Raw genomic sequence first — 57,671 nt, forward strand, 5'->3', positions numbered from 1 at the left:
TTGTATTGATAGAACCGTTGTAAGAGTTAGCACTTTCTACTCCTAAAGTAGCACCAGTAGAGAATGTTCCTAAGTTGAATACATAGAAGCCTCCACCTGCTTTATATACGTTGAAAGAAAGACTTTTCCCTGTTGCAGTACCTTTGATATACATTGTAATTCTTTTTGGTACAGCTGGTATTCCTGTAGTAGCAACAGATGTAAATACATAATCGTTAGCTGTAGGAGTACCTTTGATCTGAAGTGAATTTGTACCATTGTATCCCAGACCTAGACCTTGTGTAGCATAAGGCTTAAGTCCGAAATTGTTTACACTTGATAAGAAAGTTGTCCAGCTTTCAAAATCTGAACCTGCGAAAAGGTTTACAGCAGAAGCAGAAGGAGCATCTGGTTCACCTGGATTGAATCTTGGATTCGGGAAGTTAATATCATCAAGAGTTCTGATATAAGCCTGATCTGTGAAAATAGTTGCGTTACTTGAGCTTGTAAAACGGCTCAGAAGAAGAACGATATCACCACTTTTTTCATATTTAGGAGAGATAGGAGATTTCGCAAACGTTGCATAGTTGCTGAAACGAAGATCTAATCTACCTGCTTTTTTATCCGTAATATAACGATCTCCTGTCCCTGATTCATCCGCAAAAGTTTTTGTCAGTTCAGGCTCTTCAAACTGAACATTTTTAATTTTCACAAGCTGATTGATATGAGCACCGTTTTTCAAAGCATCAGAGATAGAGTTGAACTCTAATGGCTTCATTGCAGCTACTACAGGCTTTTGTCCGTCGCAAACTCTTGCCATGTAATTGGATAGTTTATTAGGGTTAATTCTTCCAATAGGATAGTTAGGGTCATAAGAACCTACTTTAATGTTTCCATTAACTCCCTGAACGATCAATCCTTTCAGGTTAATTCTTACTAAAGATCCGGTAGGATAATCAAGATACTGATTTCCGCCATCGATGTCAATTTCAATCCCTTGCGTCGGATTTTCAGGCTTATCCTGAAGGAACATCATTTTATAGATATTTCCTGATTCATCACTTGAAGAGACATATGCTTCAACGATATAATCTTCTTTAATGATATCAGCTTCAGTTGGTTTTGCTTTTGCAATAGTAGCAAGATCAGTTAACGGGTGATTAGCTGCAGCAAATTTGTTGGTACATTTAATTTCCGGTACCTCATAATCATCAGTTTTTACACAAGACGAGAATGCCAGCATTGAAATAGCACTAAAGATCGCCGCTTTAAAATATATATTTTTCATTGTTTTCGATTTTTAATTTTAGTTTTTTAGAATCTGAATTGAAGATTAACAAAATAAGATCTACCCTGATTATACCAATACTTTGGAGCGAATACCATATTTCCGCTGTCGTAATCATTCGCATAATCAATATAGTTAACGTTTCTGGTCTGCTCAAATCCTCCTGTAATATAATTTCTGTTATTAAGGATGTTATTAACCGATGCAGACAGCAATACATAATACTTACCTATCATCCAGGACTTCCCTGCATTAACATTGAAGAAGAATGCCGAAGGAAGCTTTGTAGGCGTAAGAACTCTTGCAAGTTCTTCATCAGTTACCTGATCATAAGGAACTCCAGGTGTATTAGGATTGGTATAGAATCTTGCGGTTCTTGTTACCGGAGATGGATCTAAGAATGAATGCCCGAAATAGTTCCATGTTGCTCCTAACCACCAGTATTTAGGGCTGCTGTAACGAAGACCTAAAGTATATGCCTCCTGAGGAGTTCCGCCTTGTCTGTAGTTTTTAAGCGTTGCTTCGCCCATATTAGTATAAGATCTTGATACGATATTTCCGTTCCCGTCAAGCTCTCTGAACGTTCCAACAGCATCAGATGCAAAATAAACGGTAGGATTATTAGTATAAGTGTATTGTCCTAAGCTTAATAAACCACTTGCCGTTAAAGTAGGCGTCACTTTTACCTGTGCACCAAGTTCAATCCCCATATTTCTCTTATTGGCTCCTGCCAGTACCTGCGTAATGAAAGCACCATCCTGAACCGGAGCCTGATCACCACTCTCAGTAAGGTTTGTCAGTTTAACTCCCTGTGCGAAATATCGTTGTACACTTGTTTCGTTTTGGGTGTTAACAAGATAACCGGTCAGTCTAAGTTTAACAATCGGAGTAGAGATTACATAGCTCAGGTCATTGGCATCAACAACAACATTTTTGATACCAGGAGTGGTAACACCACTTACTCTTGTATTAAAGTAAATATCATTCAGGAAAGGAGACTGCGAGAAGTAAGCTCCGTTATAAACCAGGAAGTTTCTTCCATTGATTTTATAGGTAACCTGACCTTTAACGCCTGCATTCCAGAAATTCTGATCTGCACCTTTACCATAAGAAGACTCATACAGATAGTGTTGGAACAATCCTTCTCTGCTGTTTGTCGTGTAACCGAATAATCCCGAGATGAAAACATCAAATTTTCCTGTGGAGAATTTGAAAGCGGGGTTTATTTTGAATTCCTGTCTTCTGAAAATATAGCTGTACCCGATTTTATCCCCCTCTCTTTTGGCAACATCAGTATCGCTTTCTCTTGTATTGAATTTTCCCCAAACACTTCCTGCAGTGGTGTTGGATGCAAATGGATCCATATTCAGGGCAAAATCAGCACCCAGAAGGTCATTTACTTCTCTGTACTGCTCAGATCTGTAATTCTGATAAGATAAATTTAAAATAAAACGGGAAGTATCGGTGAAGTTATAGGTATAGTGCGTAGACACATTCCATACTTTATCGTCTTTTACATCATCAACGAGATAATAAGCTGCTCTTCGTCCCCCTAATAACGCATTGTATTCTACGTTTCGGTTGGCATTATAAAGATTATCCCAGTTGATCTGTGTGTGTGACTGATCATCATTCGTCCACCAGTCTCTTGTGATTCCGATATTGGCAGCCTGCTCAGGAGACGGATTTGTATAGTTTAACCAATAACTTGGTAGATTACGGTAATACGTTGGAGACGGGTTGTTGGCTCTGTACCAGTCCAGTCTTGAACTGTATTCTTTCCCAAACTGGTAAGAAACAGATGTCCATAGCTGAGAGTTTTTATTAATTTTCCAGAAATCCTGTAATTGAATCATCGGCTGGAAACCTCTTTTCACTCTTTCATTTCTTTTATCTCCGTTTTGCCATCCCCAATACGAGTTGTAATGAACACCTCTGAAATCATATACTTCCTGAGTACTTGGACTTGAAGAGCTTCTTGCGTATTTAGATCCAATGGCATTTAAAGTCATGGTATGGCTATCACTGAATTTTTTTTCAATACCAAGATATCCACTGTATGCATCATAAGCAGTACCATCCTGGATCCCTTCCTGTGCCCATCTTCTGGCAATCATTCCGGTAAATGCCCATCCGTTCTTGTTCATTCCGGAAGAGAATCTGTAAGATAGTCTGTTCCTGTAATTTCTGTTGGTCAGAGAGTATGTCAACTGACTTCCTTTTCTGTATTCGCTGGCTTTTGTATTCTTATAAAATACTCCGGTAGTTCCTCCGAAAGCATATTCTGAAGGGGCATGATTAGCTGCAATTTCCGGGTAACGGGTAATTTCGTTCAATCCTCCCCAGGTGCTGAAGTCTACATCTCCATTATCTGCAGCGGCCATAGAAACTCCATTGATCATATTTTCACCTGTTCTGCTGTCAATTCCTCTTGGACGGAACCAGTAGGGACCTAAATCAAAACTTGCCATTCTGTTGAAAACATCCTGAGATGACTGTAATAGCCCCACAGTTGCAGTCTGCTGTGCACCACCGCTATCGCTTTCCCCAGAATCTTCTATGATAGCCAACCCCTGATCTGCACCATTTAATGCAGAATAAAGAGTAATTACTCCAAGATCTTTTCTTTTCTCATCACTGGTTACGTCAAATTCAAAAATTTTAGTTTCAAAATTGGGTTTTGTAACCATAATCTGATAATGTCCGGGCATCAAATCCGTAAATTGGAAATATCCGATTTTGTCTGCCTTTGCATCATTTCCTGCTCCTTTTAAATCTACACTTGCCTGCTCAACGGGCTTGCCTTCCGCATCCTTAAGATACGCAAACACTGTTGTCTGCGCATAATAATATGACGCAGGCAGCAAGGTAAATAAAGAGATCAATGATAATTTTTTAATCATGAGTATATTTATTTTTTTAATACTTTTATTGTTAATTTTCAACAGTTTAAAAGTTGGGGGCACAAATTTAAACAAATTTTGCAATCCAGAACTTTTTTAACGTATTTTTTTCTTAACATTGCAATCTTTTAAGAATCATTATAAAAGAGAGATTCGAATTACTGCTTTTAAATTTACAAATATTTAAAACGCAGTGAGTTAAAAAAAAGTAAATTTGTAATTAATAGAATAATAAAACTCCAAAGAGATGAAGAGATTTTCGAGTCTGTTTGCCCTGTTTATTTCGATCGTGGCATTCTCCCAACAACAAGGAAAACTGAGAAAAGTAGCAACCGTAGGTTTCTTAAATGTAGAAAACCTTTGGGATACTATTCGTTCAGCAGATTATATAGACGGAACCAAGGATATTAAGAATCCTGCTTTCCACAGAAGTATTCCTATAGATTCAATCAAATTTCTGGAAGCCGAAAAATATGACGGGCCATGGAGTGACGGGGCTTTAATTGGTAAAAAAGTAGTAAGAGAACAAGGGGGTTCTGAAGAATTTACCCCAAAAAGCCCAAAGAATTACGGAAGTAAAATTTATAAAGCAAAACTGGCTAACGAAGCTAAGGTAATTTCTGAAATGGGAGCTCAGTATACCAAAACAGCTCCGGCAGTAGTAGGCTTGATTGAGGTTGAAAACAGACAGGTAATCCAGGATCTTGTGAATGAACCTGCCTTAAAAAAATATGATTACGGAATTATACACTACAATTCTTATGATTACCGAGGAATCGACGTAGCACTGATCTATCAGAAAAGAAGATTCACCCCTACCAATTCATTAAAAAAAGAACTGGTTATTTACGGTGACAACGGAAGAAGAGAATATACAAGAGATATCCTTGTGGTAACAGGATTTTTAGATAATGAAAAAGTAGCATTTTTCATGAACCACTGGCCTTCAAGAAGAGGTGGTGAAGCCATTTCTCTACCTAAAAGAAATGCAGCTGCAGCCTTATTAAAACAACAAATGGACAGTGTAAGAGCTGCAGACCCAACGACGAAGCTTTTCGCAATGGGTGACTTTAATGATGACCCTGTAAGCCCAAGTTTAAAAAACCACCTGAAAGCTCAGGCGAATCCAAAAGACTTAAGCGAGGAAACACCTTATCTTAATCTGATGTATCCTTTATATAAGAAAGGAGTTGCTTCTCTGGCTTATCAGGACGCTCCTAACCTTTTTGACCAGATTATTGTTTCTAAAAATGTAATTTCAGATCAGGTGACTAAAGAATATTCTGTGTATAAAACAGAAATCTTTGCCCCGGCTTATCTCGTTAATAAAGAAGGAAATTATAAAGGATATCCTTTCAGATCCTGGAATGGAGACCAGTTCACAGGAGGCTACAGTGATCACTTCCCGGCATTTGTAGTTCTTCAGAAAGAACCATAAAAAATTTAGGCACTCTTATTGGAGTGCTTTTTTTATATAAATATCTGTGTCATGAAAAATATTATTTTATTAGTAATGATTGCATTGGTACCTTTCAGCTGCTTTTCTCAGGAAACGCCGAAGAAAGATAAAGAGCAACATGAAATGAAGCCTTCTAAAAATGAAGACGGAGAATGGGACCTTACCGTTATAGATACCCAATTTGATTATTTTATAAATGCTGTTGCCAAACCGATCAGCCAGTACTCAGAATCTTATCTCAAGACAAAAAATACTTTTTTGGTCAACGAATGGAACAGTTATTATAATTCCGGCAGATACAGAAATATTATAGAATCGGGGATAGATTATGATCCCAAGGAAAATTACGGGATCAAGTTTGAATATAAATTATACCAGGTTTTTGTCTATGTAAACTGGAAGTATAAGCTAAGATTGAATGGATTATCCGGAAGCGATGCGATAAGATAGATTTTAAATAATCCTTAATAAAAAAGGTCCAGCGTAATGCTGAACCTTTTCATTTTTATAATAGCTGAAAATTATTTATTGAATAATTCCTCTACTTTATCCCAGTTTACTACATCAAAGAATGCAGAAACATAATCAGGTCTTCTGTTTTGGTAGTTTAAATAATAAGCATGCTCCCAAACGTCTAATCCTAAAACAGGAGTTCCTTTAACGTCTGCTACAGGCATTAACGGGTTATCCTGGTTGGGTGTAGAAGAAACAGATACGGAACCGTCAGCATTTTTTACCAACCAAGCCCATCCTGAACCGAATCTTGTTTTAGCAGCGTCAGAAAAATCAGTTTTGAATTTATCAAAACCTCCATAGTTTTCAATAGCAGCTTTTACATTTCCTACAGGCTCTTTGCTTCCTCCGGGAGTTAAAATTTCCCAGAATAAAGAGTGGTTGAAGTGACCTCCTCCATTATTTCTTACAGCTGGTTTATCAGTCCCTGTCTGGCAGATTTCTTCAATAGTTTTTCCTGCTAGTTCAGTTCCTTCAATTGCTTTATTTAAATTGTCAATATATGCCTGGTGGTGTTTTGTATGGTGGATTTCCATAGTTCTTGCATCGATCGTTGGCTCTAATGCATCGTATGCATATCCTAGTTTTGGTAATTCAAATGACATAATCTTTATTTTTAATGTTATAATTCAAAATTAGCCAATATTTAAGGGATTATCAAGGATTCTGGATTACTTTAATAAATCTTTAACATTGATATATTGATTTAGAATGAATTAAATTGTAATCAATTTTAATCTCATCAAAAAAAGCTCTTCATTGTGAAGCCTTATATCCTATTCAAAGCATCGTTTATTTTCAATTTCGTAACTTCCACAATATGAAGTAAATTTTTATACAAAAACACTTCTATCGCTGAATATTTAACCTTATATACTTATTATTATGAAAATTGGACTTTTTGGATTCGGAAAAGCAGGAAAAGCTGTAGCCTCAGTTATTCTTCAAAACAAAGATCATTCTCTGCAATGGATCTACAGAAAATCAAGCAGATCATCTGCTAGAGATGCCGCAGATTTTCTTGGGGTGGAAAGTGATGATCCCGGTCATTTTTATTCAGAGAAAAAAATGAGTGTGGAAGAATTACTGGAAGAGCATCCCGTAGATGCCATTATCGACTTTTCATCACAAGATGGAATTTATACTTACGGAGAATCTGCCGCACAAAAGAAAGTAAGAATCATATCCGCCATTTCACATTATTCAGATAAGGAAGTGCGTTTCCTGAATAAACTGGCTCAGAAAGCCACTGTATTCTGGTCACCTAATATTACTTTGGGTATTAATTATCTGCTTTATGCCGCTCAGTTCTTAAAAAAGATTGCTCCTTCTGTAGATATTGAAATAGTGGAAGAGCATTTTAAAGATAAACAGGGAATTTCAGGAACAGCTATCCGTATAGCAGATGTTCTGGATTTGAAAGATGAAAAGATAAATACGATCCGAGCCGGGGGAATTGTAGGAAAACATGAGGTTATTTTCGGTTTTCCATTCCAGACGGTAAGGCTTATTCACGAGTCTATTTCAAGAGATGCCTTTGGTAACGGAGCTTTATTTGCTGCCGAACATCTGATCAATAAAAAACCAGGCTTCTATAAATTTGAGGATTTATTACATCCTTATTTCAAAGTATAGAAGCCCGGCCTATTAACAATTTAACTTATTATTTATTCATAGACATCAGGAATTCTTCATTATTAAGAGTTCCTTTGATGTTTTTATCTACAAATTCCATCGCTTCTACAGGGTTCATCTCAGAAAGATACTTTCTAAGGATCCACATTCTCTGCGAAGTTACTTCATCAAGAAGAAGATCATCTCTACGGGTACTTGATGCTACAAGATCAATAGCAGGATAAATTCTTCTGTTGGCAATTTTTCTGTCCAGCTGAAGTTCCATGTTACCGGTACCTTTGAATTCTTCAAAGATTACTTCATCCATCTTGGATCCTGTATCAATCAATGCTGTTGCAATAATTGTCAGAGATCCTCCTCCTTCAATTTTTCTTGCAGCTCCGAAGAATCTTTTCGGCTTGTGAAGTGCATTGGCATCTACCCCACCGGAAAGTACTTTTCCAGATGCAGGGGTTACCGTGTTATATGCTCTTGCCAATCTGGTGATAGAATCCAGCAAGATGACTACATCATGTCCGCATTCCACCATTCTTTGCGCCTTCGCAAGAACAAGGTTAGCTACTTTTACATGTTTTTCAGCAGCTTCGTCAAATGTAGAAGCAATTACTTCTGCATTCACACTTCTTTCCATGTCAGTAACCTCCTCCGGACGTTCATCGATCAGAAGAACCATCATGTATACTTCCGGGTGGTTGGCTGCAATAGAATTAGCAATATCTTTAAGCAACATTGTCTTACCGGTTTTAGGCTGTGCAACGATCATTGCTCTCTGTCCCTTTCCGATAGGTGCAAATAAATCTACAATTCTTGTGGATACCGTAGAACCGCTTCCTGCAAGGTTGAATTTTTCTTCAGGGAAAAGCGGGGTAAGATATTCAAAAGCAACACGGTCTTTGATAAATGCAAGATCACGTCCGTTAACTTCTGTAGGTCTTAATAATGAAAAGTATTTCTCACCTTCTTTCGGAAGTCTTACAATACCTTTTACTGTATCTCCTGTTTTCAAACCGAAATTTCTGATCTGAGCGGTAGAAACATACACATCATCAGGAGAAGAGATATAGCTGAAATCTGAAGAACGTAAAAATCCGTAGTTATCCGGTAAAATTTCCAAAACCCCTTCAATGCTTACCAATCCATCGAAATTAAATTCTTTTTTATGGTCGTTCTGCTCCTCTGCCTTTTCAGAATGTCTGTTTTGATTCTGATTTTGGTTTTGGTGCTGCTGATGTTGCTGGTTTTGGTTTTTATGTTGGTTTCCACCGTTCTGTGGATGGTTGTGTCCTTTTTGAGGTCTGTTAGCCTGTGGTTGTTGGGGATTGTTAGGCTTTTCTTCAGCCTGAACAGGCTCTTGGGATTCTGTGTTTTTTGGAGTTTCAACTCTTTCCTGAGATACTTCTGCATTAGCTGCATTGGTAGAAACTCTTTTTCTTTTCTTTTTTGCCTGAGCGCTTGCTGCGGTTTCTTCTGTTACCGTGGCTGCTGCGGTTTCCACTTTGGGTTCTTCCGGTTTAATTTCTTCAGGAGCAGCTACCTTTTCTTCTACTATTTCCTCTGTTTTAGGTTCTACCGGAGCTTTTGCATTTGCTTTTGGCTTGGCTGCTGTTTTTTTAGGGGCAGCTTTTTTTGCCGGGGCTTTGGCAGGTTTTTCTGCTGGAGCCTCTTCAGTATTTATACTGGCGGTTTCGGTGGCGTTGAAATAATCTTTTGCGACTTTAGGGTTAGAAGCCTGAAAGTCAAGAATAGCAAAGATCTTGTCATTTTCATTGCTGTTTCTTGCAACTTTAACGCCCAAATCTTTTAAGATTTTAGTCAGTTCCGTTACGGATTTTGACCTTAACGTTTCTATGTTAAACATATTTAATGTAAAAATGTAATTAATTGTGAGTAAGAAAAGTAAGTCCGGTGACTTTTGTTTTCAAGTACATTGTATAATGCAAATCTACACTTATTTTTGAATTGTGCAAAATTTATATTATTTTTGCCAAGAATTTAATATTCAATGCTACAGAGAATACAAACCATATGGACCTTATTAGCAGTTTTAGCTGCGGTTTTCCTTTTTATAACAGGACAGGATGTTGTCATTTCAGACAGTATTCCTTTACTTAATATAAGCTGTATCGTACTTGTTATTACCGGAGCATTAAGTATTTTCAGTTTCAAAAACAGAAAAAGACAAATTTTGCTGAATATCATCAGCATCATTATAAACGCTTTGTTGATTGGTGTATTGGCGTACTGGTTACTAAACTTATCCGGAGGAATTCAAATTCCTGAGAAGGGTATTGAGCCGATTTTCCCATTGATTGCGGTCATCTGTCTGCTGATAGCAAACATTTACATCCGTAAAGATGAGAGGCTCGTAAAATCTGTAGACAGACTTCGATAGCCTTACAACGATTTTTTGAGTGAGAACAGCTTCTTTTAAGGAGCTGTTTTTTTTTATTGGTTATCCATTGTTAAATTAAATTATGTAAATTCATTGCAACTTTTTGATTAAAAACACGACAGATTATATAATTTAATAAAGACAATGAAAAAGCTTACGTATCTTACTTTATCACTATTCTCCATATTCACCTTCGCTCAGGAAATTTCCAAAGAAAGAGTAAAGACGGTTCTTTCCACTCTCGCTTCCGATGAAATGAAAGGCCGTGAAATCGGAACACAGGAAAATGAAAATGCAGCCAATTACATCGCTGCACTTTTCAAAGAAAATAATCTGGAATACTGTACCGGAAAATCTTATCTGGTACCTTTTGACTACGACGGAAAGACGGTATACAATGTTTGCGGAATCAAAAAAGGAAAATCCGATCAGTATCTGGGCTTCTCAGGACATTTTGACCATATCGGAACCAGTGATAAAAGCGGAGACAATATTTATAACGGAGCAGATGATGATGCCAGCGGAATCACGACTCTGGTAGGTATCGCCGATTATTTTAAAAACAAAAAACCGGAATTCTCTATGGTGTTCATGGCATTCAATGGAGAAGAGAAGGGAATGCTGGGTTCAAGAGCGATTTCCACTGATAAGAATCTGGATCATATTTATAATAAAATGACAGCTCTTTTTAATTTCGAAATGGTTGCTACGGAATCTCAGTGGGGAAAAAATGCATTATATATGACGGGAGACGGATTCTCTGACCTTGATGAACTTTTCAATCAAAATGCAGTAAACGGATTAAAAATTAATGCTGACCCTTATGCAAAACAGCAGCTGTTTTACCGTTCAGATAATGTAAGCTTTGTCAAAAAGAAAATCATTGCCCATTCATTTTCTACTGTTGATATGACCAAAGCGTCTCATTATCACCATGAAAATGATGACATCAACGTTGTCGATTTTGATAATATGACTCAGATCATCAATAATTTGGGAAAAACACTGGATAAACTGAGTCCTAAAAATTTTGCTCCTAAATACAATGATCAGGTGAAATTTTAAGTGAAATCATTATAAAAAACTGCTCTTTCAGCAGTTTTTTTTATTAAACAGCAACACCTTACGATTTCCTGTTCTTAAGCCAAGTTCAGGTTTATTTAAGCAAAAAAATAATGCTTAATAGTGCTGAGTTGTAACAAAAAGACACTTTTTGAAACTTATCCGGTAAAGTAAAACAGGATTAAGAACGTCTTATCTTTTAATTTTACGTAATTTTGCTATCCAATTTTTTCATTGAATGAACCAATATATTAAAATACTAAAGTTCGCAAGACCTCACCAAAAATACATCTACGGAAGTTTGTTTTTCAATCTTATGTATTCTGTATTTCAGATTGCTTCCTTAGGAACTATTCTACCTGTTTTGGGAATGCTTTTCGGAACCATTGAGGCTAAAAAATACAGCCATCCCCCTGTGTATTCGGGAGAAATTTTAGATTTTTTCTCCTACGCAAAAGAATATGCCAATTACTATGTTCAGAGTTTAGTAACCCAGTATGGAGCACTTAACGTTTTGGCGTGGCTTTGCGTGGTAACAGCGTTTATGTTTTTACTGAGAAACCTTTTCAGATATTTAGGTTCATTTTTATTGATCAATTACCGTGTAGGGGTTACTAAAGACCTTCGTGGAGCAATGTACAGAAAGATTCTTGCTTTACCTGTTTCCTTTTTTACAGAAAGCAGAAAGGGAGATCTGATGTCCCGTATGTCCAATGATGTGGGTGAAGTTGAAGGGAATATTTTAGGAAGTTTAGTTGAATTAATCAATGCACCTTTCATGCTGATCAGTACATTGGTGACTCTTTTCTTTTTAAGTACAGAAATGACTCTTTTCTCACTTCTGGTATTACCGGTAATGGGAACTATGATTGCTTTAATTGGAAAAAGTCTGAAAAAAGACTCCCACGAAGCGCAGAATGAAATGGGGAATATCTTCTCAATTGTAGACGAAACATTGAAATCTACAAAGGTTATTAAAATTTTTAGTGCAGAAAAAATAATGGACAACCGTTTTATGCAGTCTATGCAGAGATGGATTAACAGTTCTATAAGTCTGGGAAGAAAAAAAGAATTAGCATCTCCGATGAGCGAATTTTTAGGTTCAGTAACATTCTTAATTATTGCTTGGTATGGGGGAAAACAAATCATTGTAGAACAAAGTATTTCACCTGCAGATTTTTTGGTTTTCCTGGGTATTTTCTTCCAGATTTTACCTCCTGTGAAAAGTTTATCTCAATCTATTTCGAATGTTCAGAAGGGTGAAGCTTCTCTTGAAAGAGTTTTAGCTATTCTTGATGCTGATGTGAAAATTGACGAAGTACCCAATCCTGTTTCTATCTCAACATTAAAGCATTCTATCGAATTTAATAATATTGGTTTTTATTACGATAAAGATCATACGATTCTTAAAAACTTCTCCCTTTCTATTCCAAAAGGGAAAACGGTTGCTCTTGTTGGGCAAAGTGGAAGTGGTAAAACAACGATTGCCAATTTATTAGCAAGATTTTATGATGTTTCGGAAGGAGAAATTCTGATTGACGGAACAGATATCAAACATTTAAAACTACAGGAATACCGTAAGCTATTGGGAATGGTAACCCAGGAATCTGTATTATTCAATGATTCCGTTTACAATAATATTCTGATGGGTAAACCTGATGCCACCAGAGAAGAAGTGATTGCAGCCGCTAAAATTGCCAATGCAGATGCATTTATCACCACACTTCCTGAAGGATATGATTCCAATATCGGAGATGACGGAGGTAAACTTTCCGGAGGTCAGAAACAAAGGGTTTCTATTGCCAGAGCGGTATTGAAGAACCCACCGATCATGATTCTTGATGAAGCAACTTCAGCTTTGGATACAGAATCCGAAAGATTCGTACAGGATGCACTGGAGAAGATGATGGAAAACAGAACTTCTTTAGTGATTGCCCACCGTCTTTCAACCATTCAGAAAGCAGACTGGATTGTAGTGATGGAAAAAGGTGATATCGTAGAACAGGGAACCCACCACGACCTGATTGCAAAAAGAGGAATGTATCACAAACTTGTCGAACTTCAAAACTTCGACTAATCTTATAACTGAATTACAATGAATCCTATACAAGAGTATTTCTACAGAATCGAAGAGCCTGAAAGAAGTACTCTTTTATTTTTGCGTGATACGATCTTAGCTTCAGATCCGGAAAATATTACAGAAACATTCAGTTTCGGGCTTCCGTTTATCAAATACAAAAAGAAAATGCTGTGCTATTTCTATTACAGCAAAAAATACAAAAAGCACTACCTGAGTTTTTATCATGGTGACCGGCTTGATTATCCTGAATTGATCCAGGACGGCAGAAAGAAGTTTAAAATCCTTCTTATTGATACGGAGGAGGATATTCCCGTAGAATTCATATTAAACCTTGTACAGGAAGTTAAAAGACATATAAAATAAAAAACTCCGGCACGAATAATCGTGCCGGAGTCATCTTTAAAAACCTTTTATCATTGTGTGTTTATTCCGTTGAATTCTGCCTGCTTAATTGCCCAGGCAATCATATTCGCAAAGAGGATTGAATTCTGAACCTGCATTCCTCCTGTTGTATAGCCGTTTCCTGCGTATCCGTAAGAAGACTTCTGAACCGGGAAATACCCTCCTGAACTTGGGGCAACAAAAGGCTCAATGGTATTACTTGGATACTGGTTCCCGTTAGCATTTTCATTACTTAAAAAGCCACCGTCACCAAACCATATAAAGTTCAGGCTGGTATTTCTTAATCCTGAAATTCCTGTTCTGGCAGTGGTGCTGTTGATAGGCTGCGCATAGCTGTAAGGAACAAATCCGCTTGTCAACCCCGAAATATTTACTGTGGTAGAAGCATCTTCACCCCAGTTTTTCCCTCTTACATCTCCAAAAGGTCCGTTAAGGATGGGATCATCAGAATTAGTAAGAGCATACACTGAACCTGCACCGCCTCCATAAGATGCTGAAATGGTAGGATCAGAGAATATTCCTCTGAATAAATTCTGTGCAGTGCCCGTATCATCTGTCATCGCAATGACAACTCCTTTTTTATTAAGATAGGAAGCAATATAACCTGCATCTGTAGCATTAGGTGTATAGTTGTATCCAATGACAACAATATCCGGCTTATTATTAAGAGCCGTCTGAAGAGCTGCTGAAGAAGGTGAGTTCCCTAAAGAAGTATGTGTAAAACCTTCATACTTAACAATACTGGAAGCAGTGGTACCAAAGTTTGTTGGAGAATCCATCAGACTTCTTGACGGACCGGTATAGGCGCTATACCCGTAAGCTGTTTCTAATCCGATATGGAGAACCGTTTTTTTAGGAATGACAACCACTACATTCACAGAACATGTTGTAGATACCCCACCCTGGCTGTCGGAAGTAATGGTAATTGTTTTCACCGATGTAGAAGTTGGAGTTCCTGTTCCGCTTAATGTAATATTCTGATTTCCCGTAGAAGTAAATGTGCCTGATCCGCTGAAAGAAATTCCGTCAACAGTATTAGTGGAAACAGTATAACTTCCCAATGTTGAAACATTTACAGGTAAGGTAATTGTATTCGAAGCAGTAAGAGCAGTTCCCACCTTGTATACTCCATTTACCGTTGCAGTTCCACAGCTCATGGTATAGGTACCTGCAGGACTCAGAACAGCAATCGAAATCGCAGGGGTACAAGTTACTTCAGTTCCGTTGGCCTCAAGAGCAACATTATCTGTCTGAATATTCTGAGGAGTTCCCTGTCCCGGAATTTGTATTGTTTGTGTTCCGGTGTTTAGAAATACTCCGGTTCCATAAAAATTATATCCGTTTGTGGTTGTTCCGGAAATGGTATAATTACCGGGTTTAGTCACATTCACGGCAATCTTCAGGTAATTGGAATTGGTAAGTTCTTTCCCTTTTACATAGCTTCCCATTGCTTTGGAAGCGGAACAGTCTATGGTAAAAACAGATTTACCTAGCTGTCCGCACACACTTTTCCATTCTTTATCCACAAAACTCCAGTAATTGAAACAGTCTTCTGTGGTGTTGTAAATCGTCAAGCCATCATCATTGGATTGATTGATTACAATTGCGTTTCGCTGCGCTTCTGTTAACCTTGGAATAAGTACTCCTTTGTTGTTATTTCCTGAAATAACATCCAAAACGGAATTAGAGTTCGGCGTAGTAGTATTAATCCCTACTGCACCATTGTTGGTTTGAGAAAAAGATCTTCCAAAAACAAAGAGCATTGCTATGAGCAGGACTTTGATTGGGGGCATTGTAAATTTTGTTTCCATCATTGTATAAGTTATAATTGTTTGATAATAATAATCCGGGCATTTAACTTCCACAAAATTATCAACCACAGACGATTACAAAATAATTCCTTGCTACGCAATACTACTCACGCGTAGTAAAACTCACAAATGCCAATGACTTATCCTGATAAAAAATACAAATAAAAAGTTGAGCTTTTTAACAAAACCCAACCATACATTCAAATATCAAAAGCAAAACAACTTAAAAGAACCATAACAACTTATTTATCATAAAAAATAAAATCATTAGGTTTAAAAAATCATTAGGTTTAAAAAACGCAATATCAGTCATCATTTAAAATTCTTTTCCATTTCGCAATGGTATTTCGGCTTATCTTAAAATGATCACTCACCTGAAGATTAGTCAGTTCATTTCTTTTCTGATAACTGAGAATTTTCAGAATTGATTCCTTATCATAAGAACGGAGCCTCTGGTTTTTACGTTCCATAGTATATTCTGTTTCTCCAAAAATCAGTTGATTAAATTTCAGAATATCAAAAGCTGAATGTAATGTTTCCAGCTTAAGCCTGATGGCGGTATCTGATAATTTCTCGGGAAATTTTTCTTCAAGAATGTCGGTATAAATCTGCTTATAATCTGGCATCATCTTATATCTTTTTCATCCATTTATATAAAGTGGTCTTGGGTATTTTATATCTTTCAACCACATCATTGGCCGTCATTTTCCCTGTCTTTATTTTATCAAGAATAAAATCCTTAACCTCCTGCGTATAAATGCTTTTTCTGAAAACCATGGTATTTTCCTTTTGAGTAAAGACATTATCAATTCTCGCCTGGGGAGCATATAAAATGAGATGTCCGGTATAAAACCGGAAGAAATCGAATTTTAAAAGTTTACACCATTTCAGAAGAACATCAGTATCCATACTTTTTGTATGATACATGCTCTCCACTTCATCTTCCGTACTGTTTAAAAACCGGGAAATTCTTTCTATTGAAATCTGATACTCTTCCACTTTGGATCGGATCAGGCTTCCAATATGAATGTTCTTAATATTCATCACAATGTTTTTAAGTAAAAATATTGACAAGAAAATCAAAAAACACCATCAGAACCTACTCAAGATTACGTATGAGTAACAAAAATCGGAATTCTGTTTAAATTTTTATCAAAAAGCTGTTGATATTGATCTCTGAGGGAATATTCAGTTTTTTCCGGATCCTGTATTTTTTACTTTCTACAGCCCGGATACTGTTATTGGTACACTGTGCTATTTTTTTGGTATCAAAATCCAGCTTCATCAGTGCACAGAAATAGAGCTCAGAATGGATCAGATTAGGATTTATTTGTAAAATATCCGGAATAAAATGAGGAAAAAATACCTGAAATTTCTCAAAAAACATGGGTGAATTGCTTTCCGCTAAATTCAGTATTTCCTGAGTATTTTCCTCTGAAAGATGGTTAATCAACATCTGGTGTTTCATCAATTCCGAATTCGTTTTGACCAGATCCTTGATGGTGGAATCCTTGGCTTTTTTATCGGAAATTAAGCCATGAATCAATGCGTCTTTCTGTGTAATAAATACGATATCCATTAAAAAGGAAGCAACGGAGAATAAAATATTCAGCAGTTTGATTGTTTTAAAATCTTCTTTTTCTATGAATCGGCTCTTTGGCAGGAAATCAAAATCAAAATACAGACATGCAATGAAATTGATACTGATGATGAATGTAATAAAAAAGATCGTAAGGGAGTCCTGTTTGTATTTCAGAAAGAACGGAACAGCAAACAGAAGACAAAAGTAAAAGTATTCTACACCTGCGTTTTTGTAAGTATAAATATGAAAAAAGCTTACTATAAATGTGAGTAAAACAAATATACCGATAATGAAAGGCTTTAAAACCTTTTTGAACCGTTTCGTTTTTCCTTTGATAGCCATGAGGAACAGCCAGAAGAAGGTAATAACGGTAAGAAATATGGAGATCAGCATATCCCCAAAAAAAGTAATAATAAAAATGGAGTAAAACAGGAATATGAAAAACAGTAAAAGCAAATACCGGTTAATAAGATGAAGATAACTACTTTCAAAATCATCATCCATCTTCTCAGTTTCGTCGTTAATCATCTTAAAGAAAAACTTATAAATCATCTTGTTGTTTTTTTGTGCTCTCACAAGCTTAAGTTGGCATTTGTACTCCTGAAAGTATAAATTTTCCAATATTAACAGCCTTTCATGCAAAATAGAAATCTACAAAACGAAATGTATTAGTCTTTTTCAGCATTAAAAGGAGATGATTAAGGTGTTTTTATAGCTACAATTTACTAAAATTAGATGTTAAAATTATCAAATGAAATGCCATTTTTGACAATAAATTAACAATCATTTACCTTGAATCACTTAAAAAAGCATGGGCCTGTGTTTTTAAGCAGGCAAAATTATCAATCCCAACGGAAAGGTATTAGTCTTCCGATACGCAATAATACTCATGCGTAATTAAACTCAAATAACAAAATATACCCTTCATACCCCAAATAAAAAAGAGAACTTTAAAAGCTCTCTTTTGGTTTTTTATCTACGATAAGAATTTTAGTTTTCTTTCAGTTTGGCAATCACATCCAAACCACCTTTTGTAATATCTCCGATCTTACATATAATCTCAGTATCCAAAGGCAGGAATACATCCATTCTGGAACCGAATTTAATAAATCCGAACTCATGCCCGGCTTTGGCTTTATCTCCTTCATTACAGTAGAATACAATTCTTCTTGCTACATATCCCGCAATCTGTCTGAAGACTACTTTGTGATTGGTCATCGTCTGAACTGCTACGGTAGTTCTTTCATTCTCTGTAGAAGATTTTTCATGCCATGCTACCAGATACTTTCCCGGGTGGTATTTTTTGTAAATCACTTCTCCTGAAACCGGATATCTGCAGATGTGAACATTCAGAGGAGACATAAAAATAGAAACCTGGATTGCTTTACCTTTTATAAATTCATCCTCTTCCACTTCTTTGATCATAACCACTTTTCCGTCCACCGGAGCGATCACATTTTCTCTGTGGTCAAGAATATTACGGTCCGGAACTCTGAAAAACCAGAATACTAAACTGTAAATAACCAGCAAAGGCATAATGATCAGCAGGGACCATATTTCAAGGAAATAAATTGCTAAAGCGCCCAGAATGATAAAAAGTATGGTCGCAACGGTAATCGTTCCTTTTGATTCTCTATGTAATTTCATGAGATTAAATAAATTTTTCTAAAATAAAGTACAAATATACGACAGGAACGCAGATAATAAAACTATCCAGCCTGTCTAAAACTCCTCCATGTCCCGGAATGATGTTTCCACTATCCTTTACACCGAAGTTTCTCTTCAATTGACTTTCTACCAGGTCTCCTAATGGCGCAAAGGCTGCCACCAGAAATCCTACGATCATCCAGTTTCCTCTCAGCTCGGGCTGATAGTGTTCAATAAAATAAGACAACACCAATGTTAAAACAACACCTCCGGCATAACCTTCCCATGTTTTTTTAGGCGAAATCTTAGGAGCCATTTTATGTTTTCCAAAGAATTTTCCTACCAGATAGGCAAAAGTATCACTACTCCAGATAAGGATAAACAGGAAAAGAACTTCCAGAGAGAAGTTTTCATTATAACTGGAGAATTTGGGCAGTCCTAATGCAAAACTGAACGGGAGAGCCACATAAATAACGGTAAAAATAAGTTTTCCGCTGTCAAAGTATAATTCGTTAGGATATTTGAATAAGGTTACTACAGCTATTCCAATCAAGGCGAGTGCTAATATTTCACTAAGTCTGAAATCAAAAAAGAAATCGTGATTAAAATACCTTTTGGAAAACATGTAGAAAATAAAAATGACCAATGGATATACGACCCATTTTTCATAGCCGTTTCCAAACTTCATAATTTTAACACATTCCCAGGTTCCTACAATCAGCAGAAGACTCATTAAACCGTGATACAGATACTGCTGTTTGGCAAGACCAGGTGCAATACTGTTCAGCAGCTGCGCTCCCAACGGAGTAGAACAAAGAATAATGATTGCTACATAAACGATACCTGATACGGTTCTTTGAATGAGATTTTTGTCCAAAATTTAAAATTTAGAAGTGGTTGCTTAATCTTCAAGCAGCAATAAAAACAGTTTTGTATTGGAATTGGAAGAACTATCCATTTTCGATTGGCTTCCGCTGATGGAAGTAAGGTTCTTGATATTTCCGTTTCTTTTTATTTTACCCATGGCATCATTCAGGTTGTTTACAATCTGAGAAACATTGGCAATGATGATAATTTTATCAGGAAGCCTTGAAGAATGATAATGCAGGATATTATTATGCGAAAGCATGATTCTGCCGTCATAGGCAATGAGATATTCACAGGTGATGAATGCGGCGTCATTAGATGGCTGTAATTCTGACGTATATGAAGACTTCACAACGTTCAAAAAGTTCTGAAGTTCTTTATCCCAGCAGAAAAGGTTGTGAACACCTTCTATTTTAATAATTTGATTTAAAGTTTGTAGAGCTTCCGCTTCATCTGCACAATAATTAAAAAATCCTCCCGAATGCGTAAATAATTGCGCAAACTTATAGTCAAGATCCGCATTTTTCAGCGAATCCCCAAGTTTCTCCAGGCTCTGTTTGTCCTCTTCTTCAGGCTGGTTGGTAAGTTTGCTTACAATCCTCTTGAATAAATTCAACTTAATCTATTTTTAGTCAACTTTATACAAAAATAGAAAATAAATTACAATAGTGTCCAAAATATCTCCTTAAATATGAAAAAACCTGACAATTTTGCGATTATCAGGTTTTTATTAATTCTATTTTTTAAGAATCTTAAAGCTGTGTCGGGCTTTCGGGAGCCTGTATTTCGCTTTCTTCTTCTTTCTCTTTGATCTGAGGTGTTTCCTCTACAATGGGCTGATCTTTTTCAGGAATAGTATTGGTTACAGGTTTCTCTGTCAATTCAGGATCCCATGCTCTTTTTCCGAAAATCTCTTCAAGGTCTTCACGGAAGATCACTTCTTTTTCAAGCAATTTACTTGCTAAAGCGTCAAGCTTATCTTTATTCTCGTCAAGAATTCTTACCGCTCTCTCATATTGATTTTCGATGATTGATTTGATCTCTGCATCAATTTTTGTAGCGGTTTCTTCAGAATAAGGCTTTCCGAAATTGTATTCAGACTGGCCTGAGCTGTCATAGTAAGAAATATTACCGATATTCGGGCTTAATCCGTAGATTGTAACCATTGCCTGAGCTCTCTTTGTTACGGTTTCCAGATCAGAAAGTGCTCCTGTAGAAATATTATTGAAGATCACCTGCTCTGCTGCTCTACCTCCCAATGTTGCACACATTTCGTCCAGCATCTGTTCAGTAGTGGTAAGCTGTCTTTCTTCAGGAAGGTACCATGCTGCTCCCAGTGAACGTCCTCTAGGAACGATCGTCACTTTTAAAAGTGGAGATGCGTGTTCTACCAACCATGAGATCGTAGCGTGTCCTGCTTCATGGTAAGCAACTCTTCTTTTTTCAGAAGGTTTGATTGCCTTATTTTTCTTTTCAAGACCGCCGATGATTCTGTCTACAGCATCAAGGAAATCCTGTTTTGTTACTGAAGTATGATTATTTCTTGCTGCGATAAGTGCTGCTTCGTTACAAACGTTGGCAATATCTGCCCCACTGAAACCAGGGGTTTGTTTGGCAAGAAACTCTCTGTCTACATTATCATCAAGTTTGATCTTTTTCAAGTGAACATCAAAGATCTGTCTTCTTTCGTGAAGTTCCGGAAGGTCTACATAGATAGAACGGTCAAAACGTCCTGCTCTCATCAAAGCTTTATCAAGGATATCCGCTCTGTTGGTTGCTGCCATTACGATAACGTTGGTATCTGTTCCGAAACCATCCATTTCAGTAAGAAGCTGGTTCAAGGTATTTTCTCTTTCGTCGTTTCCGCCGGAGAAATTATTTTTCCCTCTGGCACGTCCGATAGCATCAATCTCATCAATGAAGATAATGGCCGGAGATTTTGCTTTAGCCTGAGCAAAAAGGTCTCTTACTCTGGAAGCTCCTACTCCCACAAACATTTCAACGAAATCGGAACCTGAAAGTGAGAAAAACGGAACTTTAGCTTCCCCTGCAACCGCTTTTGCCAATAAGGTTTTACCGGTTCCCGGAGGTCCTACCAAAAGGACACCTTTAGGAATTTTACCGCCCAGTTTTGTATATTTTTCAGAGTTTTTCAAGAAATCCACAACTTCCTGAACTTCTTCTTTTGCTCCTTCCAATCCTGCAACATCCTTGAATGTTACCTGAATTCTTTCTTTTTCGTCGAAAAGCTTCGCTTTGGATTTTCCGATAGAGAAAATTTGTCCGCCAGGACCTCCGCCTCCACCCATCTTTCTGAAAAGAAGGAAGTAGAATAATCCTAAAATTGAAATCCAAACCAGCGCAGGGATTAAGATATCCATTAATGCGCTCTTCCCTGTACCGTAATCTTTGGTTGTTTTAATAACCGGATTGCTGGCTTTGACCTGTTCAAATTTCTGAAGGAAAAGTTGAAGATCTCCGTATTTCACAGAAAAATCTGCTTTTGGAGCCATTTCGAAGGCAGAAAGGGGGTTGTTTTCTTTTCCGGCTTTGGAAACCATTGCCGATTTTGCTTCTTTTGTTAGGAAAACATCAGCTTTCTCTATGTCTTTGTATATAATTATATTCTGGACTTTGCCCGCCTGCATTTCTCTAAAGAAACCATCTTCATCAATAGATTTTGCTGCATCACCTCCAAGGAAGTTGGAGCCAAAGAATAGCAAAAGAGCTACGATTGCAATAGGAAAGAACCAGTTGAATCCTTTATTATTCATTTAGACTTTTTAAAATTTTTATTATTCATTTTCAATTCTGGTAATGACTGCGTCACCCCAAAGCTCTTCTATATCGTAGTACTCACGTACCTGTTTCTGGAATATATGCACCACCACTGAAACGTAATCCACCAATACCCACATCGCATTCTCAGTACCTTCTACGTGCCAAGGTCTGTCCTGCAGTTCGTTTCTTACTTTCTTCTCTACACTTCCTGCCAATGCAGCTACCTGTGTATTTGAGTTTCCACTACATATCACGAACGTTTCTGCTACAGAGTTTTCGATGTTTGAAAGATCGAAGATCATAATGTCTTCTCCTTTTACATCCTGGATAGCTTCAACGATTTTATCTATTAACGCTTGTTTTTCTGCTGTTTTATTCATTAAAAAAATACTATAATCTGCAAATTTATTGTTTTTTCTTTACTTTAACCTTACTTTTACCCTCTTAATCTCTTAAAGTTTTCTTAAATGAGCCAACTCTTTTACCTGAAAGAATGTTCTTCTACTAATGACGAAATATCAAAGTTTTTACTTTACGGAGATTCAAATTTTATAGGGCTTCATACTTTTAATCAAACTAAAGGCCGTGGTCAGTATGGAAATATCTGGACTCAGACCGCCGGAAAAAATCTGGCTTATACGCTGGCAGTGAATACTCAGAACATCCTGTGCTCCGACTTTATGTTCAATTATTATACCGCAATGGTGATCCGGGATTTCCTTGCCAAATTGTCTGACTCTGAGGTAAAAATCAAATGGCCGAATGATATTATCCTTAAAGGTAAAAAAATCGTTGGAATTTTAATAGAAAAGAAAAAAATTAATCAAAATAATTATTTCATCATAGGAGCCGGAATCAACATTCTGCAGGAAAATTTTGATGAAATATCCAATGCAGGGTCACTTCTGACGCAGACGGGGATGCAATTTGACCTGGAAGAACTTGCCTTAAACCTTCATGAATATTTGTGTGAAAAGCTTAAAAACATACCTTCAGATCAGGAAATCCTGGATGGATTTAATAAAAACCTTTTCAGAAAAGATCAGATATCGGTCTTTGAAATTGAAAAAGCGCGACAAAATGGCATTATCCGGCGTGCAGACGAAAAGGGTGAACTATGGATCGAACTGGAAGACGGAATGCATTCCTTTTATCACAAAGAAGTAAAATTACTTTACTGATTGGCTCTCTTGATATACAAATAAAGGGTAAGCGGCAAAAACACCATATTAGGCAGCCACATGGCTACAGCTGGAGACAAACTTTTATTTTCCGAAACCACTTTTAAGGCTTCGAATGAAAACACGAAAATGAAGGCCAATGAAATACCGATGGCTAGATTGACTCCTAATCCTCCTCTTTTCTTCTGTGATGACAGGGAAAGCGCCAGAAATGTCAGAATAATAATTGAAACAGGCATGGAAGTTCTCTGGTGAAGTTCATTCAGGTAAGAGTTCAGGTTGCTGTTTCCTCTTTCTTTTTCCCTTTCAATAAATTTCAAAAGTTCCGGAGTGGTTTTATTTTGTCCCAAAAGCTCATTCGGGAAAAGTTCTTCCGGAGAATGCCCGTAATTTTTCCTTAATTCTATTCCGTTACCGAGTTTTTCGGTATTGTCTTTATTGATTGTTTTTTCCAGATAGTTATTTAAAACAAACTGTTTTTTAGCTTTATCCCAATACACTTCACTTGCCTTCAGCTCATAGGTCATTTTTCTGTCTTTATCATATTTCTGATAGACAAAACTTGACCCTCTTTTTTCTCTTTTATTCCATGAATCGACAAAGATATACTCCGTTTTACTCAGCTGTGAAGAAGCAGGTGCTGTTCCTAAAATCTTTTCTTTATTGGCTGCATTATACGTATACGCTTCCAGTTCATTTTTCTTGATATTGGCCCATGGCAGCACCATATGGTACACCACAAGGGCGATCAATCCAATAAAAATGGAAGTAACCAGATAAGGTTTGGAAAACCTGTGGAAACTGGCTCCACTACTGATAATAGCAACAATTTCAGTATTATTTGCCATCCTGGAGGTAAAATAAATTACCGATATAAATACCAGAATGGAAAGGAAAGTCACCACAAGATTGATGATCCAGAAAGGATAAAAATGGATAAGGAAATAGGTCAGATCCAATTTCGGATCAATGGCCTTGGCATTTTCTATCCTTGGAATCTTCTGCTGAACATCGATTACCAATACGACTATAGACAATAATACCAACATGAAACTGAAAGTCCCAAGGTATTTTTTAATGATATATCTGTCTACAATTTTAAGCATATTCTCTTACAGTCTTTGTCTAAGAACCGGTACTACAGCGTTTTTCCATTCATAGAAATCACCTGCAATAATATGTTCTCGGGCTACTTTTACCAAATCAAGATAGAATGCAAGGTTATGAATCGAAGCAATCTGTTTTGCCAGATATTCTTTAGATACAAACAGGTGGCGAAGATACGCTTTTGAATATTCACGATCTACAAAACTGGTTCCAAATTCATCCAAAGGCGAAAAATCGCGTTTCCATTTTTCATTTTTAAGGTTCATTACCCCTTGCCATGTGAAAAGCATTGCATTTCTTGCATTTCTCGTTGGCATCACACAATCCATCATATCAATTCCCAGCCCGATTGATTCAAGGATATTCCACGGAGTTCCTACTCCCATCAGGTATCTTGGTTTCTCTTTTGGAAGGATATCTGTCACTTCGTCAGTGATTCTGTACATTTCTTCTTCAGGCTCTCCTACCGAAAGTCCTCCGATCGCGTTCCCTTCTGCCCCTGCTTCGGAAATCACTTCTGCAGAGATTTTTCTAAGATCAGAATAGGTAGATCCCTGAACAATCGGGAAAAGCCTTTGCTTATGTCCGTATAATTCAGGATTATCATTCGTCCAGTCAATACATCTTTTCAGCCAGCGGTGGGTAAGCTCCATCGATGATTTTGCCTGATTATAATCGCAAGGGTAAGGTGTACATTCATCAAAAGCCATGAAAATATCGGCTCCGATCTGTCTTTGAATTTCCATTGATCTTTCCGGAGAGAACATGTGGTAACTTCCGTCGATGTGAGATTTGAATCTCGCACCTTCTTCTGTCATCTTTCTGTTGCTTGCCAATGAAAATACCTGAAAACCTCCAGAATCAGTAAGGATAGGAAGATCCCAGTTCATGAATTTGTGCAAACCACCTGCATCCTGCATCGTTTCCATGCCCGGACGAAGGTAAAGGTGATAAGTATTTCCCAGAATAATCTGAGCTTTAATGTCTTCTTTTAATTCTCTCTGATGAACTGTTTTCACACTTGCTACAGTTCCCACAGGCATAAAAATAGGAGTTTGAATCTTCCCGTGATCTGTGGTAATTTCCCCTGCTCTTGCTTTTCCTTCAGAGGTCTTTTCTATATTAAAAAATTTCATCTCTATACTTGTTTAGACACTGTTTTACCAGTGATTTTTTGTATCGCAGAAACTTCTGTGTCCATTTTACCTTACTACAGGCATTACAGCACCATTCTGTTTCAGCTTATCCTTCACATATTTATCTGCTTTGGGATCTTTTTTCAGCAATATTTCCTGTGCGTCATTAGCGATCCCGTCCATTTCTTCTTTAATTACATAGTATTTGAAACTGTCTACAAAATCATCCGGTTTTACCTTATATGATTTCAAAACAGCCCTTGTCCCTGCTTCCATATTTTTGTCAGGATAGATAAAGATAGCCTGATCGTTGATCGCAAGATCAGCAATGATTTCTGCCATCAAACCTTTATCGACCAGATTTTTGGGCTTATCAATATAATCGCCACACGAAAACAGGCTCAGTAAAACGAAAATAAAGATTAACTTTTTCATCAGTTTCATAATCTGTTGATGAGTGATTTCCATTTTAAGTTCAATACTCCAAAAACTGCTTCATGGATAATTCCGCCGTTCATTTTACTTTCTCCTAAAATCCTGTTGGTAAATATAATAGGAACTTCTACAATTCTGAAACCTTTTTTAAAAGCTCTGAATTTCATTTCAATCTGGAATCCGTATCCTTTCAGTTTTACGTTATCCAATCCTATTTCTTCCAGTACTTTTCTTGAAAAGCAGACAAATCCTGCTGTAGTATCATGAATTGGAAGGCCTAGTACAAACCTTACATATTTTGAGGCAAAGTAAGAAAGCAATACTCTTCCCATAGGCCAGTTCACTACATTTACTCCTTTTGAATAACGGGAGCCAATGGCCATATCTGCATTTCTGCAGGCTTCAAAAAGTTTCGGCAGATCGTTAGGATTGTGTGAAAAATCGGCATCCATCTCAAAAATATAATCATATTTATTTTCGATGGCCCATTTAAATCCATGAATATAAGCTTTTCCCAGTCCATCTTTCACATGTCTTACCGACAAGTGGAGATAATGTGGATATTTCTTCTGCAATTCTTTCACAACTTCTGCTGTTCCGTCGGGAGAAGAATCATCTACTACTAAGATATGAAAGTCGTCTTCCAATGCAAAAACTGCGGAAATAATATTTTCAATATTTTCCTTTTCGTTATAGGTCGGGATGATGACGAGTTTTTTCATTTCAGTTTGCAAAGATAGTTTATTTAACCTTTTTATTTTATACAAAATAATCTATAATTTTGCAAAAATATTTCTCGGGGATTAAGCGGATGAAACAGATCCTTTTATTCAACAGATCTGAACAATACGTAAAATCGATGAGAGCAAATATTTTAACTGCAAATTCATGGATCTGGTGACAGGAAAATCTGTGCCGGCTGTGTTATCTGAAGTTAAATAATAAATAAAAAAATTAAATTTTGCCATCATCACAACACTTCATCAATCACGTAAGAATACCTGAAAATAATGATTGGGTAATCTTTATCCTTGTGGGTTGTATTTTTTTATACGTTTTTATGATGAACGTCATAGAAAGAGATGCCAGCCTCAGAGATTTTCTGCTTCAGAAATATTTTGATGCCAGCAATAATCTTCCCAGCTGGATCATCACCTCCTGTGTGACCACACTTACTCTGTCTGTATTAATTTCACAGTATGTACCTGTAGTACCGAAATATATTGCAGATCTTCAGCTTTTGGGATATCAGCTTAATAAATTGGGTTATACTTTGCTGGCAGTGCTGCTTTTTTATGTAATAAAATCAACATTAGGCTTTTTATTTTACCAAAGTATAGGGGATGGAAAAAAATGGACTATTTTTTATTTTACCTCCACAAAGTTTTATTTCATTCTTTCATTTTTGCTAATAATTCTTTGTGTAGCCCATTATTACTTCCCGATAGACAGAAATAAAATGTTTTTATATTATTTCTGCTTCTTCGCTTTTGTATTCATTTTCAAAGTTTTTTTCTATTTATTTCACAAGAACAAGATTCTTCCTGAAAAATGGTATTATAAATTTTTGTATATTTGCACCCTCCAAATCGCACCATTATTATTGCTTTGGAAGTTGTTATTTTTTTAATAAAAGTCAATGATGAGAATAAAGTCTATATTGGTTTCTCAACCAGCGCCTAGTGAGTCTTCTCCATATCTGGATATAGCGAAGAAGGAAAAAATAAAGATTGATTTCCGTCCATTTATCCACGTCGAAGGGGTTGACAATAAAGAGCTCAGAACACAGAAAATAGATCTGACGCAGTATACCGGTATTATTTTTACCAGTAAAAATGCGATTGACCATTACTTCAGGCTAGCAGAGGAATTGCGTTTTGCCGTTCCGGATACGATGAGATACATCTGCCAGTCGGAAGCAATTGCCAACTATCTTCAAAAGCATATCGTGTACAGAAAAAGAAAAATCAGCTTTGGGGAGAAGAACTTCTCGGACCTGCTTCCTCTTTTCAAAAAATTCCCGACTGAAAAATATCTGCTGCCATCTTCAGATGTTTTGAGCCCGGATATTGTAAAAACCATGGATGCATCTAATGTAGACTGGACAAGAGCAATTATGTACCGTACCGTATGCAGCGACCTTACAGATATCAATGTCAAAGATTATGACATGCTGATTTTCTTCAGTCCGCAGGGAATAAAATCGCTACAACAAAATTTCCCTGACTTCAAGCAGGATGAAACAAAGATCGGAGTTTTTGGAAACACGACTTTGGCAGCTGCAGAAGAAGCAGGATTAAAAGTAGATTTAATGGCACCTACGAAGGAAACTCCTTCTATGACAATGGCCCTTGAAAAGTATATTAAAGCACTTCACAAATAGTCTTTAATTATAAAAATACAATGAACCATCTTTTCAATAAAGGAAAGATGGTTTTTTTTTACCTAAATTTGAACAAAAATTAATATTGAAAGGATTTCTGCTTAAATTACTTACTTTCAGAAGAAAAAAGTATAAGAACATTCTATTCAATAAAAAAATAAAAATACCCCGGATGAAAGCTCCACAGGCAAAAAAAATTGAAAAAATACTAGAAAAACACGGCGATAGAAGAACTGATAATTACTTTTGGCTGAATGAAAGGGAAAACCCTGAAGTTATCCGATACATTGAGGAAGAAAATGCCTACGAAGAATTCATCATGAAAGATACGGAAGCTCTTCAGGAAGAGCTTTTCGAAGAGATGAAGGCCCGCTATAAAAAGGATGATGAGTCTCTGCCTTATTTCTTTAATGAGTACTGGTATATTGTGCGTTATGAAGAAGGCAAAGAATATCCTATCTTCTGCAGAAAGTATAAAAGCCTTGAGAATGATGAGGAAATTGTACTCGACGTTAATATTCTGGCAGACGGCAAAGAGTTTTTTGAAGTAGGAAGTGTAGCAGTAAGCCCCAGTAACGAACTGGCCTCTTTTTCTTCAGATGATGTAGGAAGAAGAATTTATACACTTAATTTTAAAAATTTAAAGACAGGAGAAATTTTGCCGGATACGATCCCTAATACCACAGGGAAAGCTGTTTGGGCGAATGATAACCAGCATATTTTTTACATCAGAAAAGACAAAAGTCTTCGGGCATTTCAGGTATACAGACATCAGCTGGGAACAGATTCAGTGGAAGATGTTCTGATTTTCCATGAAGAAGATGAGACTTTTGATGTCAATGTATTTAAGACAAAATCATTAGAGTATATTTTCATTGCAAGCTCAAGCACTATTTCGGATGAACACCGTTTTATCCCTTCTGACAATGTATTTGCAGAATGGACGGTGATCCAGCCAAGAATAGATGATCTTGAATATTCAGTAGAGCATTATAAAGACGAATTTTATATCATTACCAATGCGGATGATGCGATCAATTTCAAGATTGTAAAGACAAAGATTGATAACTGCGGTATGGAAAACTGGGTTGACGTGATTCCGCACCGTGCAGAAGTTTTACTGGAAGGTTTTGAAATTTTTAAAGATTATCTGGTTCTTGAGGAAAGAGAAAGAGGATTGCTTCAGATCAAAATCATTGATGAGAAAACACAGGAATCTTACTACTTACCTTTCTCCGATCCTACTTATACGGCTTATATCGGGATCAATCTGGAATTTGATACGGAAATTTTACGCTATGGATATACTTCTCTTACACAGCCTAGTTCCACATATGAGTACAACATGAAGGAAAAGACGACAAAACTTCTGAAACAACAGGAAGTTTTGGGTGGAAAGTTTGCTCCTGAAAATTATATTTCGGAGAGAATCTGGGCAGATTCAAGAGATGGAAAGACAAAAGTTCCTATTTCACTGGTATATCATAAAGACACTAAGAAATCACCTGACACTCCCCTTCTTTTATATGGATATGGAAGCTACGGACATACTGTTGATGCCAGCTTTTCCAATGTAAGATTGTCTTTGCTGGATAGAGGATTTATTTATGCTATTGCTCACATCCGTGGTGGAGAATATCTGGGAAGAGAATGGTATGAAGACGGGAAGATGCTGTTTAAGAAAAATACATTTTTTGATTTTATTGATGCCGGAAAATACCTGATCAGAGAAAATTATACTTCATCCAAACATATGTATGCCATGGGAGGAAGTGCCGGCGGATTGCTGGTAGGCGCTGTGGTAAATTATGAACCTCAGTTATTCAACGGAATTGTGGCACAGGTACCTTTTGTAGATGTTGTTACAACAATGTTGGATGATACGATTCCGTTGACAACCGGAGAATATGATGAGTGGGGAAATCCAAATGACGAGGAATATTACCATTATATGAAAGACTATTCTCCCTATGATAATGTAGAGGCTAAAGATTATCCTCACATGCTGATCACGACAGGATTTCATGATTCTCAGGTACAGTATTGGGAACCTGCAAAATGGACGGCAAAACTGAGAGAATTAAAAACAGATAATAATATTTTAGTCTTCAAAACCGACATGAGCTCCGGACACGGAGGGGCAAGCGGAAGATTTGAATCTCTGAAAGAAGATGCACTGGAGTATGCGTTTCTGTTAAAGATAAATAATAATTCATAAATGATAAATGATGGATAGCCCGGATTATAATACAATTTTTGCTCTTAAAACAAAGCAGCTAGCCATCATGATCATTAAAGAATTTTCTAAACTTCCACCTAATGAAGCCTTTTCTGTGATCAGAAAACAAATATTCCGGTCTTCTACTTCTATGGCTGCTAATTATAGAGCTATGTGCAGAGCAAGATCAAAAGCTGAGCGGTTTTCTAAAATATCTATCGTGATTGAAGAAACTGATGAAACTTTGTTTTGGCTTGAAATGTTAGAGGAACTGGAATATGTTCAAAAAGAAATTATAGCAGATATAAAAACAAAAACTGAAGAAATACTGAAAGTAACTTCTTCCTATAGAAAAATGCTAAAGAACTAACTTTATCATTGATCAACTATCATTTATCATTTAAATATATTATGAACGAATCCGAATATTGGAAAAAAATAGAACAGTTCTTCGAAGATAATTTTCAGACTGAGAAGAATCCGCCCATTGAAACCCTCTTATTTCTGATAGGGTTGCAGGAGCTGGGAAGCGGCCAGCAAAAATATACAAAAGAAGACAAAGTAAACCTGATTCATATTGCAGTCTGCAGATTGCTTGAGCCTTTTGGATATTATAAATTTACCCACTATGAAGACGGATGGCCCCACTTTGAAACTGTGGAAGAACTTCCGGAACTCAAACCTAATGAGCAGACTTTGCTTATGAAAAAGGCGATTATCCAGTATTTTCAGGAAGAAGAACTGATCTAAGCCGTAAATGCATCAATTTAGAGTTTTGATAAAAATTCCATGTAATAATTATCAAAACCTATCCAAATAACATTACTTTATTAACGAAATAGAGACAAGCCAAAAACTTGCCTCTATTTTTTTAAACAAAATCAATATGGCTATTTAAATTCTAAGTAAAAATTTAAACACTTATTTAAATTTTAAACCAATTCATTTCCAGGTCATTATCAGAATCCTTTCTTACAAATAGAACGTTTCTCACATAATATTTCTCATTTTGATTGGATGGTACCACATGAGAGTTGTATTTTAGTCACACTAAGACCACATTCTTTTGGCCCTTTTCTGCGGCCAATTTCCCTCAGATATTATGGTCATTTCTTCAAGATGTATAAGTCTGAAAAAACAACAAAGCAAATGATAACTCCGGTTCACATAATGAGTCGGGGAGGATAAAATTTGAATAAAAACTACACAAACCAAACAATTGAAAAACGATGTATTTCGAAAAAATTCTTCTGAAAAAAAACAGATTAAAATTTAAATAGAAATCAAACCATGAAAAAAATTAACACCTCTTTGATGTTGATCATTGTTAATTTAGCCTTTTCACAAGTAGGGGTTTCCAAAAACCCCACTGTTGAAATTCACAACAAGGCTATTTTACAGATAGACGGGAAATATGGGGGTAAAAATTTTGGTATGATGCTTCCTGAAGTATCTTCTCCAGACAATCTTCCTCTCTATGCACCAGCTGCCTCTGATCCAGAAATGACAGGGATGATGATGTTTGAAAAAACACATGCCACTTTTTACTCTTATGACGGAGCAAAATGGAACAATGAACCTACTGCTGCAGATTTCAAGATGAAGCAGTCCAGGTTTTTGTCTAATGCTGATGAAGAAATCAGTGTCGTTTGTGTTCTTCTCGGATGTGGAAGACATGTGGGGCTTGGGTTCAGTGCGCCTGTTGACGGGCAGAAATCTTACAACAATCTCGGTATAATAAGAGAAACTGCGGTTGTTCCGGGAGGAGGACTCTATACAGACCAGAGTTTTGACAATGCAAAATTCGTTATTAATCAGGCAGGTGTTTATGACATTTACTTAAATGTACCCTCCAAAACAGGAGGTGCCGTTTCTTTGACCAGCGGTCCGCAGTATCAGTTAAGAGCTTATCTTAAGCAGCCTGACAACAGTTTTAATGAAGTCAAACTAACCACCTTTTCGCCTGATTATTACGGAATCCTGGGAATTGGCGGAGATACCAACACGGCGGCATTTACAACAACCCGAATCCGATTGAATCCCGGTGATTATATTGTTTCCAGAATTCAATCTCCTCTTGCCACAGTATCTGTAGTTGTTACCTTAACTGCTGCTACAAATACTAATATCGCCTCATTCTATCCAAGAGAAATAATATTTACCAAAGTAAGTGATTAAGATGACAAAGAAAGCAATTGCACTCAACATATTAACTTTAACAGCCCTGGGAAGCCTGGGATATGCTCAGGTAAAAATGGGTGACAACCCGGAAAAAATTCATACAAGAGCCCAGTTACAGGTAGAAAGTAAGACAAAGGGAATCATACTTCCTGTTGTCGAAAATCATACCGAATTGCCTAATTATAATGCCTCTCATCCGGATTTATATGAGAACAACCCTAGTGATAATGGACTGGTATTTTATAACAAAGAAATAAAAGACGTTGTAAAATATGACGGCTACCGATGGCTGGCAGTTACCGAAAGGAGTATTAAAAATTATAAAAATCTAAGTATCCTGGGATCAAATGCAGCTGATCTGACTGTTGCCAATGTACTGGGAATTACCGGACGCCCCACTCTACAGTTCAACATTTTAAATGATGCTGACAGAAATAACATCAATAACCTTGGGCTTACTGTAAATAGCAATGGCGAGATTACCATTCCTTCTGATGGTTTTTACAGAATTAATCCTTCCGTAAAAACAAGCAGTGCAGGCGGTCTCTCTGTAGGAAATGCAGCTACAATTGTATCCCTGCAGGCGCTCTATGTAAATGCATTAGCAGATGGCTGGCAAAAAATTCATGAAAACAGTTTCTTACTTTATGGATTGGTGGTTACAGCAGGCAGCTCCAATTCTGTGAACAGCTTTTCTACCACCAAATATCTTCATGCAGGTGACCAGATCCGCCTAAGAGGCGGAATTCAGGCTGACACGGGTTTGAACCTCGGAACCGGAGTAAATTTTAAAATGAATGATAAAGACACTTATATCTATATCGAAAAACTGAACTAATATGATAAAGAAAACATATATATTCACACTTTTACTGATAGCATCAATATCCTTTTCTCAAGTCACAGTAGGCAGTAATGCAAGCTCAAGTGCCAATGCAATGTTCAGTGTAGTCAATAAGGAAGATAATGCAGCAAAATCTAAAGGGATGATGATCCCGACAGTAAATTATGAAACTGAACTACCTCTTTACAATGCCATTCAGCCAGATCACTTCAATGATGACCCAGGCATGCAGGGAATGATCTTATACAGAAAGGACATCAAAAGAGTGGTTGTCTATGATGGTGAGAAGTGGAAACCCACTTTTTATGAAAGCGGAGGAAGAACAACCCGCGCCAGTATGAATCCTGCAATGGCAGAAAGCGACTTCCCTTCTGTAACCTGTGTGCTTATCGGATGTGGAGAAAAAGATGTCCCGTTCGGATTTTATGACAATACACAGGATATGGATAAACTTGGGATCATTAATCCGCAGGGGATCGTAAATAGCAATTTCAACAACTTTACTTTTAAAGAATCAGGGCTCTACAGGGTGCTGATTAGTTTAAAAGTAAAAACTTCAGGGATACATGTCAGCCCGCCAACCATTTCTTTCAGAGCTTTGAAGAACGGAAATGTGCTTGCGAGAAATGATATTGCTTTAAATGAAGCCATATTAATTACTGCAGGAGCAAACAGGGTGGGAACCATGGAGTTTCTGTCTATGTTTGACAAAGGAGATCAGTTGAAAGTTCAGGTTTCAGGAGGAGTTTCTATTCTGACTGTGGCTGATGTCTATAAAATTGTTCCTACAGACGGAACTTTTATCAGTATAGAAAAACTGTAATTCAATAACAGAATAATAAAGAGGATGTTCATTGTAACATCCTCTTTATATAGTATAAAAATCTTTGTTATCATTACTTTTACATTTCAAAATCTTCAGATGGAAACTGTTTTACATTAACCTATTAATTCTTCCAATTGATTCAGTCCCATTTTAAAGCCTTCTTCAAATCCCATATCCATAAGCTTTTTCATCACTTCAGGAGAATGGTAATGGATATTGATGGTTACTTTAGTTCCTTCCTCCACTCCGGTAAAGCCAATCAGCCATTTTGACCTTGGGAAGTCTTCATTGATATTCCCTTTTTCATCACAGAAAGCACTCATCCAGTCAAGACTTCTGTGTTCTGTAATTTCTCCATATTGAGTTTGAGCATACATAGGTCCTTTTTCACCGTTCGGACCTACCATTGTGTACATCCAGATACCTCCTTCCTTGAAATCCTGACTTACCGTTTCACATTTCCACGGTTTAGGTCCCCACCATTGATCCAATAATCTTGCTTGTGTAAAATAGTTCCATACGGTTGAAACATCAGCCTTAAAAATCTTCATAACATAAGTACTTGATGCATCAAAATCTTTGTTGAAAATGATCGTAGATTCCATATATATTTATTTTTATTAAAGTTAGCATTTTATTTATTGAAAGGACTTTTCATATGACAAGTAAAAGATAATTCATAAATAATTGTTAAAAAACACTCTTTTAAGAAAAAAAAAACAATTTTTTGGCTCGTTTTTTGTTTATGTACTCTTAAAAAAATTAATTTTAACATTCATTTTTCCAAAACATATATATTTTAAATAATGAATAACAAATTCATCCCAATAATTTCAGTGTTTATGACGATCTCACTGATTGTCTTTGTAACGCTCCAATTTTATTGGTTGAAAGGCTATTACGGCGTACTGGAACAGGATTTTTCAAATAAAGTGTATGCGGTTTTGGAAAGTACTTCAAAAAGTATTGAAGAGATTGAAGCTGACAAATACCTGAATCAGGATTATAAAGATTTCAGAAAAAATATTCTTGCGAACAGCAAACAGCCATCTTTAACTACCATTCAGCAAGTAGAAGACTCCGGGACTCAAAGACAGATTATTTATTCCAAAAATATTATTGAAAAAACGCAGCTGCCTATTTCTCAAAAAGGAGATTCTATCAAGCTGACTACATTGTATACAGACGAAGCTGCTTATAAAATAAAAAGAGATACCACCAATCGCGAACTTTTAACGCAAGATATCAATCAGGAGATTGAGACGGGAGATTATTCCATGAAAGAGTTTGTGAAAGTATATGGAAACAACCTTCCTATTACTAAAAGAGTAGATCCGAAAACTCTTGACTCCGTTATTGCCAAAGAACTGAAAATAAGAGGTATCACTGCCAAGTTCGGATATGGAGTTCTGGATCGTAATAATAAGCTTACAAGCATTGCGAATAAGGCTTATAAAGAAAAGAAAGACAGTAATACCTACAGCTTTCCTCTTTTTGCCGATAAGAAAAATACTTTATACAGCCTTGCCCTGGTATTTCCTAAAAAAGAATATTCCCTGGCGATGAATAACTGGCCGATGCTTTTGGGAACATTCCTTTCTCTCCTTACCATTCTTGGGATTTATATTATTTCCATCAATTATATGATGAGGCAGAAAAAACTTGCTGAAGTAAAAACAGACTTCATCAACAACATGTCCCACGAGTTTAAGACGCCATTGGCAACTATTTCTGTTGCAACGGATTCATTGGCTAATGACAAAATTGCCACCAATCCGGATAAAGTAAAATACTATTCCGAACTGATCAAGCAGGAGAATTTAAGGATGAAAAAACAGGTGGAAAATGTACTTAACATGTCCAAGCTTGAGCGAAATGAAGTGGAATTATTTTTAAAAGAGACCAACGTAAGAGAGCTGATCAAAAAAACAACAGAATCTTTCAATCTGATTGTACAGCAAAGAAACGGAACCCTTACGCAGAAGTTCACGGCCACTCAGTATAATTTTAAAATAGATGAATTCCACATCTCCAATATGCTGGTCAACTTACTGGATAATGCCAATAAATATTCTCCTGAAGCACCGGAAATACATGTGGAAACAAGAAATGAAGGACACTGGTATGTGATTGAAATTTCCGATAAAGGAATGGGAATGGATACACAGAATAAAACCAAAATTTTCGAAAAATTCTTCAGGGAAGAAACCGGAAATATTCACAACGTAAAAGGCCAGGGATTAGGTCTTTCTTACGTGAAGAAAATTGTAGAACTGCACAAGGGACAGATTATTGTAGACTCTCATAAAGGAAAAGGAAGTACGTTTACGATAAAACTGCCGATGAGCTAGAAAAATAAATGATAGATGATAAGCGATAAATGATACCGATCTCTTTCACATCAGTTATCAATGATCATTCATCAATTATAAAGTTAAACCAAATATCAAAATATAGAAGATAGAGTGAGGAAGTTCATTCTTAATTGTTAATTTTTAATTATTAAAATTATGAGCAACAGAATATTATTAGTAGAGGACGATCAGAGTTTCGGGGCGGTGCTTAAAGATTATTTGACCATCAATAATTTTGAAGTGACTCTTGCCACTGACGGGGAGCAGGGACTTAAAGAATTTACAGAAAATGAATTCGATATCTGCATATTTGACGTAATGATGCCTAAAAAAGACGGATTTTCATTAGCGGAAGACGTAAAAAAGATTGATAAAAATACACCTATCATTTTCCTTACTGCAAGAAACATGAGAGAAGATATCCTGAAGGGATATCAGTTAGGTGCTGATGATTATATTACAAAACCTTTTGATACTGAGCTTCTTTTATACAAAATAAAAGCAATTCTTCAGAGAAGTTCTACCTTGGAAAATGAAGAACAGGAGCAGTTCAAGATCAGCAATATTTTCTTTGATTCTATGCTGAGACAGCTGAAAGTAGGTGATAAAGAATATAAACTTTCTCCTAAAGAAAATGAATTATTAAAACTTCTTTGCATCCACAGAAATGATTTCATGCCGAGAGACCTTGCTTTAAGAAAGATCTGGAAAAAAGAAAATTATTTTACAGCAAGAAGTATGGACGTTTATATTGCCAAGCTTCGTAAGTTGTTAAAAGACGACGAAGGATTGGAAATCATCAACGTTCACGGAGAAGGATTTAGACTTTTGGTAAAAAATTAATCCAAAAATCAAATTATAAGTATAAAATTAGCAAAACAATTGAAAATGTTTTGCTAATTTTGTTTCATACCCATGGATATGAAGAATACATTTATAGGTTTGATTGCCGTATCACTCTTAGCCGCATCCTGTAAAAAGGATGAAAGAGCTACTTACTTAAAAGAAGAAGCCAACGCTGGTCAGCCCAACGTAGCTCTAAATACCACCTCAAAAACCGCTCTGATGGAACAGGCAGGCATCCAGTCCAACGCTGCTACTGCTCCTATGGCTACAGCTCCGGGAATGAATCCTCCACACGGGCAACCGGGGCACCGATGCGATATTCCGGTAGGACAACCTTTGAATGGGCAACCTTCCGCAGCTGCTCCTGCAACACAAAATGTAAATGTGAGCGGGGGCAATACCATCCAGATTGATCCAAATGCTATATCACCGGGAAAAATCACCCTTGATAATAACGGGAAACAGATAAAAACCGCACCAGGAATGAATCCTCCACATGGACAGCCTGGACACCGATGCGATATTCCTGTAGGACAGCCCTTAAACAGTAAGCCAGCTCCTGCGCCACAGGCAGTGCAAAATGCAGTTCAAGCAGCTCCAAGTCCGGCTCCTGCACCTGCAGTACAGAATCTCGCAATGGGAGAAAAACCGAAACTGAATCCCGCTCATGGTGAGCCATGGCACAGCTGTTCTCTAAAAGTTGGTGATCCTTTACCATAAATTTTGTATTTTTGCACAGATGAAGCTGTTTCACATACTTGCCATAGTTTTTTGTCTGGGAGTTTTTCTGATTCCCAAGGACTATTTCTATGCGCAGGAAATGCAGGAAACATGCTGTAAAGCAGAATCTTCCAAGAAAATGGACTGCTGTAAAAATCATTCTTCAAAAAAAGACAGCAAACATGATAACACAAAATCATGTAATGACGACTGCTGCTCATCATGCATTGCCTGCTATACTTTTATTGAAACCCCTTTTTCAAAAAATCTACGTCTGGAACTGTCTTATTACAAAGCGAATAAGAATCCTCAGTTTCAATATGCAGATCCTTATCTTTCAGACCGTTTGAAGGAAATCTGGCAACCACCCAAGATAGGTTAATTAAATAGCATGGGTTCATTATGCCTTATAATGAACTGTTTTTTTAATTAATTAAAACTTTAAACAAAATGAAATTATATATTTCCAGGTTCATACTTGGTGCATTATTCCTATTTACACAATATATATCTGCTCAGACACTTTCAAAAAATCAGTTCAAGGTAAAAGGGAACTGTGAAATGTGCAAAACAAGAATTGAAAGTGCAGCAAAAAAAGCGGGTGCCAAAACAGCCGTTTACTCTGTTGATTTTCAAACACTAACCCTAGAAACAGATAAGGTATCTTCTGATGATATTCTGAAAAAGGTAGCAGAAGTAGGACATGACAATGAGAAATTCAAAGCTTCTGATACAACCTATGAAGGACTTCCGGGATGCTGTCATTACGACAGAGATCTGCAGCCTTCCCAGACAGAAACCCATCATAAGCACCATGCAGATGCTACTATTTCCCCTAAAAAAGAAAATGAATTCTACGTAAGAGGAAACTGTGCTTCATGTAAAGCCAGAATTGAAAAAGCATCCAAAGATGCCGGTGCCGATACTGCAGAATGGAATGCTGAAAAGCAAACGGTTACTTTACATTTTGATCCTTCAAAAACTTCATCAGATAAGATTTTAAAGGCTACTGCTGATGCAGGACATGATAATGAAAAATATAAGGCTTCAGATGCTGTTTACAATAGTCTTCCGGGATGCTGCCTCTATGACAGGAATTTTACTTTTGGTGAACCCAATCCAAAAATGCATTACGAAGAAGAAACAAAACATGAAGATCGTAAAGACAATGAGACTTCATCTGATAAAGAAGATCATTCCCAGCACGAAAAAAGTATTGATGGTGTTGTGGTAACGGGTTCTAAGGCAGCAACAGCTTTAAGTAAGAAAGAAGCCGGACTTGTTTTTAATATTGATAAAAAAGAGCTGTTAAAGGCAGCTTGCTGTAATCTGTCTGAAAGCTTCGAAACCAATGCAACGGTAGATGTTTCTTTCAGCAATGCAGTTACGGGAACAAAACAGTTGAAAATGCTTGGGTTGGATCAGAAATACACGAGTTTGACAAAAGAACAGCTACCTGAGATCAGAGGTCTGGCTTCTGCCTATGGCTTAAATTTTATCCCGGGAAGATGGATTGAAAGTATTCAGCTTACCAAAGGAGGAAGTACCGTAACAAACGGTTATGAAAGTATCACAGGACAAATCAATACTGAGCTTTTAAAAAATGCCAAGACGCCTGAAACATCACTGAACCTTTTTTCTGACTTCAATGGAAGAGCGGAAATCAATATTACCAATGTTTCTCCTATCAACGATAAATGGTCGCAAACCTTTCTTCTTCACGGCAACGGAACTTTCGGGAATACGGATATGAATGATGACGGCTTTCTGGACAGACCAAAAGGGACACAGATCAATGCAGCGTATTTATTGAATTATAACGACCTTGAAAAGTCGGGATTCGGGTCTCACTTTGGAATTAACTTTATCCGGGATGAAAGAACTGCAGGACAGATTGGTTTTGATAAAAAACTGGGTCAGGACAAACAGCCTTTTTATGGGGTTGGAATCGATATTTCAAGATTTCAGGTCTGGAATAAAACAGGATATGTTTTTAAAGGAAAACCTTACCAGAGTATCGGCTGGATGAACCAGTATGTGTATCACCAACAGGATAGCTTCTTTGGATTGAGAAATTATGCGGGACAACAGCATACATACTATTCCAATTTAATCTTTGAAAGCATCATCGGAAACACCAACCACAAGTACAAGGCTGGTGCAAGTTTCTTATATGACGGATACAAAGAAACGTATTTGCTGGACGATATGAGAAGAAATGAAATTGTACCGGGCATTTTTGCCGAATATACTTTAACAGGTTTAAAATATACTTTGGTAGCAGGTTCCAGAGTAGATTTTCATAATCTGGCAGGAACACAGTTTACGCCAAGATTGAACTTTAAATATGACTTCACGCCTCAGACTATTTTAAGACTTTCTGCGGGAAGAGGATTCAGAACTGCAAATGTTTTTGCGGAAAGCCAGCAGTATTTTGCATCGAACAGAGCGATTAATATTCTGCCTAACGGAGGAAATATTTATGGATTAAGACCTGAAATCGCATGGAATTATGGAGCGAGTTTACAACAGGAATTTAAGTTATTCGGAAGGAAATCGAGCATTGTTGCAGACTTCTTCAGAACAGATTTCCAGGATCAGGTATTGGTAGATCTGGATCAATCTCCTCAACAGCTGACATTTTATAATCTGGATGGAAAGTCTTTTGCGAATTCGTTCCAGACCCAATGGGATTTCATGCCTGTCAAAAATCTTGAAGTAAGATTGGCTTATAAATATTATGACGTGCAGGCTGATTATATCGGTGGAAGAAGAGAAGTTCCTTTTATGGCGAAGCACAGAGGGTTTGTGAATCTGGCCTATTCAACCAATAAAAATGATAATGGCGGATTCTGGAGTTTTGATACGACTTTAAACTGGGTCGGAAAGCAAAGACTCCCTGATACTTCAACGAATCCGGCAGAATTTCAGCTCCCAACTTATTCGGAATCATATGCAGTTCTTAATGCTCAGATCTCAAGAAATTTCAATAAAAAAATCAGAGCTTATGTAGGAGGAGAAAACCTGACTTCTTATTATCAGAAAAATGCGATTGTAGATTTTAAAAATCCTTTCGGAAGCTATTTTGACGGAGGAATGGTATATGCACCAATTATGAAGGCCAACTTCTATTTGGGACTGGATGTGACGTTTTAAAAGCAGGAAGTTGGAGGAATGATGCTGGGAGTGCTATTAGCCTATAAAGTTATTATGTGGGATAAACTACTGGTAAACGCTTAATAAGATGACGTTTTAAGGAGGGAAGATAGAAGATAGAAGCTGGGAGTGCCTACAAGCGAGTAAAGTTTTATTTTATTGAGGATAAAACCTAAATACACAAAAACCTTATAGGTTTCAGAAACCTATAAGGTTTATTTTTTGCCATTAGCAGATAAAATTCACCAGTAATAACGAAGGAAATCCAAGAGTTATGAAAACTTACAGAGACTTCCTTCTTCCAGCTTCAAGCTTCCTTACCAATAAAAAAAATCGGCTTCAAAAATTGAAGCCGATTCTTTTTATTTTATCTTCCAAAGTCATCCTGTACTCTTACGATATCATCTTCGTCTGAAGGATTGGACGCATCGGTGTGCTGCCAGATTTCAGCTACAATTCCCCAGCCTGCAAGACCAATTAATCTGTGTCTTTCTCCCTGCTGAAGTTTCACCTGATCTTTCGGACCATATTCTTTCAGTTCTCCTTCTTCATCGGTATTGCTTCTTTTGATTCCTACCGTTCCTTCTACAACCTGCCAGATTTCGGCTCTTCTGTGGTGATACTGCCAGCTCAATCTTGCTTCCGGAGCTACGATAAGGATTTTCGGGCTTAGCTTTCCTCCTATTCTCAGGCTGTCTACATCAATCCCGTCAAAATACTGGTTGGCAAAATCTTGTGCCTGTGTTTCATCAATCACAAAAAATCCTCCCCATGGTCTTGTATCGTCTTTTGCTGCGATGTTAAAACCTTGTCCTTGCAGCATGCTTTCTACTCTATCGAATATTTCTTTTTTCTCTGTACTCATACAGCTATATTTTTAATTTAAAATTTATTTATTTGACTCTTCTTTTGACATTGAATATGGGAAATCTTTTTCCTGTGTACCTCTTTCTTTATTAGGTTTGCTATCCATTTTAAAGTCTAACACAGCACCTTTCATCAATTCCTTGTGGCTTAGCCAGTTTTTGGAATAAAGCTGTTGGTTTACATTCAAAGATTTTACATATAAATTTTCCGCATTGTTTTCAGGAGCTTTTATTTCAATTTTCTTACCATTTTCAAGGTGAATGGTAGCTTCTTTAAATAATGGCGCTCCCAATACGTATTGATCTGTCGCCGGTGTTACCGGATAAAATCCAAGGGCTGAGAAAATATACCATGCAGACGTTTGTCCGTTATCTTCATCACCGCAATATCCGTCCGGAGTGGCATGATACAATTTATTCATCACCTGTCTCGTCCAATATTGAGTTTTGTAAGGTGCACCTGCATAGTTGTACAGATAAATCATGTGCTGAATAGGCTGATTTCCGTGGGCATACTGACCCATATTCATGATCTGCATTTCTCTGATCTCGTGGATCACGCCTCCATAATAACTGTCATCAAAAACCGGAGGCAATGAAAATACTTCATCTAATTTGGCTTCAAATTTCTTTTTCCCACCCATCAGTTCTGCCAAACCATCAATGTCCTGGAAAACCGACCATGTATAATGCCAGCTGTTTCCTTCTGTAAACGCGTCACCCCATTTGAAAGGATTGAAAGGTTTCTGGAAGTTACCATCTTTATTTTTACCACGCATTAAACCTGTTTCCTTATCAAATACATTTTTGTAATTATAAGCTCTTTTCTTATAAATATCAATTTCTGAAGCAGGTCTTCCTAATGCTTTTCCTAACTGATAGATTGAAAAATCATCATAAGCGTATTCTAATGTTCTTGCTGCATTTTCATTGATCTTTACATCGTAAGGAACATAGCCCAATTCATTATAATACTTTACTCCCGCGCGGCCCACAGCTTCTATAGGACCTTCATTGTTTGCTCCGTGCTTTACAGCCTGCCACAGCGCTTCTGTGTCATATCCGCGAAGTCCTTTGATATAGGCATCTGCTACTACGGATGCAGAATTATTTCCAATCATAATATCAGAATATCCAGGGCTGCTCCACTCCGGTAAGAAACCTCCTTCTTTGTAAGCATTGGCCAATCCTTCCTGCATTTCTACATTGATACTTGGGTACACAAGATTCAGGAAAGGATATAAAGCACGGAAAGTATCCCAGAAACCGGTTCCTGCAAACATTCTTCCGTCAACAATTTTCCCATTGTAAGGACTCCAGTGTTTTATTTTGTTTTGAGCATCAATCTCATATAGCTTTTGCGGGAAGAATAAAGTTCTGTATAAAGAGGAATAAAAGGTTCTCATCTGTTGATCAGTTCCTCCTTTTACTTCTATTTTTCCTAATGCTTTGTTCCAGATATTTTTCGCATCGGTTTTTACCTGCTCAAAGTTTCTGGTTCCGATTTCTCTTTTAAGATTAAGTTCTGCCTGTTCAAAGCTGATGAAAGAAGAGGCTACTTTTGCATAAACCGTTTCTTTATTTTTAAGTTTAAACCCTACTACAGCTCCGGTGTGATCGCTGGTAATTTCCAATTGATCATTGACCAGTTTATCATCTTTCCAGGTTTTTGTGAGTTCAAAATCTTTATCAAACTGAATAACAAAGTAGTTTTTAAAGTTTTCGTATTTCCCGGTAGAATATCTTGTGGTATATCCGAGGATTTTTCTTTCTTTTGGTAAAATTTTGATATAAGATCCTTTGTTCAAAGCATCAACCACTACGTAAGCGCTGTCTGTCTTTGGAAAATCAAATTTAAAATAAGAAGCTCTTTCAGTAGGTGTAAATTCTGTTGTGACATTGATGTCAGCAAGATAAACACTATAGAAGTAAGGTGTGGTCACCTCAGCTTTATGGCTGAACCAGCTTGCCCTTTCATCTTCTTTAAACTTCACTTTTCCAACTCCAGGCATGATGGCAAATGCGCCATAATCGTTCATCCATGGAGATGGCTGGTGAGTTTGTTTAAATCCTTTTATTTTATCTGCATCATAGGTATATGCCCATCCATCCCCCATTTTACCGGTCTGGGGTGTCCAGATATTCATTCCCCAGGGAAGTCCGACTGCCGGATAGGTATTTCCATTGGATAATGAAGGTTTGGATTGGGTTCCCATCAAAGGATTCACATAGTCTACGGGAGATACATTCTGACCTAAAGCCCAGGCCTGTAATAACAGTAAGCAAGTGGAAAATATAAACTTCATTGTATCTTTTCGTTTGTTAATTTATATACGCTTTTTTAATGCATAGCTGGCAGCTCCAAGAATGGCCGCATCTTCAAATATGGCCGAAATTTTAACCTGCAAGTTAATATTATTCTTTGTTAAATTCTGAATAAATCTTTGCTCAAAATGAGGATAAGCTTTGGCAATATTTCCCCCTATAACTAAAACTTCCGGTTTGTAATGATCCACATATTTCACGATAAATTCAGAGAAAGAATCTGCATATTCATCAAACATTCTTTTCTGTATTTCCGCAGGTTTATCCAGAAGGTCTTTTGTTCCTGAAATTTCTTCACCGGTCAGTTCTTTGTAGTGATTCACGAACCAGCGCGTTGCCAGATAGTCTTCACTGATAGAATCTCTGAAGGGAGAATCCCATAAGTCTTCATCGGTAGCCAATTCACCATTGAAGAAAGTAGTTCCCAATCCTGTTCCAAGAGTCACTCCAAAAATCCTGTTGAATCCCTGGGCACATCCACCAAATACTTCTCCTTCCATAAAGGCTGCAGCGTCATTTACAAAGTGAATTTGCTTCTCAGAAATGCCTAGTCTTTTTACCAGCTCTTCTTTGATATTCACCTGATAGATATCAATAAATTTTCCCTGCTGCATAAGAGATATTCCATTCTCATAATCGAAAGGTCCGGGCATTGCAATACCGATTAAAAGATCTTCTTTTACCAGATCATGAGCCACCTTATTAATGGCTGAAACCCAAGCGTTGAAAATAACTTCTTTGTTTTCGAAAGCATCTACATGTTCTCTTACATAGGTGGATGAAATGATTTCACGTTTTTCCGGATCTACCTGAGCCAGCGTGATGTGCGACCCTCCAATATCGATTCCTACTATATTCTGCATTATTTTTTTATTTTAAATTCAAGTCTTCCTGTGACTGCAAAAACAGACAAACAGAAGTACACCTCTGTCTGCCTGCTTTGTATTTCAGGCTCTATTTCATTAGTCCCGGTTACTATTTTATTATCAGAATCTTACTTCACAATAATTTTACCGGTTGATATTACTTTACTGTTTGCGGATGTAATTTTGTAAATATAAGTACCACTGATTAAATCCTGCGTATTCACTGCGTTATTATTTTGATTAATATTCTGTTTTTTGAATAATTTTCCTGAGGCATCATACAATGCCACTTCATTGGCTGAGCTGTCCGTGATAACAAAATGAATATCATTTCCACGTTTCACAGGGTTCGGATAAACTGCGCTGTTGTCTTTCACAGATTCAACATCTTTCACTGCAAGATTAGAAGCACAGGCAACATCTGTTCTCCAGTTGGCATCTGTCATATTGATCAGGGTTGCAAAATGAGTGTTGGCCGTAGCATCCAAAGCTCCCATTCCACTTCCTTCATCCATTTTCCAGTTGGCTTCAAGACCAGTGGCATTGGCAGGAACATTACAGCTGTTACTTAAAATTTCCTGTGGTGTCAGTGCTTTTTTCCAAACTCTGAATTCATCAAGAAAGCCGTTGAGTGTACGGGAATTGTCATAGTTTCTTCCCAGATAAAGAATTCCGTTTGCCGTAAAGTTACCCGTTACTGCAAAAGTAGCATCAAGATTACCATTGACATAAATTTTCATGGCTGTTCCATCATAAGTAGCTGCTATATGATACCATGTATTGGTGTTGAATGAAGTATTCGTATTCAATTTCACCTGTGACGAACCAAAACTTAATATAAACTGCAGCTTATTATTCGCAAGGTTTCCGTCTCCGAAACGAAGCATCGCCGAGTTATTATCTCCTACTTCAACGCCCATTACCGATGAGATGTAAGGGAAAGCAGATTTAAATGAGTTTACTTTTACCCAACCTTCAAAGGTCACCGCGTTTCCACTCAGGTTAAATTGTCCTGCGTTAAGATAATGCGTGCTTCCGTTGAAAGCAAGAGATCTTGCACCCGGACTTGTAACCGGAGCAAAACCACTGTTGAATGATCCTTCTCCCGAATAAGTACTTGTAGTTCCTCCGGCACATGAAGCCTGTACCTTCCACACATAGGCTGTATTAGGGGTAAGATTTTGTAATGAATAAGAATTGGTGCTAACATTCTGGATTTCAGTCCAGGTTGTGGCAGCAGCAGTTTTATACTGCAGGGTATATGAAGTGGCGTTGCCTGCATCCCATGACAGTTGGGTAGTATTACCAAGGAAACTTCCGGAAGTCAATCCTGATGGCGTAGTGCAGCCACTTCCGGAGTTAAACCTTGGTGCAAAAATATAAGTACTTGTTAATGTCGGTGAGCAGTTGGACTGTATTCTCCAGTCGTAATTGGTATTCAGGGTAAGGTTGTTGATGACAATATTATTTCCTGAATAATTATTGGCAACGTTTGTCCATACCGTTGAATTAGCTGGTTTATAATCAATATTGTAAGACTGGGAAGCATTGGAAGTCCAGTTCAGTTGAGCTGAAGTTCCTGTCACGTTGGAGACATCAAGCCCCAATGGCGGCTCACAAGCCTGTCCCTGTGACCATGAATATAATTGACCGCTTAAAAGTGTATTTTCATTATAAAGAATATTGGATCCTGTACTCAGGTAACTGGCTACATTGGTTCCCGGCAGGTCGTACCACATAAACACGCCGTATTGATCATTCTTTGTACTGGTCGCTAAGCTTGCCAGTGTAGTGGCAGAAGTTGAACCTGGATTCGAGTTTTGTATCCAGGTTGCCGCTGCAGAGATTTTAGATTTATCAAGAGGCGGAACAACCGGAGCATTGTACGTACTGTACATTGCATTCCACGTATAATTGATATAGTTTCCGGCTAAATCTCCATTATAAGTCTGTCTTGTTGTAGCCGGACCATAGTAGTAGAATGTAATCAGTTTATCTGGCATCGCCGCTTTAAGCTCTTGTAATAACATAACAAAAGAACTGTTATTAGGCTGTCCTGTTCCGTTATTTCCGTATCCTGCGTATTCATCATCAAGGTCTACTCCATCCAGACCGTAGGTGTAAACAGTGTGAGCTACCTGTAAGGCGAAATCTTTAGCCGCTTCACGGTTAGGGAAATTGGAAATTCCAGCTCCCTGGTGGTTTCCTAAGAGATCCAGTAATACTTTTATTCCTTTTTGCTGTAAAGGTTTTACGTAGGTATTGACATCATTCAGAACTTTGGTAACGTTGTTATTATTTGAGATATAAGCACGGTTTTTAGAAACATCATAGTTGATATTGGCTGCAAAAATAATCGCTACATCAAAAAGCTGTCTGTTGGTATTCTGTAAAGTATAGGAACCTGCATTCAGCATATTGTTGTTGTTCACTTCCACATAGCAGACTCCCAAAGGATCAAGCTGCTGTGCTTTGAGTGCCGGAGCTGACTGAAGCATCAGGGCCATTAAGGGAATAAAAAAGGATTTTTTTCTCATAGTATATCAATTTTGTAGTAGAAAAAATCATTGGGCCGAAGCCCAATGACTGGGTTTGTTATTTTACAATTAGTTTTTCGGATTGTTTCAGGCTTCCATCATGAGATTCAAACTGAACAATGTAGTTTCCTGCCGGAACTCTGCTCAATTCATATTGATCGTCTCCTGAGTTCAATAATTTTGTTTCTACAATTCTTCCATTAAAATCATAAATTGTCAATTTCCCTTTGCTGTATTCATCCGGAACAGAAACTGTCAGTGATGAAGATTTGCTTGCCGGATTAGGATATAATTTAATTTGATTTTTAATGTTAATCTCTCCCGTATTGATCGCCTTTTGCCCCGCAGTTCTTGCTAATGCTGAACTTCCTGTTGTACATGGCAGATCTGTTCCCCAATTGGAAGCATCAACACCTGTCAATGTTAAAGTTACTCCGTTTCCGGAAGTATCCTGAACTGTAGAACCACTTCCTTCGTTAAACTTCCAATACGCAGCCAGTGAAGTTGCCGGAACGGATACATTACACATATTCTGACTGATTTCTGTCTGGCTTAATGCGCGTTTCCACACTCTTACCTCATCTATTTTTCCATTGAAGTTTCTGGAAGTATTATATAAATATCCTACATTGAATGCTCCTGTTGAATTTACACTTCCGGTTTGTGCTTTGGTGGCATCCAGAACACCATTGATGTAAATTTTCATATTGGATCCATCGTAAGTAGCTGCCACATGATACCAGGTATTGGCATTCAAAGCTGTTGCAGAAGCCAGTTTTTGCTGTACATTATTAATACTTACCACAAACTGAAGTTTATTATTCGCCAGACTGGCATCTCCTAATCGTAAGAATGCAGAATTGCCGTCGCTTACTTCTGTTCCCATGATAGAAGAAATATATGGCGACGCAGATTTGAACGATGACGGTTTGATCCACCCTTCAAAAGACAATGCTGAGCCGCTTAGATTCATACTTCCGGCCGCTCCTGATTCAGTACTTCCATCCAAAGACAGAGCATAAGAACCTGTAGGCGTTGTTCCTGAAGTACTTGTAAATCTTGGCGCAAACATATAGGCACTTTTCACGCTGCAGTTGGTTCTGATTCTCCAGTCATATTCGGTGTTGGCTGTTAATCCGGAAATGGTTACAGAAGTGGAGCTTGTCGCTGAAACTGCATTTGTCCATGTTGTTGAAGAAGCTGGTTTATAATCAACATCATAGGTATTGCTTCCTACGGCTGACCAGTTTAGTTTTGCGCTTGTGCCTGTAAGGTTGCTTGTGTATAATCCGATAGGGGCGTCACAATTGGTTCCCTGTGTCCAGGATTGTAAAGTACCGCTTAAAACAGTAGGTTCTCCGTATAAGGTTTGAGTTCCTGCTGAAAGCTGTGCCGTTTCATTCGTTCCATGTAAATCATACCACATGAATACGCCGTAACCTCCATTTTTAGTTTGGGTAGCCAGGCTGGTGGTGGTAGAATTGGAAGTATTTCCCATCCATACGGCAGCAGGAGAGATTTGTGCTTTGGTAAGAGGTGGTACATTCGGAGCAGAGAATGTTCCGTACATCGCGTTCCAGCTGTAATTGACATTATCTCCTACTCTGGCTCCGTTCCAGGAAAGTCTTGAAGCGGCAGGACCATAATAATAGAATGAAATAATCTTATTGGGTAATAAAGCTCTGAGTTCCTGAACCAGCATTACAAAAGAGCTGTCATTAGGCTGCCCTGTTCCGTTATTTCCGTATTCAGAATATTCATCATCAAAATCAATTCCATCAAGACCGTAGGTATTCACTGTATTGGCAAGCTGCAGAGCAAAGTCTTTTGCGGCTTCACGGGTAGGAAAATTACAGATTCCCGCTCCCTGATGGTTTCCTAAAATAGTGAGTACGACTTTCATCCCTTTCTGCTGAAGAGGCTTTATGTAGGTATCTGCATTGGTAAGAACCTTGGTTACGTTATTATTCGAATACAGATAGGCTCTTCCACGGCTGGTATCATAATTAATATTGGCCGCAAAGATATTCACCACATTAAACAGGTAGCTGTTCGATGTCTGCAGTTTGTACGCTCCCGCATTCAGGAGGTTGTTATTATTCACTTCCACATAGCATATTCCGGTAGGATTAAGCTGTTGTGCGTTAATCAGAGAACCAGACTGAAGCATCATGGCAATCAGTGCGGTAAAGATGGATTTTTTTTTCATTGTATAATTTTTTTAAGGTGTTTTGGTGTCTGAATTTTATATAGCAATCCCCTTATTCCTTCTTTTTCGGGAAGGAATCAATGATAAAAAAGCCATATAAAAGGGTGTGCTATGTCAGTAGCTCTGGGTTTTCGTTAAAGGTTTTCCATAACAATTCTCCAAATAAGGTATTGGCCCATGCAAACCATTCTCTGGTGAACTTTTTAGAGTCGTCTTTATGGAAGGATTCATGCATAAAGCCTGTTCCTCCGTGCGTTTTCTGTAAGGTATCTATGCACCATCTGATCTCACTTTTGTCTTTGGTAGTGAGTGCCTTCATTATGATACTCATTGGCCAGATCATATCCAATCCGATATGCGGACCTCCTATTCCTTCTGCCAGCTTACCTTTGAAGAAGAACGGGTTGTTTTCTGACCACACAAATTTTCTTGTATTCAAATACACAGGGTCATCAGCTTTCACCGCATCCAGATAAGGCAGTCCCAGCAAGCTTGGACAGTTCGCATCATCCATCAGGTTGTAGCTTCCAAAGCCATTTACTTCAAAAGCATATATTTTTCCAAATTCAGGATGATTGTAAATTCCGTATTTTTTGATGGCTGTTTCTACCTCATCAGCAAGGCTGTTCAATTGTTGAGCCAACGTTTTTTCATTTTTAATCTGAGTAACCATTTCCGCAGCCTGGCGTAAGCTTACCACCGCAAATAAGTTGGAAGGGATCAGGAATCCGTAGATGGTAGCATCATCACTTGGACGGAACATAGAGCTGATCAATCCTACAGGTTTCGTTGGATAACCATATCCTCCCATAGGAACTCCGTCTGTTGCCCAAGCCGTTGTACGCTCGAATTTATAAGGTCCTAAATCGTGTTTTCTCTGCTGTTCTGTGAAAGTCTGCAGGGTAAGTTTGATTCCTTTCAGCCAGTTGGCATCGAAAGGTTTTGTATCTCCGGTTGTTTTCCAGAAGTGGTAGGCCAGACGGATAGGATAGCAAAGCGAGTCGATTTCCCATTTTCTTTCATGGGTTCCCGGCTTCATATCGGTATGGTCATATTCTTTCCATTTACTGATCTTCTGGTCATCGTTATAGAAAGCGTTTGCATAAGGATCTTTCAGGATGAAAGTAGTCTGTTTATGGATGACTCCTGAGATCAGCTTGTGCAGTTTTTCATCTTTCTTCGAGAACTGCAGATAAGGGAAAACCTGTGCGGAACTGTCACGAAGCCACATGGCATCAATATCCCCGGTGATCACATAGGTATCCGGCGTTCCGTTGGTTTCCGTATAATAAACAGTAGTATCCAATGTATTCGGGAAGCAGTTTTCAAAAAGCCAGCTCAGCTCTTTGTTTTTCACTTTCTTTTTAAACGCGGCAATAGCACTTTCTACAGATTCGCTGGTAAAATGTCTTTTATCTTTAGGAACACGGACAACAGGAAAATCGTCCAGCACTAAATTTTTAGCAAAAACATTTTGAGTAAACAGCAATCCGGCTCCTGCCAGTGCACTTGTTTTAATAAAATTTCTCCTTTCCATTGATACTTTGTTTCGTTTATTTTTATGAGTCTTATTTTACTGGTTTGCTTCCCATTACGAATCTCAATTCGCCACCGTTCATAATATCGCTGTGATTCAGTTCCCAGCTTTTATATTCTTTTCCGTTCAGGAACATTTTCTGTACATAGATATTCTTGTCGGATATTTTGTCTGCAATTACGGTGAACGTTTTTCCATTCTCCAGTTTTAAAGAAGCTTTCGGGAATTGTGGTGCTCCGATGGCATAAACAGGTTTCCCAGGTGTTACAGGATAGAATCCTAATGATGAGAAAATATACCATGCTGACATTTGACCACAGTCTTCATTGTTAACGATTCCATCAGGTTTTGCTGCGTACATATTGTCACGGATATATTTTACCATTTTCTGAGTCTTATAAGGACTTCCTGCATAGTTGTACAGGTATGGAACATGATGACCTGGCTCATCCCCAAATCCTAAAGATCCGATGAATCCTGAAATATCTACGTGCTGTTCACCTTCCATATGAAGTGCTTCTGTAAAGGTTTTATCCAGTTTTTCTTCAAATCCTTTTTTCCCGCCATACAGATTCATCATTTCATCAATCTGGTGTGGAACAAAGAAGTCATAGGCCCAGATATTTCCGGAAACCCAGTGTGGCTGAAGTTTTTTCCAATCGTTAAGGGTAAAATCTGCTAAGAATTTGCCGTCTTTTTGTCTTGGCCAGAAGTGATTATTTTCTTTATTGAAGGTATTCAGGAAGTTCATAGAACGTTTTTTATATACTTCCGATTCTTCTTTTTTACCTAATTTTTCTGCAAGCTGCTGAATACACCAGTCGTCATATGAATATTCTAATGTTGCAGAAACTGAAGCTCCGTTTTCTGATGGAGTATAGCCTAATTTGATATAATCATTAAGACCGCCACCACCATCGCTGCTGCTCATTTTATCTGTTAAAGAAGCATCTTTCATCGCGGCAAATGCTTTTTCTGCATCAATACCCGGAACTCCTTTTGAAATGGCATCCCAGATTACCGAAGCACTGTGATAGCCCAGCATACAGAAGTTATCATATCCACAAAGCTCCCAGATCGGCATATGATCTTTACGATCTGTATATCTGCTGATCAGGGAATTGGCAAATTCTTTTGTATGTTTTTGATCCATAATAGTCAATAATGGATGTGTTGCTCTGAATCCATCCCAGTAAGAATACGTACTGTAGTTGGTGAACCATTTGGTATTCATGTTTTCCTGAGCGGCCACATAATCTCCATTCACGTCCATGTATAAATTTGGGGCAATGAAGGTATGGTAAACTCCCGTGTAGAAAATTTTTCTCTGGCTCTCTGTACCTCCTGTCACCAGGAATCTTCCTATCAGGTCTCTCCAGGTCTTTTGAGCGGCTTCTTTTGCTTTGGCAAAATCAACATTTGTTGCTTCTGTATCAAAATTTTCCTGTGCATTTTCTGTACTCACCGGAGATAATGATACTTTTACTTCAATGCTTTCCTGATCTTCTGTGGAAAATCTCACAAAAGCTTTAGCATCTTTGGCAAGGGCAATTTTTTCATCATTTTTGATTTTTCCGTCAGCATACACGCCGTAAGACTTAAACGGTTTGGAAAACTCCATCACGAAGTAAGCAAACCGTTTACCTCCCCAGCCGTTGCTGTAACAGTATCCTTTGATTTTATTATTACCTTCCACACTCACCAAAGTATGGTAGATATTTCCGAAGATTTTGTTGGTAGGATCAATAATGATATTAGCTTCACTACTCTTCGGAAAAGTATATTTATGAAATCCTACTCTTGGAGAAGCAGTAAGCTCTGCTTTAATTCCATAGCTGTCCAGCATTACAGAGTAATATCCCGGAGATGCAATTTCTTTATCATGGGTAAATTTTGAACGGTAACCCGTTTCCGGCTTGTCTTCAGATCCTGGAACCATTTTAACCTGTCCTACTGTAGGCATTACCAGAATATCTCCAAGGTCTGCCCATCCCGTTCCGCTCAAATGGTTATGACTGAATCCCATGATCGTTTTGCTGCTGTAATGGTATCCGGAACACCAATCCCAGTCGCCGCTTTTCGTATTCTGATCCGGACTCAGCTGTATCATCCCGAATGGCGTGGTTGCTCCAGGAAAAGTATGCCCATGTCCTCCTGTGCCTATGAAAGGATCTACCCAGGATAAAACATCGTTTTTATTTTGCTGGGCACTGGCTACAGAAATCAGGGTGGTAAAAAAGCAGATAAGCAGTTCTTTTTTCATGATATGAGAGGTATCGGAGATTGTTTTGTTTAAAAGTTGGTTTAAAAATAGGAAAACCATTATAAAATTCCCAGCAAACGGAAAAATTAAGATGATTAACCTATTTTCCTAAACTTTATATTACTGTATTAAATTGAATTCTTTTTCATAAAATCAATGATTTCTGAGATATATCCAAAGGCAATCGCAACTACGGTATCAGCAGCACCGTAATATACTGTTACTTTGTCTCCTTCAGTCAATGCTGCACAAGGGAAAACCACATTGGGTACATCTCCTGTCAGTTCATACAATTCAGCCGGAGCCAATAAATAAGGCTTCGTTCTGTACAACACTTTTGTAGGATCTTCAAGATCAAGCAAAGCCGCTCCCATTGAATATCTGAATCCTCTGCAGGTATTGATCACACCATGATAGAAAAGCAGCCATCCTTCTTCTGTTTTGATAGGAACCGGCCCTCCTCCGATTTTGGTACACTGCCATGCACTGTCTTCGAAAGGCGTTACTTTCATCACGCAACGGTGTTCACCCCAGTATTTCATATCAGGGCTATAGCTGATATAAATATCTCCGAAAGGCGTATGTCCATTATCACTCGGACGGCTCAACATGGCATATTTACCATTGATTTTCTCAGGAAACAAAACACCATTTCTGTTGAATGGAAGAAAGGCATTTTCACACTGAAAAAATTCTTTAAAATCAAAAGTATACCCAATTCCGATGGTAGGACCATTGTATCCGTTGCACCAGGTGATCCAGTAGCGGTCTTCAATAAAAGTTACACGTGGATCGTATTTGTAATCGGATTCAATCATATCCGTATTTCCTGCCTGCATTTCAATAGGGTCATGATTGATATCCCAATTGATTCCGTCTTTACTGAAACCGGCAAAAATATTCATCTGTACTGCCTTGTTATCACAACGGAACACTCCGGCAAATCCGTCCTCAAAGGGAATTACGGCACTATTGAATATACTGTTGGATGTTGGTATCGCGTATCTGTTAATGATCGGGTTTTCGGAAAACCTCCACATGATATCATTACAACCTTCCGGGCGATCCTGCCAGGGGATCATTACTGATTGAGCTGTCATAAAGTATTTTTTACTTTTTATTTTTTTATTATTATGAATTGATTTGTTGTTCTTTCTGATTTTCAGGGTAAGGGAAAGGAACGAATACAGTGGCCAAAAATGCAGGAATGGTAGCAATCAGTACCCAGATAAAGAACATTTTGTATCCGATCCAGTCACTGATCATTCCACTGAACATTCCGGGAATCATTACGCCAAGATTCATAATCCCTGTTGCAAATGCGTAATGTGCCGTTTTGTGTTTTCCGGGTGCAATCTGCTGCATCATGTAGAGCATAAGCCCCACAAAACCAAATCCGTAACCGAAATATTCCACTACCACCGCAATTCCTACCGGAAGAAGATCTGACGGCTGGTAATGTGCAAGTAGTGCATACACCACAAACGGAATATTGAATGCACAGCATAGCCATATCAGAGATCTTTTCAATCCGCGGGCTGAGATAAAATATCCTGCCAGTACGGATCCTAAGATAAATGCTGCCGAACCGTATGTTCCGTAAATAAGTCCGATATCTGAAGTAGATAACCCTAATCCTCCCGACGTTCTTGGAGCTTTAAAAAATAAAGGCGCAATTTTGATGGCAAATCCTTCTGCAAAACGATATAGTATAATGAAGAGGATACACCACAGAATTTTCTTTTTGGTGAAGAAAGAAGTAATCACTTCCAATAGTTCCTGACGAACGTTTCCAGCCGTTTTCTCTTCTTTATTTTCTTCCTTGTTTTCTTTCGGCAGAATGAAATAGTGATAAACTCCCAATACAAAAAACAACAATGCATAGATCACCATAATGATCATCCAGGCATGGGTTACGCCTTTTGTCTTTTCTAAAACCCCGGCAAAATAAACGAGTGCTCCACTACTGATAATCTTCGCCAGGTTGTAAAAAGCACCCTGCCATCCAATATACTTTGCCTGCTCTTTATTGGTCAAAAACCCAATATACGTTCCGTCTGCTACCACATCATGGGTAGCTCCGCAAAATGCAACTATCGCAAAAAGGGCAATACTGTATTTGAAAAAATCATGCATTGGCAGGCTTAAGGCCACTAATGCAAACAGAATTCCTATCGCAAACTGAGTAAAAACAACGAAGAATTTTTTGGTTTTATAGATCTCCAGAAACGGGCTCCAAAGAGGTTTTAATGTCCAGGAGAACATGATAAGGGCAGTCCAGAAAGTAATCTGCGAGTCCGAAACCCCCATATCTTTATACATGATTCCTGAAACCGCATTAATGGTTACAAAGGGCACTCCCATTGCAAAATATAATGTTGAAATCCAAAGAATCGGCTGAATCCGACGGGTTCCGGAGTTGTTTTTTCCCATATTTAAAATAAGATTCTAAATAAAAGAGAACATCTCAAAAATACATTCAGGCTAAAAAAACGAAACTATAAATTTTTTGGAGATTCTACTCTATTCTCCCGCCTCAATGAATGTATCAAATAAATCTGATCTTGAGATGTCTCTTTACTGATGAGTGATTCTGAATATTTTTTATTTCTTATCCCACCAAAGCTTTGTTCCTCCGGTATCAGGACCGTTCAGCATTTGAGCAGCTTGCTGGTAATTATATAATGATGTTTTGGTATCAATAGTAAAAGGAATTCTCCTTATCATTGCTTCTGTACTGATGGCTCCGCCGCTGTCATTCTTTCTTACCTTGAAAAGAACCGGATAACCTGTTCTTCTCTGCTCAGCCCATGCTTCAGGTCCATTCGGATAAAGGGATAGCCATTTTTGGGTAATAATTCTTTCTAATTTTCTTTCGTTGGTATCGCCGTTATTCCATGCAATCGTAATGGTACTTAACTGAGGGTTTCCAACAAGTACGTTATTGTCTGCATTTTTCGGATCAATATAAGGTGCTTCAGTAGAAGTATTATCGGCAAGATAAGCAGCAACATTAGCACTTTTCCCCCATTCTCCGAAAGACTGCTGAACTCCGGTTGTATAGTTAGTTTGAATATCTCCTGCTCCTGCATATCCTCTCAAAGCAGCTTCAGCTCTAAGGAACCAAGTTTCTGCAGCGGTGAATAATTTCATTTTACCATCGGTACCGGAAAAATAATCTCCGCTGGCAGATTTTGCCTGTGGCTGCGAGAACCCTCCGTACGTTGATTTACCATTTAATAAATCAATGCCCTGACGTATTCCTATATATTTTCCCTGT

49 protein-coding genes (2 of these 49 only partly in view) are annotated in these 57,671 nt (G+C 37.7%); 21 read left to right on the plus strand and 28 right to left on the minus strand.

Going from position 1 to position 57,671, the window contains the following annotated elements; all coding sequences use genetic code 11:
• Together AB1278_RS22450 and AB1278_RS22455 are read right to left on the minus strand one after the other, a co-directional pair.
• Positions 1-1,267 carry the 5' portion of a DUF5689 domain-containing protein gene (locus AB1278_RS22450; protein ID WP_429817106.1) on the minus strand. 140 nt of this gene lie to the left of the window's left edge, so the window shows 1,267 of its 1,407 coding nt (coding positions 1-1,267); its start codon is at positions 1,265-1,267; the stop codon falls past the left edge of the window.
• 26 nt (positions 1,268-1,293) lie between these two features.
• The gene (locus AB1278_RS22455; protein WP_429817109.1) at positions 1,294-4,170 is read right to left on the minus strand and encodes a carboxypeptidase regulatory-like domain-containing protein; all 2,877 of its coding nucleotides are present in this window, start codon (positions 4,168-4,170) and stop codon (positions 1,294-1,296) included.
• Between the two features lie 247 nt (positions 4,171-4,417).
• On the opposite strand from AB1278_RS22455, the gene AB1278_RS22460 reads away from it, so the two are divergent.
• Positions 4,418-5,608 (plus strand): endonuclease, encoded by a 1,191-nt coding sequence (locus tag AB1278_RS22460; RefSeq protein WP_429817112.1) that lies wholly within the window; start codon positions 4,418-4,420, stop codon positions 5,606-5,608.
• 51 nt (positions 5,609-5,659) lie between these two features.
• Complete coding sequence (locus AB1278_RS22465) at positions 5,660-6,079, plus strand: DUF6146 family protein (protein WP_202841755.1); 420 nt, start codon at positions 5,660-5,662, stop codon at positions 6,077-6,079.
• A 71-nt stretch (positions 6,080-6,150) separates the two neighbouring features.
• Here the strand turns inward: AB1278_RS22465 and AB1278_RS22470 are convergent, their stop codons facing one another.
• Entirely contained in the window at positions 6,151-6,747 is a 597-nt protein-coding gene (locus tag AB1278_RS22470; protein WP_395972255.1) for a superoxide dismutase, read from the minus strand.
• Between the two features lie 280 nt (positions 6,748-7,027).
• Between AB1278_RS22470 and AB1278_RS22475 the strand changes: the two genes are divergently transcribed.
• Positions 7,028-7,777: a 4-hydroxy-tetrahydrodipicolinate reductase gene (locus AB1278_RS22475; RefSeq protein ID WP_110008391.1), complete on the plus strand. Its 750-nt coding sequence runs from the start codon at positions 7,028-7,030 to the stop codon at positions 7,775-7,777.
• A gap of 28 nt (positions 7,778-7,805) precedes the next feature.
• On the opposite strand, the gene rho is transcribed toward AB1278_RS22475, so the two are convergent.
• Entirely contained in the window at positions 7,806-9,635 is a 1,830-nt protein-coding gene (gene rho / locus AB1278_RS22480; RefSeq protein WP_110008390.1) for a transcription termination factor Rho, read from the minus strand.
• Positions 9,636-9,779: 144 nt separating this feature from the next.
• Between rho and AB1278_RS22485 the strand changes: the two genes are divergently transcribed.
• From AB1278_RS22485 to AB1278_RS22500, 4 genes are all read left to right on the plus strand, one after another.
• Entirely contained in the window at positions 9,780-10,169 is a 390-nt protein-coding gene (locus AB1278_RS22485; protein WP_429817115.1) for a DUF4293 family protein, read from the plus strand.
• Positions 10,170-10,313: 144 nt separating this feature from the next.
• Entirely contained in the window at positions 10,314-11,234 is a 921-nt protein-coding gene (locus AB1278_RS22490; RefSeq protein WP_429817118.1) for a M28 family peptidase, read from the plus strand.
• 235 nt (positions 11,235-11,469) lie between these two features.
• Positions 11,470-13,308 (plus strand): ABC transporter ATP-binding protein, encoded by a 1,839-nt coding sequence (locus AB1278_RS22495; protein WP_202841765.1) that lies wholly within the window; start codon positions 11,470-11,472, stop codon positions 13,306-13,308.
• An 18-nt stretch (positions 13,309-13,326) separates the two neighbouring features.
• Complete coding sequence (locus tag AB1278_RS22500) at positions 13,327-13,674, plus strand: DUF1801 domain-containing protein (RefSeq protein WP_137904420.1); 348 nt, start codon at positions 13,327-13,329, stop codon at positions 13,672-13,674.
• Positions 13,675-13,724: 50 nt separating this feature from the next.
• On the opposite strand, the gene AB1278_RS22505 is transcribed toward AB1278_RS22500, so the two are convergent.
• The 9 genes from AB1278_RS22505 to rsfS all read right to left on the minus strand — a co-directional run bounded on the left by AB1278_RS22505 (position 13,725) and on the right by rsfS (position 22,781).
• The gene (locus AB1278_RS22505) at positions 13,725-15,506 is read right to left on the minus strand and encodes a hypothetical protein (RefSeq protein ID WP_411414196.1); all 1,782 of its coding nucleotides are present in this window, start codon (positions 15,504-15,506) and stop codon (positions 13,725-13,727) included.
• A 323-nt stretch (positions 15,507-15,829) separates the two neighbouring features.
• A complete protein-coding gene (locus tag AB1278_RS22510) occupies positions 15,830-16,153 on the minus strand; it encodes a helix-turn-helix domain-containing protein (RefSeq protein ID WP_343639772.1) in 324 nt (107 codons plus the stop codon).
• A gap of 1 nt (position 16,154) precedes the next feature.
• Positions 16,155-16,568: a transposase gene (locus AB1278_RS22515; RefSeq protein ID WP_411414195.1), complete on the minus strand. Its 414-nt coding sequence runs from the start codon at positions 16,566-16,568 to the stop codon at positions 16,155-16,157.
• Positions 16,569-16,665: 97 nt separating this feature from the next.
• Positions 16,666-17,658: a helix-turn-helix transcriptional regulator gene (locus AB1278_RS22520; protein ID WP_429817122.1), complete on the minus strand. Its 993-nt coding sequence runs from the start codon at positions 17,656-17,658 to the stop codon at positions 16,666-16,668.
• A gap of 438 nt (positions 17,659-18,096) precedes the next feature.
• Positions 18,097-18,753 (minus strand): phosphatidylserine decarboxylase family protein, encoded by a 657-nt coding sequence (locus AB1278_RS22525; RefSeq protein ID WP_202841772.1) that lies wholly within the window; start codon positions 18,751-18,753, stop codon positions 18,097-18,099.
• A gap of 4 nt (positions 18,754-18,757) precedes the next feature.
• Entirely contained in the window at positions 18,758-19,630 is an 873-nt protein-coding gene (locus tag AB1278_RS22530) for a phosphatidate cytidylyltransferase (protein WP_110008380.1), read from the minus strand.
• A gap of 24 nt (positions 19,631-19,654) precedes the next feature.
• A complete protein-coding gene (locus AB1278_RS22535) occupies positions 19,655-20,236 on the minus strand; it encodes an LUD domain-containing protein (protein WP_110008379.1) in 582 nt (193 codons plus the stop codon).
• Between the two features lie 136 nt (positions 20,237-20,372).
• On the minus strand, positions 20,373-22,394 hold the full coding sequence (gene ftsH / locus AB1278_RS22540) for an ATP-dependent zinc metalloprotease FtsH (RefSeq protein WP_120232489.1): 2,022 nt from the start codon (positions 22,392-22,394) through the stop codon (positions 20,373-20,375).
• A gap of 21 nt (positions 22,395-22,415) precedes the next feature.
• Positions 22,416-22,781, minus strand: coding sequence for a ribosome silencing factor (gene rsfS, locus AB1278_RS22545; protein WP_047097448.1), 366 nt, complete (start codon positions 22,779-22,781; stop codon positions 22,416-22,418).
• 87 nt (positions 22,782-22,868) lie between these two features.
• On the opposite strand from rsfS, the gene AB1278_RS22550 reads away from it, so the two are divergent.
• Positions 22,869-23,582 (plus strand): biotin--[acetyl-CoA-carboxylase] ligase, encoded by a 714-nt coding sequence (locus AB1278_RS22550; protein WP_137904422.1) that lies wholly within the window; start codon positions 22,869-22,871, stop codon positions 23,580-23,582.
• On the opposite strand, the gene AB1278_RS22555 is transcribed toward AB1278_RS22550, so the two are convergent.
• From AB1278_RS22555 to AB1278_RS22570, 4 genes are all read right to left on the minus strand, one after another.
• Positions 23,576-24,688, minus strand: coding sequence for an LptF/LptG family permease (locus AB1278_RS22555; protein ID WP_034691587.1), 1,113 nt, complete (start codon positions 24,686-24,688; stop codon positions 23,576-23,578). The two genes, AB1278_RS22550 and AB1278_RS22555, sit on opposite strands and share 7 nt — an antisense overlap.
• 6 nt (positions 24,689-24,694) lie before the next feature.
• Positions 24,695-25,825 carry a tRNA guanosine(34) transglycosylase Tgt gene (gene tgt, locus AB1278_RS22560; protein ID WP_202841775.1) on the minus strand — a complete coding sequence of 377 codons (1,131 nt, stop codon included), beginning with the start codon at positions 25,823-25,825 and terminating at the stop codon, positions 24,695-24,697.
• 66 nt (positions 25,826-25,891) lie between these two features.
• A complete protein-coding gene (locus AB1278_RS22565; protein ID WP_238349660.1) occupies positions 25,892-26,260 on the minus strand; it encodes a DUF4296 domain-containing protein in 369 nt (122 codons plus the stop codon).
• Positions 26,261-26,265: 5 nt separating this feature from the next.
• Positions 26,266-26,982: a polyprenol monophosphomannose synthase gene (locus AB1278_RS22570; RefSeq protein ID WP_343643901.1), complete on the minus strand. Its 717-nt coding sequence runs from the start codon at positions 26,980-26,982 to the stop codon at positions 26,266-26,268.
• Between the two features lie 239 nt (positions 26,983-27,221).
• Between AB1278_RS22570 and AB1278_RS22575 the strand changes: the two genes are divergently transcribed.
• The 8 genes from AB1278_RS22575 (at position 27,222) to AB1278_RS22610 (ending at position 34,709) form a co-directional block, all read left to right on the plus strand.
• On the plus strand, positions 27,222-27,890 hold the full coding sequence (locus AB1278_RS22575) for a DUF4271 domain-containing protein (protein ID WP_110008374.1): 669 nt from the start codon (positions 27,222-27,224) through the stop codon (positions 27,888-27,890).
• Positions 27,891-27,902: 12 nt separating this feature from the next.
• Positions 27,903-28,643 carry a uroporphyrinogen-III synthase gene (locus AB1278_RS22580; protein ID WP_034691594.1) on the plus strand — a complete coding sequence of 247 codons (741 nt, stop codon included), beginning with the start codon at positions 27,903-27,905 and terminating at the stop codon, positions 28,641-28,643.
• A gap of 172 nt (positions 28,644-28,815) precedes the next feature.
• Entirely contained in the window at positions 28,816-30,861 is a 2,046-nt protein-coding gene (locus AB1278_RS22585) for a S9 family peptidase (RefSeq protein ID WP_202841780.1), read from the plus strand.
• A gap of 7 nt (positions 30,862-30,868) precedes the next feature.
• Positions 30,869-31,231, plus strand: coding sequence for a four helix bundle protein (locus AB1278_RS22590; RefSeq protein WP_238349662.1), 363 nt, complete (start codon positions 30,869-30,871; stop codon positions 31,229-31,231).
• A 41-nt stretch (positions 31,232-31,272) separates the two neighbouring features.
• Entirely contained in the window at positions 31,273-31,611 is a 339-nt protein-coding gene (locus AB1278_RS22595) for a hypothetical protein (protein ID WP_202841781.1), read from the plus strand.
• A gap of 540 nt (positions 31,612-32,151) precedes the next feature.
• The gene (locus AB1278_RS22600) at positions 32,152-33,039 is read left to right on the plus strand and encodes a hypothetical protein (protein ID WP_202841782.1); all 888 of its coding nucleotides are present in this window, start codon (positions 32,152-32,154) and stop codon (positions 33,037-33,039) included.
• A gap of 1 nt (position 33,040) precedes the next feature.
• Positions 33,041-33,880, plus strand: a complete 840-nt coding sequence (locus AB1278_RS22605) for a hypothetical protein (protein ID WP_202841783.1) — start codon at positions 33,041-33,043, stop codon at positions 33,878-33,880.
• A 1-nt stretch (position 33,881) separates the two neighbouring features.
• Positions 33,882-34,709, plus strand: a complete 828-nt coding sequence (locus AB1278_RS22610) for a hypothetical protein (protein ID WP_202841784.1) — start codon at positions 33,882-33,884, stop codon at positions 34,707-34,709.
• A 116-nt stretch (positions 34,710-34,825) separates the two neighbouring features.
• On the opposite strand, the gene AB1278_RS22615 is transcribed toward AB1278_RS22610, so the two are convergent.
• Positions 34,826-35,317 (minus strand): SRPBCC family protein, encoded by a 492-nt coding sequence (locus AB1278_RS22615; RefSeq protein ID WP_202841785.1) that lies wholly within the window; start codon positions 35,315-35,317, stop codon positions 34,826-34,828.
• 201 nt (positions 35,318-35,518) lie between these two features.
• Here AB1278_RS22615 and AB1278_RS22620 point away from each other — a divergent pair, with 201 nt between their 5' ends.
• From AB1278_RS22620 to AB1278_RS22640, 5 genes are all read left to right on the plus strand, one after another.
• Positions 35,519-37,063, plus strand: coding sequence for a sensor histidine kinase (locus AB1278_RS22620; protein ID WP_062673264.1), 1,545 nt, complete (start codon positions 35,519-35,521; stop codon positions 37,061-37,063).
• Between the two features lie 159 nt (positions 37,064-37,222).
• Positions 37,223-37,909: a response regulator transcription factor gene (locus AB1278_RS22625; RefSeq protein WP_002982671.1), complete on the plus strand. Its 687-nt coding sequence runs from the start codon at positions 37,223-37,225 to the stop codon at positions 37,907-37,909.
• Positions 37,910-37,987: 78 nt separating this feature from the next.
• Positions 37,988-38,632: a hypothetical protein gene (locus AB1278_RS22630; RefSeq protein ID WP_429817131.1), complete on the plus strand. Its 645-nt coding sequence runs from the start codon at positions 37,988-37,990 to the stop codon at positions 38,630-38,632.
• Between the two features lie 19 nt (positions 38,633-38,651).
• Positions 38,652-39,014, plus strand: coding sequence for a hypothetical protein (locus AB1278_RS22635; RefSeq protein ID WP_411414190.1), 363 nt, complete (start codon positions 38,652-38,654; stop codon positions 39,012-39,014).
• A 68-nt stretch (positions 39,015-39,082) separates the two neighbouring features.
• A complete protein-coding gene (locus tag AB1278_RS22640; protein ID WP_429817134.1) occupies positions 39,083-41,788 on the plus strand; it encodes a TonB-dependent receptor domain-containing protein in 2,706 nt (901 codons plus the stop codon).
• 367 nt (positions 41,789-42,155) lie between these two features.
• On the opposite strand, the gene AB1278_RS22645 is transcribed toward AB1278_RS22640, so the two are convergent.
• The 10 genes from AB1278_RS22645 to AB1278_RS22690 form a co-directional block, all read right to left on the minus strand.
• On the minus strand, positions 42,156-42,653 hold the full coding sequence (locus AB1278_RS22645; protein WP_137904426.1) for a phosphoheptose isomerase: 498 nt from the start codon (positions 42,651-42,653) through the stop codon (positions 42,156-42,158).
• A gap of 24 nt (positions 42,654-42,677) precedes the next feature.
• Complete coding sequence (locus AB1278_RS22650; protein WP_429817137.1) at positions 42,678-44,960, minus strand: GH92 family glycosyl hydrolase; 2,283 nt, start codon at positions 44,958-44,960, stop codon at positions 42,678-42,680.
• Between the two features lie 21 nt (positions 44,961-44,981).
• Complete coding sequence (locus AB1278_RS22655) at positions 44,982-45,842, minus strand: ROK family protein (RefSeq protein WP_429817140.1); 861 nt, start codon at positions 45,840-45,842, stop codon at positions 44,982-44,984.
• 131 nt (positions 45,843-45,973) lie between these two features.
• Entirely contained in the window at positions 45,974-48,382 is a 2,409-nt protein-coding gene (locus AB1278_RS22660) for an endo-beta-N-acetylglucosaminidase H (RefSeq protein ID WP_429817143.1), read from the minus strand.
• A gap of 58 nt (positions 48,383-48,440) precedes the next feature.
• A complete protein-coding gene (locus AB1278_RS22665; RefSeq protein WP_429817146.1) occupies positions 48,441-50,591 on the minus strand; it encodes an endo-beta-N-acetylglucosaminidase H in 2,151 nt (716 codons plus the stop codon).
• 109 nt (positions 50,592-50,700) lie between these two features.
• Complete coding sequence (locus AB1278_RS22670; RefSeq protein ID WP_343643627.1) at positions 50,701-52,128, minus strand: glycoside hydrolase family 125 protein; 1,428 nt, start codon at positions 52,126-52,128, stop codon at positions 50,701-50,703.
• Between the two features lie 31 nt (positions 52,129-52,159).
• A complete protein-coding gene (locus tag AB1278_RS22675) occupies positions 52,160-54,391 on the minus strand; it encodes a GH92 family glycosyl hydrolase (RefSeq protein WP_429817149.1) in 2,232 nt (743 codons plus the stop codon).
• Between the two features lie 128 nt (positions 54,392-54,519).
• Positions 54,520-55,491: a glycoside hydrolase family 130 protein gene (locus AB1278_RS22680; protein ID WP_047376309.1), complete on the minus strand. Its 972-nt coding sequence runs from the start codon at positions 55,489-55,491 to the stop codon at positions 54,520-54,522.
• Positions 55,492-55,522: 31 nt separating this feature from the next.
• Entirely contained in the window at positions 55,523-56,824 is a 1,302-nt protein-coding gene (locus tag AB1278_RS22685) for an MFS transporter (protein WP_429817152.1), read from the minus strand.
• Between the two features lie 171 nt (positions 56,825-56,995).
• A protein-coding gene (locus AB1278_RS22690) for a SusD/RagB family nutrient-binding outer membrane lipoprotein (protein WP_277693771.1) crosses the window boundary here: on the minus strand, positions 56,996-57,671 show its final stretch. 950 nt of this gene lie beyond the right edge of the window; the window shows 676 of its 1,626 coding nt (coding positions 951-1,626); its start codon lies beyond the right edge, outside the window; its stop codon occupies positions 56,996-56,998.

It is taken from the genome of Chryseobacterium sp. NRRL B-14798 (assembly GCF_050470705.1).
Lineage (GTDB): Bacteria > Bacteroidota > Bacteroidia > Flavobacteriales > Weeksellaceae > Chryseobacterium > Chryseobacterium cupriresistens.

Bases quoted from the DNA above. Each gene is read 5' to 3' on its own strand.
- rsfS (WP_047097448.1), bottom strand. From the start codon at position 22,781: ATGAATAAAACAGCAGAAAAACAAGCGTTAATAGATAAAATCGTTGAA.
- AB1278_RS22455 (WP_429817109.1), bottom strand. From the start codon at position 4,170: ATGATTAAAAAATTATCATTGATCTCTTTATTTACCTTGCTGCCTGCG.
- AB1278_RS22655 (WP_429817140.1), bottom strand. From the start codon at position 45,842: ATGCAGAATATAGTAGGAATCGATATTGGAGGGTCGCACATCACGCTG.
- AB1278_RS22475 (WP_110008391.1), top strand. From the start codon at position 7,028: ATGAAAATTGGACTTTTTGGATTCGGAAAAGCAGGAAAAGCTGTAGCC.
- tgt (WP_202841775.1), bottom strand. From the start codon at position 25,825: ATGAAATTTTTTAATATAGAAAAGACCTCTGAAGGAAAAGCAAGAGCA.
- AB1278_RS22590 (WP_238349662.1), top strand. From the start codon at position 30,869: ATGATGGATAGCCCGGATTATAATACAATTTTTGCTCTTAAAACAAAG.
- rho (WP_110008390.1), bottom strand. From the start codon at position 9,635: ATGTTTAACATAGAAACGTTAAGGTCAAAATCCGTAACGGAACTGACT.
- AB1278_RS22680 (WP_047376309.1), bottom strand. From the start codon at position 55,491: ATGACAGCTCAATCAGTAATGATCCCCTGGCAGGATCGCCCGGAAGGT.
- AB1278_RS22630 (WP_429817131.1), top strand. From the start codon at position 37,988: ATGAAGAATACATTTATAGGTTTGATTGCCGTATCACTCTTAGCCGCA.
- AB1278_RS22670 (WP_343643627.1), bottom strand. From the start codon at position 52,128: ATGGAAAGGAGAAATTTTATTAAAACAAGTGCACTGGCAGGAGCCGGA.
- AB1278_RS22645 (WP_137904426.1), bottom strand. From the start codon at position 42,653: ATGAGTACAGAGAAAAAAGAAATATTCGATAGAGTAGAAAGCATGCTG.
- AB1278_RS22685 (WP_429817152.1), bottom strand. From the start codon at position 56,824: ATGGGAAAAAACAACTCCGGAACCCGTCGGATTCAGCCGATTCTTTGG.
- AB1278_RS22465 (WP_202841755.1), top strand. From the start codon at position 5,660: ATGAAAAATATTATTTTATTAGTAATGATTGCATTGGTACCTTTCAGC.
- AB1278_RS22525 (WP_202841772.1), bottom strand. From the start codon at position 18,753: ATGAAATTACATAGAGAATCAAAAGGAACGATTACCGTTGCGACCATA.
- AB1278_RS22565 (WP_238349660.1), bottom strand. From the start codon at position 26,260: ATGAAAAAGTTAATCTTTATTTTCGTTTTACTGAGCCTGTTTTCGTGT.
- AB1278_RS22580 (WP_034691594.1), top strand. From the start codon at position 27,903: ATGAGAATAAAGTCTATATTGGTTTCTCAACCAGCGCCTAGTGAGTCT.
- AB1278_RS22665 (WP_429817146.1), bottom strand. From the start codon at position 50,591: ATGAAAAAAAAATCCATCTTTACCGCACTGATTGCCATGATGCTTCAG.
- AB1278_RS22500 (WP_137904420.1), top strand. From the start codon at position 13,327: ATGAATCCTATACAAGAGTATTTCTACAGAATCGAAGAGCCTGAAAGA.
- AB1278_RS22605 (WP_202841783.1), top strand. From the start codon at position 33,041: ATGACAAAGAAAGCAATTGCACTCAACATATTAACTTTAACAGCCCTG.
- AB1278_RS22470 (WP_395972255.1), bottom strand. From the start codon at position 6,747: ATGTCATTTGAATTACCAAAACTAGGATATGCATACGATGCATTAGAG.
- AB1278_RS22520 (WP_429817122.1), bottom strand. From the start codon at position 17,658: ATGATTTATAAGTTTTTCTTTAAGATGATTAACGACGAAACTGAGAAG.
- AB1278_RS22595 (WP_202841781.1), top strand. From the start codon at position 31,273: ATGAACGAATCCGAATATTGGAAAAAAATAGAACAGTTCTTCGAAGAT.
- AB1278_RS22620 (WP_062673264.1), top strand. From the start codon at position 35,519: ATGAATAACAAATTCATCCCAATAATTTCAGTGTTTATGACGATCTCA.
- AB1278_RS22640 (WP_429817134.1), top strand. From the start codon at position 39,083: ATGAAATTATATATTTCCAGGTTCATACTTGGTGCATTATTCCTATTT.
- AB1278_RS22615 (WP_202841785.1), bottom strand. From the start codon at position 35,317: ATGGAATCTACGATCATTTTCAACAAAGATTTTGATGCATCAAGTACT.
- AB1278_RS22660 (WP_429817143.1), bottom strand. From the start codon at position 48,382: ATGAGAAAAAAATCCTTTTTTATTCCCTTAATGGCCCTGATGCTTCAG.
- AB1278_RS22675 (WP_429817149.1), bottom strand. From the start codon at position 54,391: ATGAAAAAAGAACTGCTTATCTGCTTTTTTACCACCCTGATTTCTGTA.
- AB1278_RS22585 (WP_202841780.1), top strand. From the start codon at position 28,816: ATGAAAGCTCCACAGGCAAAAAAAATTGAAAAAATACTAGAAAAACAC.
- AB1278_RS22510 (WP_343639772.1), bottom strand. From the start codon at position 16,153: ATGATGCCAGATTATAAGCAGATTTATACCGACATTCTTGAAGAAAAA.
- AB1278_RS22600 (WP_202841782.1), top strand. From the start codon at position 32,152: ATGAAAAAAATTAACACCTCTTTGATGTTGATCATTGTTAATTTAGCC.
- AB1278_RS22550 (WP_137904422.1), top strand. From the start codon at position 22,869: ATGAGCCAACTCTTTTACCTGAAAGAATGTTCTTCTACTAATGACGAA.
- AB1278_RS22505 (WP_411414196.1), bottom strand. From the start codon at position 15,506: ATGCCCCCAATCAAAGTCCTGCTCATAGCAATGCTCTTTGTTTTTGGA.
- AB1278_RS22515 (WP_411414195.1), bottom strand. From the start codon at position 16,568: ATGAATATTAAGAACATTCATATTGGAAGCCTGATCCGATCCAAAGTG.
- ftsH (WP_120232489.1), bottom strand. From the start codon at position 22,394: ATGAATAATAAAGGATTCAACTGGTTCTTTCCTATTGCAATCGTAGCT.
- AB1278_RS22490 (WP_429817118.1), top strand. From the start codon at position 10,314: ATGAAAAAGCTTACGTATCTTACTTTATCACTATTCTCCATATTCACC.
- AB1278_RS22570 (WP_343643901.1), bottom strand. From the start codon at position 26,982: ATGAAAAAACTCGTCATCATCCCGACCTATAACGAAAAGGAAAATATT.
- AB1278_RS22460 (WP_429817112.1), top strand. From the start codon at position 4,418: ATGAAGAGATTTTCGAGTCTGTTTGCCCTGTTTATTTCGATCGTGGCA.
- AB1278_RS22495 (WP_202841765.1), top strand. From the start codon at position 11,470: ATGAACCAATATATTAAAATACTAAAGTTCGCAAGACCTCACCAAAAA.
- AB1278_RS22625 (WP_002982671.1), top strand. From the start codon at position 37,223: ATGAGCAACAGAATATTATTAGTAGAGGACGATCAGAGTTTCGGGGCG.
- AB1278_RS22650 (WP_429817137.1), bottom strand. From the start codon at position 44,960: ATGAAGTTTATATTTTCCACTTGCTTACTGTTATTACAGGCCTGGGCT.
- AB1278_RS22635 (WP_411414190.1), top strand. From the start codon at position 38,652: ATGAAGCTGTTTCACATACTTGCCATAGTTTTTTGTCTGGGAGTTTTT.
- AB1278_RS22485 (WP_429817115.1), top strand. From the start codon at position 9,780: ATGCTACAGAGAATACAAACCATATGGACCTTATTAGCAGTTTTAGCT.
- AB1278_RS22610 (WP_202841784.1), top strand. From the start codon at position 33,882: ATGATAAAGAAAACATATATATTCACACTTTTACTGATAGCATCAATA.
- AB1278_RS22555 (WP_034691587.1), bottom strand. From the start codon at position 24,688: ATGCTTAAAATTGTAGACAGATATATCATTAAAAAATACCTTGGGACT.